The 55,231-nt window shown below is 53.7% G+C and carries 51 protein-coding genes and 2 other annotated features (1 of these 53 running past the window's edge); all 51 genes read left to right on the forward strand.

All coding sequences use genetic code 11. The features are described from left to right. Positions 1 to 339, forward strand: partial view of a trigger factor gene (tig, locus tag FHS19_RS31975; RefSeq protein WP_183587140.1) — the 3' end only. 990 nt of this gene lie to the left of the window's left edge; the window shows 339 of its 1,329 coding nt (coding positions 991–1,329); its start codon lies off the left edge, out of view; its stop codon occupies positions 337 to 339. Between the two features lie 332 nt (positions 340 to 671). After that, complete coding sequence (gene clpP, locus FHS19_RS31980) at positions 672 to 1,262, forward strand: ATP-dependent Clp endopeptidase proteolytic subunit ClpP (RefSeq protein ID WP_076174335.1); 591 nt, start codon at positions 672 to 674, stop codon at positions 1,260 to 1,262. A 12-nt stretch (positions 1,263 to 1,274) separates the two neighbouring features. After that, positions 1,275 to 2,531 carry an ATP-dependent protease ATP-binding subunit ClpX gene (gene clpX, locus FHS19_RS31985; RefSeq protein WP_076174338.1) on the forward strand — a complete coding sequence of 419 codons (1,257 nt, stop codon included), beginning with the start codon at positions 1,275 to 1,277 and terminating at the stop codon, positions 2,529 to 2,531. Positions 2,532 to 2,648: 117 nt separating this feature from the next. Further along, complete coding sequence (gene ispG, locus FHS19_RS31990; RefSeq protein WP_183587142.1) at positions 2,649 to 3,746, forward strand: flavodoxin-dependent (E)-4-hydroxy-3-methylbut-2-enyl-diphosphate synthase; 1,098 nt, start codon at positions 2,649 to 2,651, stop codon at positions 3,744 to 3,746. 233 nt (positions 3,747 to 3,979) lie between these two features. Further along, positions 3,980 to 5,734 carry an ATP-dependent protease LonB gene (gene lonB, locus FHS19_RS31995; protein WP_183587151.1) on the forward strand — a complete coding sequence of 585 codons (1,755 nt, stop codon included), beginning with the start codon at positions 3,980 to 3,982 and terminating at the stop codon, positions 5,732 to 5,734. An 89-nt stretch (positions 5,735 to 5,823) separates the two neighbouring features. Further along, positions 5,824 to 8,160 (forward strand): endopeptidase La, encoded by a 2,337-nt coding sequence (gene lon, locus FHS19_RS32000; protein ID WP_183587153.1) that lies wholly within the window; start codon positions 5,824 to 5,826, stop codon positions 8,158 to 8,160. A 17-nt stretch (positions 8,161 to 8,177) separates the two neighbouring features. After that, positions 8,178 to 8,822, forward strand: a complete 645-nt coding sequence (yihA, locus tag FHS19_RS32005; RefSeq protein ID WP_183587155.1) for a ribosome biogenesis GTP-binding protein YihA/YsxC — start codon at positions 8,178 to 8,180, stop codon at positions 8,820 to 8,822. A gap of 336 nt (positions 8,823 to 9,158) precedes the next feature. Next, positions 9,159 to 9,746, forward strand: a complete 588-nt coding sequence (locus FHS19_RS32010; RefSeq protein WP_183587157.1) for a non-ribosomal peptide synthetase module — start codon at positions 9,159 to 9,161, stop codon at positions 9,744 to 9,746. 309 nt (positions 9,747 to 10,055) lie between these two features. Next, positions 10,056 to 10,454 (forward strand): adenosylmethionine decarboxylase, encoded by a 399-nt coding sequence (gene speD, locus FHS19_RS32015; RefSeq protein WP_183587159.1) that lies wholly within the window; start codon positions 10,056 to 10,058, stop codon positions 10,452 to 10,454. A 119-nt stretch (positions 10,455 to 10,573) separates the two neighbouring features. Next, a complete protein-coding gene (locus FHS19_RS32020; protein ID WP_183587161.1) occupies positions 10,574 to 11,101 on the forward strand; it encodes a hypothetical protein in 528 nt (175 codons plus the stop codon). Positions 11,102 to 11,290: 189 nt separating this feature from the next. After that, on the forward strand, positions 11,291 to 12,679 hold the full coding sequence (gene hemA, locus FHS19_RS32025; RefSeq protein ID WP_183587163.1) for a glutamyl-tRNA reductase: 1,389 nt from the start codon (positions 11,291 to 11,293) through the stop codon (positions 12,677 to 12,679). Positions 12,680 to 12,798: 119 nt separating this feature from the next. Beyond that, positions 12,799 to 13,521 carry a cytochrome c biogenesis protein CcsA gene (gene ccsA, locus FHS19_RS32030; protein WP_183587172.1) on the forward strand — a complete coding sequence of 241 codons (723 nt, stop codon included), beginning with the start codon at positions 12,799 to 12,801 and terminating at the stop codon, positions 13,519 to 13,521. A gap of 5 nt (positions 13,522 to 13,526) precedes the next feature. After that, complete coding sequence (locus FHS19_RS32035; RefSeq protein WP_183587174.1) at positions 13,527 to 14,177, forward strand: precorrin-2 dehydrogenase/sirohydrochlorin ferrochelatase family protein; 651 nt, start codon at positions 13,527 to 13,529, stop codon at positions 14,175 to 14,177. Beyond that, complete coding sequence (hemC, locus tag FHS19_RS32040; protein WP_183587266.1) at positions 14,177 to 15,133, forward strand: hydroxymethylbilane synthase; 957 nt, start codon at positions 14,177 to 14,179, stop codon at positions 15,131 to 15,133. The genes FHS19_RS32035 and hemC overlap by 1 nt, the downstream gene beginning before the upstream one ends. 11 nt (positions 15,134 to 15,144) lie before the next feature. Next, the gene (gene cobA, locus FHS19_RS32045) at positions 15,145 to 16,698 is read left to right on the forward strand and encodes a uroporphyrinogen-III C-methyltransferase (RefSeq protein WP_183587176.1); all 1,554 of its coding nucleotides are present in this window, start codon (positions 15,145 to 15,147) and stop codon (positions 16,696 to 16,698) included. Between the two features lie 55 nt (positions 16,699 to 16,753). After that, positions 16,754 to 17,755 (forward strand): porphobilinogen synthase, encoded by a 1,002-nt coding sequence (gene hemB / locus FHS19_RS32050; RefSeq protein WP_183587179.1) that lies wholly within the window; start codon positions 16,754 to 16,756, stop codon positions 17,753 to 17,755. 108 nt (positions 17,756 to 17,863) lie between these two features. Then, a complete protein-coding gene (hemL, locus tag FHS19_RS32055; RefSeq protein ID WP_183587181.1) occupies positions 17,864 to 19,165 on the forward strand; it encodes a glutamate-1-semialdehyde 2,1-aminomutase in 1,302 nt (433 codons plus the stop codon). After that, complete coding sequence (locus FHS19_RS32060) at positions 19,162 to 20,058, forward strand: RluA family pseudouridine synthase (protein WP_183587183.1); 897 nt, start codon at positions 19,162 to 19,164, stop codon at positions 20,056 to 20,058. The genes hemL and FHS19_RS32060 overlap by 4 nt, the downstream gene beginning before the upstream one ends. 129 nt (positions 20,059 to 20,187) lie before the next feature. Further along, positions 20,188 to 21,642: a LysM peptidoglycan-binding domain-containing protein gene (locus FHS19_RS32065; protein ID WP_312887399.1), complete on the forward strand. Its 1,455-nt coding sequence runs from the start codon at positions 20,188 to 20,190 to the stop codon at positions 21,640 to 21,642. A 275-nt stretch (positions 21,643 to 21,917) separates the two neighbouring features. Continuing rightward, positions 21,918 to 22,176, forward strand: a binding site (T-box leader). 58 nt (positions 22,177 to 22,234) lie between these two features. After that, on the forward strand, positions 22,235 to 24,901 hold the full coding sequence (locus tag FHS19_RS32070; protein WP_183587200.1) for a valine--tRNA ligase: 2,667 nt from the start codon (positions 22,235 to 22,237) through the stop codon (positions 24,899 to 24,901). Between the two features lie 45 nt (positions 24,902 to 24,946). Then, positions 24,947 to 26,323, forward strand: a complete 1,377-nt coding sequence (locus FHS19_RS32075; protein ID WP_183587202.1) for a bifunctional folylpolyglutamate synthase/dihydrofolate synthase — start codon at positions 24,947 to 24,949, stop codon at positions 26,321 to 26,323. A 4-nt stretch (positions 26,324 to 26,327) separates the two neighbouring features. Next, positions 26,328 to 27,692: a UDP-N-acetylmuramate--L-alanine ligase gene (gene murC / locus FHS19_RS32080; RefSeq protein WP_183587269.1), complete on the forward strand. Its 1,365-nt coding sequence runs from the start codon at positions 26,328 to 26,330 to the stop codon at positions 27,690 to 27,692. 175 nt (positions 27,693 to 27,867) lie between these two features. Beyond that, positions 27,868 to 29,169, forward strand: coding sequence for an SPOR domain-containing protein (locus tag FHS19_RS35560; protein WP_183587204.1), 1,302 nt, complete (start codon positions 27,868 to 27,870; stop codon positions 29,167 to 29,169). Positions 29,170 to 29,287: 118 nt separating this feature from the next. Then, positions 29,288 to 29,530, forward strand: a complete 243-nt coding sequence (locus FHS19_RS32090) for a DUF4321 domain-containing protein (RefSeq protein WP_076174380.1) — start codon at positions 29,288 to 29,290, stop codon at positions 29,528 to 29,530. Positions 29,531 to 29,555: 25 nt separating this feature from the next. Then, positions 29,556 to 30,158 carry a Maf family protein gene (locus FHS19_RS32095; RefSeq protein ID WP_183587206.1) on the forward strand — a complete coding sequence of 201 codons (603 nt, stop codon included), beginning with the start codon at positions 29,556 to 29,558 and terminating at the stop codon, positions 30,156 to 30,158. Between the two features lie 43 nt (positions 30,159 to 30,201). Then, positions 30,202 to 30,891, forward strand: a complete 690-nt coding sequence (gene radC, locus FHS19_RS32100; RefSeq protein WP_183587208.1) for a RadC family protein — start codon at positions 30,202 to 30,204, stop codon at positions 30,889 to 30,891. Between the two features lie 39 nt (positions 30,892 to 30,930). Continuing rightward, entirely contained in the window at positions 30,931 to 31,965 is a 1,035-nt protein-coding gene (locus FHS19_RS32105; protein WP_105446167.1) for a rod shape-determining protein, read from the forward strand. Between the two features lie 55 nt (positions 31,966 to 32,020). Further along, on the forward strand, positions 32,021 to 32,893 hold the full coding sequence (gene mreC / locus FHS19_RS32110; RefSeq protein ID WP_183587210.1) for a rod shape-determining protein MreC: 873 nt from the start codon (positions 32,021 to 32,023) through the stop codon (positions 32,891 to 32,893). Continuing rightward, complete coding sequence (gene mreD / locus FHS19_RS32115) at positions 32,890 to 33,420, forward strand: rod shape-determining protein MreD (RefSeq protein WP_376772016.1); 531 nt, start codon at positions 32,890 to 32,892, stop codon at positions 33,418 to 33,420. Before mreC ends, mreD begins: the two co-directional genes overlap by 4 nt. A gap of 78 nt (positions 33,421 to 33,498) precedes the next feature. Next, positions 33,499 to 34,161: a septum site-determining protein MinC gene (gene minC / locus FHS19_RS32120; RefSeq protein ID WP_183587214.1), complete on the forward strand. Its 663-nt coding sequence runs from the start codon at positions 33,499 to 33,501 to the stop codon at positions 34,159 to 34,161. 3 nt (positions 34,162 to 34,164) lie between these two features. Further along, positions 34,165 to 34,959, forward strand: coding sequence for a septum site-determining protein MinD (gene minD / locus FHS19_RS32125; protein WP_183587216.1), 795 nt, complete (start codon positions 34,165 to 34,167; stop codon positions 34,957 to 34,959). 331 nt (positions 34,960 to 35,290) lie between these two features. Further along, a complete protein-coding gene (locus FHS19_RS32130) occupies positions 35,291 to 35,806 on the forward strand; it encodes a DUF2179 domain-containing protein (protein ID WP_094599411.1) in 516 nt (171 codons plus the stop codon). Between the two features lie 540 nt (positions 35,807 to 36,346). Further along, the gene (locus FHS19_RS32135; protein ID WP_183587218.1) at positions 36,347 to 37,516 is read left to right on the forward strand and encodes an ABC transporter ATP-binding protein; all 1,170 of its coding nucleotides are present in this window, start codon (positions 36,347 to 36,349) and stop codon (positions 37,514 to 37,516) included. Then, positions 37,513 to 38,172, forward strand: a complete 660-nt coding sequence (locus FHS19_RS32140; RefSeq protein WP_183587220.1) for an ABC transporter permease — start codon at positions 37,513 to 37,515, stop codon at positions 38,170 to 38,172. The genes FHS19_RS32135 and FHS19_RS32140 overlap by 4 nt, the downstream gene beginning before the upstream one ends. A 41-nt stretch (positions 38,173 to 38,213) precedes the next feature. After that, on the forward strand, positions 38,214 to 39,116 hold the full coding sequence (locus FHS19_RS32145) for a glycine betaine ABC transporter substrate-binding protein (RefSeq protein ID WP_183587222.1): 903 nt from the start codon (positions 38,214 to 38,216) through the stop codon (positions 39,114 to 39,116). A gap of 12 nt (positions 39,117 to 39,128) precedes the next feature. After that, positions 39,129 to 39,827, forward strand: a complete 699-nt coding sequence (locus tag FHS19_RS32150) for an ABC transporter permease (protein WP_183587224.1) — start codon at positions 39,129 to 39,131, stop codon at positions 39,825 to 39,827. Between the two features lie 214 nt (positions 39,828 to 40,041). Continuing rightward, the gene (locus FHS19_RS32155) at positions 40,042 to 40,908 is read left to right on the forward strand and encodes a M23 family metallopeptidase (RefSeq protein ID WP_246426945.1); all 867 of its coding nucleotides are present in this window, start codon (positions 40,042 to 40,044) and stop codon (positions 40,906 to 40,908) included. After that, entirely contained in the window at positions 40,901 to 41,764 is an 864-nt protein-coding gene (locus FHS19_RS32160; protein WP_183587228.1) for a M50 family metallopeptidase, read from the forward strand. The genes FHS19_RS32155 and FHS19_RS32160 overlap by 8 nt, the downstream gene beginning before the upstream one ends. Positions 41,765 to 41,891: 127 nt before the next feature. Continuing rightward, positions 41,892 to 43,136: an Rne/Rng family ribonuclease gene (locus tag FHS19_RS32165; protein ID WP_183587230.1), complete on the forward strand. Its 1,245-nt coding sequence runs from the start codon at positions 41,892 to 41,894 to the stop codon at positions 43,134 to 43,136. 58 nt (positions 43,137 to 43,194) lie between these two features. After that, positions 43,195 to 43,281 (forward strand) — a sequence feature (ribosomal protein L21 leader region). 13 nt (positions 43,282 to 43,294) lie between these two features. Beyond that, the gene (gene rplU, locus FHS19_RS32170) at positions 43,295 to 43,606 is read left to right on the forward strand and encodes a 50S ribosomal protein L21 (RefSeq protein ID WP_076174416.1); all 312 of its coding nucleotides are present in this window, start codon (positions 43,295 to 43,297) and stop codon (positions 43,604 to 43,606) included. Between the two features lie 13 nt (positions 43,607 to 43,619). Beyond that, positions 43,620 to 43,952, forward strand: coding sequence for a ribosomal-processing cysteine protease Prp (locus FHS19_RS32175; protein ID WP_183587232.1), 333 nt, complete (start codon positions 43,620 to 43,622; stop codon positions 43,950 to 43,952). Positions 43,953 to 43,969: 17 nt separating this feature from the next. Beyond that, positions 43,970 to 44,281 (forward strand): 50S ribosomal protein L27, encoded by a 312-nt coding sequence (gene rpmA / locus FHS19_RS32180; protein WP_076174421.1) that lies wholly within the window; start codon positions 43,970 to 43,972, stop codon positions 44,279 to 44,281. A 239-nt stretch (positions 44,282 to 44,520) separates the two neighbouring features. After that, a complete protein-coding gene (locus tag FHS19_RS32185) occupies positions 44,521 to 45,261 on the forward strand; it encodes a Spo0B domain-containing protein (RefSeq protein ID WP_183587234.1) in 741 nt (246 codons plus the stop codon). Positions 45,262 to 45,274: 13 nt separating this feature from the next. Next, positions 45,275 to 46,585: a GTPase ObgE gene (obgE, locus tag FHS19_RS32190; RefSeq protein WP_183587236.1), complete on the forward strand. Its 1,311-nt coding sequence runs from the start codon at positions 45,275 to 45,277 to the stop codon at positions 46,583 to 46,585. Between the two features lie 210 nt (positions 46,586 to 46,795). Further along, positions 46,796 to 47,233 carry an ACT domain-containing protein gene (locus FHS19_RS32195; RefSeq protein ID WP_076174428.1) on the forward strand — a complete coding sequence of 146 codons (438 nt, stop codon included), beginning with the start codon at positions 46,796 to 46,798 and terminating at the stop codon, positions 47,231 to 47,233. A gap of 62 nt (positions 47,234 to 47,295) precedes the next feature. Continuing rightward, positions 47,296 to 48,582 (forward strand): homoserine dehydrogenase, encoded by a 1,287-nt coding sequence (locus FHS19_RS32200; RefSeq protein WP_183587238.1) that lies wholly within the window; start codon positions 47,296 to 47,298, stop codon positions 48,580 to 48,582. Between the two features lie 48 nt (positions 48,583 to 48,630). Continuing rightward, on the forward strand, positions 48,631 to 49,701 hold the full coding sequence (gene thrC, locus FHS19_RS32205; protein ID WP_183587240.1) for a threonine synthase: 1,071 nt from the start codon (positions 48,631 to 48,633) through the stop codon (positions 49,699 to 49,701). After that, the gene (gene thrB, locus FHS19_RS32210) at positions 49,698 to 50,657 is read left to right on the forward strand and encodes a homoserine kinase (RefSeq protein ID WP_183587242.1); all 960 of its coding nucleotides are present in this window, start codon (positions 49,698 to 49,700) and stop codon (positions 50,655 to 50,657) included. The genes thrC and thrB overlap by 4 nt, the downstream gene beginning before the upstream one ends. 4 nt (positions 50,658 to 50,661) lie before the next feature. Continuing rightward, a complete protein-coding gene (gene pheA / locus FHS19_RS32215; protein ID WP_183587244.1) occupies positions 50,662 to 51,558 on the forward strand; it encodes a prephenate dehydratase in 897 nt (298 codons plus the stop codon). A gap of 3 nt (positions 51,559 to 51,561) precedes the next feature. After that, positions 51,562 to 52,446 carry a branched-chain-amino-acid transaminase gene (gene ilvE / locus FHS19_RS32220; RefSeq protein WP_076174439.1) on the forward strand — a complete coding sequence of 295 codons (885 nt, stop codon included), beginning with the start codon at positions 51,562 to 51,564 and terminating at the stop codon, positions 52,444 to 52,446. A 168-nt stretch (positions 52,447 to 52,614) separates the two neighbouring features. Beyond that, a complete protein-coding gene (locus FHS19_RS32225; RefSeq protein WP_183587246.1) occupies positions 52,615 to 54,711 on the forward strand; it encodes a LysM peptidoglycan-binding domain-containing protein in 2,097 nt (698 codons plus the stop codon). The last annotated feature ends 520 nt before the right edge of the window (positions 54,712 to 55,231 follow it).

Raw genomic sequence — 55,231 nt, forward strand, 5'->3', positions numbered from 1 at the left:
GAAATGTTCCTCAGCTTCTCTGGCCAAACGACGGCTGATCTGCAAGAGCAAATGAAGGAAGATGCCGATAAACGCGTTCGCAACAACCTTGTTCTGGAGCAAATCGCCAAAGAAGAGAACATTGAAGTAACTGAGGAAGACATCAACAAAGAGCTGGAAGTGATGGCTGAATCTTACAAGCGTACTGCTGACGAGATCCGCAACATCCTTACAGCAAACGGCTCGCTGGGAAGCCTGCGTGAAGAAATTTCTCTTCGCAAAACGGTTGATCTCCTGGTTGAGAACAGCAAAGAAGTGGAAGCAGCCGAAGAAGCTGCCGAAACGGCTGAAGAAAAATAAGAAGGAAACGGACGCGGCCTTCTGCATCTGACTCGGTGCGGAGGCTGACATAAGGGACCTATAGAGAGATAAGGCACGTATATCCACTGCGTGCCTTATTTTTAACTAAAAGTATCCATTAATATCTAAATCTTGCATGAAAATGGATGCTTTGTTTCCATACATATTCGATTCAAGAGTCCGTTTCGGGTTATAATTGTTAGAAGACTCATACACTGTATTAAATGGTGTGGAGTGAAAAAATGACATCGTGCTTTGAACATGTTAGAATAGTGCTGTAAACTTGATTGAAGCACGCATCACATCTTTTACATGGAAAAGAGGTTGGACACATGAGTCTGATACCTATGGTTGTAGAACAAACCAATAGAGGCGAGAGATCGTACGATATTTACTCCAGATTGCTCAAGGACCGCATTATCTTCCTGAGCAGTGCGATTGATGATGATGTTGCCAATCTCGTCATAGCTCAATTATTGTTCCTGGCTGCGGAGGATCCGGAGAAAGATATTCATTTGTATATCAATTCGCCGGGTGGTTCTGTCACAGCGGGGATGGGTATATATGATACGATGCAGTTTATCAAGCCTGATGTATCCACGATTTGCGTTGGTATGGCGGCGAGCATGGGATCCCTGTTATTGACGGCCGGAGCACCCGGTAAGCGTTTTGCGCTGACCAATAGCGAGGTTATGATTCACCAGCCGCTCGGCGGTGTTCAGGGCCAGGCGTCCGATATCCAAATCCATGCGAGCTGGATTATTAAAACCAGGGAAAAGCTCAATCAAATTTACGTGGAGCGCACGGGTCAGCCCCTTGAAAAAATTGAGCGCGATACGGATCGTGACTTTTTCATGAGCGCGGAGGAAGCGAAAGCATACGGCATAATTGACCAGGTTCTCACTTCACCGATTAAATCTTAAAGGGGTGTTTACATGTTTAAATTTAACGATGAAAAAGGGCAGCTGAAGTGCTCTTTTTGCGGGAAATCCCAGGAGCAAGTGCGCAAGCTTGTTGCTGGCCCCGGTGTTTATATATGCGACGAATGTATCGAGCTCTGCACGGAGATCGTGGAGGAAGAGCTCGGTCATGAGGAAGAGCTGGATCTGAAGGATATTCCGAAACCGAAGGAAATCTGCGATATTTTGGACCAGTATATCATCGGTCAAGAACAAGCGAAGAAATCGCTGTCTGTTGCTGTGTACAACCATTACAAACGGATCAATACCGGCAGCAAAATTGAAGACGTCGAGCTTCAAAAAAGTAACATTCTACTTTTGGGTCCAACCGGTTCGGGTAAGACGCTGCTTGCCCAGACGATGGCCAAAATTTTGAACGTTCCGTTCGCCATTGCCGACGCGACTTCCCTTACGGAAGCCGGATACGTGGGTGAGGACGTGGAGAACATCCTGCTGAAGCTGATTCAGGCAGCCGATTACGACGTGGAAAAAGCCGAGCGCGGCATCATCTATATCGACGAAATCGACAAGGTGGCGCGTAAATCCGAGAACCCTTCGATTACCCGCGACGTATCGGGTGAAGGGGTACAGCAGGCGCTGTTGAAAATCCTGGAAGGAACGGTTGCTTCGGTTCCGCCACAAGGCGGGCGCAAGCATCCGCATCAGGAGTTTATCCAAATCGATACGACGAACATCCTGTTTATTTGCGGCGGTGCCTTTGACGGCCTGGAGCAAATGATCAAACGCCGGATCGGTAAGAAAGTCATCGGCTTTAACGCAGGTACCGACAACCAGAAAGATCTGAAACCGGGCGAATACCTCGGTCTGGTTCTGCCGGAAGACCTGCTGAAATTCGGCCTGATCCCTGAATTCGTAGGACGTCTGCCGATCATTTCGACGCTGGAGCCGCTCGATGAGAAGACGCTGGTGCGTATTCTGTCCGAGCCGAAGAACGCGCTGACGAAGCAGTATCAGAAACTGCTCGAAATGGATAACGTAACGTTGAAATTCGAGCCGGAAGCCCTTGAAGCGATTGCCCGCGAAGCGATCAAACGCAATACGGGCGCCCGCGGACTTCGGGCCATCATCGAAGGCATCATGTTGGATGTCATGTATGAGGTTCCGTCCCGCGAGGATATCAAGGACTGCATCATTACGGAGCAGGTTGTCAAAGAGAAGATGATCCCGGAATTGATCAGCAAAAAAGATAAAAAACAAGAGGAAAGTGCGTAACTGTTGTTGTAAAACAGACGCCATTTTCCCAAATTTAGGTGCCGATTCTCCACTTCCGCCCTGCCGCTTGCTTCGCGGGGACGGGGTGGAGTCTTGGCGTTATGGGAGAGAACAATCATGTTTTTGAGACAAGACACACGGCCGGTCAAGGTCGGCAATTTGACGATTGGCGGTAATAACGAAGTCATTATTCAAAGCATGTGTACGACGAAGACCGCAAACGTGGAAGCCACGGTGGCGGAAATCCTTCGGCTCGAAGAAGCCGGCTGCCAGATTGTTCGGGTGACGGTCAACAATGTGGAAGCGGCAGAAGCCATCAAAGAGATCAAGAAACGCATTCATATTCCGCTGGTTGCGGATATTCATTTTAACTACCAGCTGGCGCTGAAGGCCATCGAGAACGGCATCGATAAAGTCCGGATTAACCCCGGCAATATCGGCAGCCGCGAGAAAGTGGAAGCGGTCGTCCGGGCTTGTAAAGAGCGCGGAATTCCGATCCGGATCGGCGTCAACGCCGGTTCGCTGGAATCCCATCTGTTGGACAAATACGGCTATCCGACGCCTGAAGCTATGGTGGAAAGTGCCCTATATCACATAGGCATTTTGGAGGAGCTCGACTTCCACGATATTATCGTGTCTCTGAAAGCCTCCGACGTGCCGATGGCCATCGAGGCTTACCGTAAGGCGGCCGAAGTCATTCCTTATCCTCTGCACCTCGGTATTACCGAATCGGGAACGCTGTTCTCCGGTACGATCAAAAGCTCGGCGGGCATCGGCGCCCTGTTGTCGATGGGCATTGGCAGCACCGTTCGCATTTCCCTGAGCGCCGATCCGGTGGAAGAAGTCAAAGTGGCACGCGAGCTGCTCAAGACCTTCGGTCTGATTTCGAACGCCGCAACGCTCGTGTCCTGTCCGACCTGCGGGCGGCTGGACATCGACTTGTTCTCCATCGCCAACGAAGTGGAAGCCTACATCTCCCAGCTGAAAGTACCGATTAAAGTATCCGTGCTGGGCTGTGCGGTCAATGGTCCGGGCGAAGCGCGTGAAGCGGACATCGGCATCGCCGGCGGTCGCGGCGAGGGACTGCTTTTCCGTTACGGAGAGATGATTCGTAAAGTGCCCGAAGCCGAGATGGTGGACGAATTGAAGAAAGAAATCGATAACATCGTCAAAGTATACGAAGAAACCGGAGCAATTCCGGGGCGCAAACACTAATTTCCCGGAAGAAGCCGCAGTCCTGCTTATGCAGTGCCGCGGCTTCTTTATTTGCACGTCGGCGCACATTTTCCAAAAAAGATGCAAAAAACCCGGCCCATCCCGTTTACTCATGGATGAAAAGGCTATACTACCATGTATCAGGCTAACGAACCTATTTCCGGCTAGATGATCTCAATCTGAAAATATGCCGGAAGAGAAGCCATTGAACTGAGAATCGGGAGGGATTTAATATGGATTTAACCATGATTATGATGCTGGTACAATTTTTCTTTGCGATCATCATCGGCGTCTATTTTTGGAATTTGCTCCGCGGGCAGAAGACGAACCGCACGGCGGTGGATCGGGAATCACGCAAAGAGATGGATAAGCTGCGCAAGCTGCGTTCGGTTTCGCTGACCAAGCCGCTGGCTGAAAAAACGAGACCGCAGACGCTTCAAGATATTGTCGGACAGAAGGACGGGCTTCGTGCGCTGAAGGCCGCGCTGTGCAGCGGGAATCCGCAGCATGTCATTATCTACGGCCCGCCGGGAGTCGGGAAAACCGCGGCCGCCCGGGTCGTGATGGAGGAGGCCAAAAAAAATCCGGCCTCGCCATTCAAAGCCGACGCCAAATTTACCGAAATCGATGCGACCACCGCCCGTTTTGACGAACGGGGGATTGCCGATCCGTTGATCGGATCGGTCCATGACCCGATCTACCAGGGTGCGGGCTCCATGGGCGTCGCCGGCATTCCTCAACCTAAACCGGGTGCGGTTACGAAAGCGCACGGGGGAATTTTGTTTGTCGACGAGATTGGGGAATTGCATCCGATTCAGATGAATAAATTGTTAAAAGTGCTGGAGGACCGTAAGGTCCTGCTCGAAAGTGCATACTATAATTCGGAGGACAGCAACACCCCGGCCTATGTGCACGATATTTTCCAGAACGGCCTTCCGGCCGATTTCCGCCTCGTCGGGGCAACGACGCGCTCACCGCAGGAAATTCCGCCGGCGCTGCGTTCGCGCTGTATGGAAATCTTTTTCCGCCCGCTGCTTCCTGAAGAGATCAGCCGCATTGCGGAGGATGCGATTCAAAAAATCGGTCTGAAGCCATGCCCGGAGGCGGTCGAGGTCGTGAAGCAGTATGCGACCAACGGGCGCGAAGCGGTCAATATTATTCAGCTGGCAGCAGGTTTGGCCTTGACGGAAAAAAGGGATTCCCTGTCGGCTTCCGACGTGGAATGGGTAGCAAGCAGCAGCCAGCTTCAGCCCCGTCCGGACCGGAAGGTTCCGGAGCGTCCGCAGATTGGCCTGGTCAACGGCCTTGCCGTGTACGGTCCGAACATGGGGGCGCTGCTTGAAATTGAGGTAACTGCCGTTCCTGTCGCCAAAGGACAAGGTATCTACAATATTACCGGGGTCGTCGAAGAAGAAGAGATCGGCGGGGGCAGCTCCAGAACACTGCGCCGTAAGAGCATGGCGAAGGGTTCCATCGAAAACGTGCTGACCGTTCTGCGTTCCATGAGTCTTTCGCCGGGTGATTATGATCTGCACATCAATTTCCCTGGGGGAACGCCGATTGACGGTCCCTCCGCCGGCGTTGCCATGGCCACCGCCATCGTTTCGGCGATGAAAGGGATACCTGTGGATAATCGTCTAGCCATGACGGGCGAAATCAGCATTCACGGCAAAGTGAAGCCGATCGGTGGCGTTATCGCCAAAGTCGAGGCAGCCTTCCAGGCGGGAGCGACGACAGTGATCATTCCGAAGGAAAATTGGCAGACCCTGTTCGAGGATTTGAACGGACTGCGCGTCATTCCGGTGGAATCGATCCAGGAAGCGTTTGGGCATATTTTCGGAAGCGAGCTGGATCGTCAGCTCGACAGCAGCGCTGAGGAAACCATCGAACCCGGCACCGCACCGGAGACATTCCCTGCAGCTTCAGCTTCCTTCCTGCATGCCAAGCCTGCACGTAACAGCCAAATAACGGATGCCGGCTCCTGCTGATCAGGCCACAAAGATTGGTGTTTTATGTGAACATTTGCTAAAATAAAATCGAATGTCATAACCTGAGAACGGCTGGAGGTGCAAAAGCGATGGGGCCCAGTAAATCAAAAGGCCGCCGGTTTCCTTTACTGCCTTTGCGAGGCCTTCTAGTCTACCCGAGCATGGTTCTGCATCTCGATGTAGGCCGGGAGAAATCGGTCAAAGCGCTGGAAAAAGCAATGGTGGAAGATAATTTGATTCTCCTTTGTTCTCAGTCCGAGGTGAACATAGAAGAGCCAACGCAGGAAGATATTTTCCGGGTTGGCACAGTCGCCAACGTCAGACAGATGCTGAAGCTTCCGAACGGCACCATCCGGGTGCTGGTGGAAGGGATGGAGCGCGCCGAGATCATTCAGTACACGGACAATGAAGAATATTACGAAGTCATGGCCCGTGAGCTGAAGGAGGAAGACAGCGACGATCCTGAAGTGGATGCACTGATGCGTACGGTACTCAGTCAATTCGAGCACTATATTAATTTATCGAAAAAGGTAACGCCCGAGACGCTGGCCGCGGTGTCCGATATCGATGAGCCCGGCAGGCTGGCCGACGTCATTACGAGCCATCTGTCGTTAAAAATCAAGGATAAGCAGGATATATTGGAGACTGTGGACGTTGGCAAACGGCTCGAGAAGCTCCTCGATATTCTGAATAATGAGCGCGAAGTGCTGGAGCTGGAGCGCAAAATTAACCAGCGCGTCAAGAAGCAGATGGAGAAGACGCAGAAGGAATATTATTTGCGCGAACAGATGAAGGCGATTCAGAAGGAGCTGGGCGAGAAAGAAGGCCGAGCCGGGGAAGTCGAAGAGCTGCGCGAGCAGATGAACAAGCAGGAGCTTCCCGAAAGGGTTAAAGAGAAGGTGGAGAAAGAAATCGACCGTCTCGAAAAAATGCCTGCAAGCTCGGCGGAAGGCGGCGTGATCCGCAATTATCTCGATTGGCTGCTTGGCCTTCCCTGGTCGACTAAGACCGAGGATGACCTGGATATCCATAAAGCGGAGCAGGTGCTCAACGAGGATCATTACAGCCTCGACAAACCGAAAGAACGCGTACTCGAATACCTGGCGGTTCAGAAGCTGGTGAAGAAGATGAAAGGGCCGATTCTGTGCCTGGTCGGACCTCCAGGCGTAGGGAAGACCTCGCTCGCCCGTTCGATCGCCAAATCGCTGAACCGCAAGTTTGTCCGGATATCGCTCGGCGGCGTGCGGGATGAAGCGGAAATCCGCGGTCACCGGCGTACCTATGTGGGAGCGATGCCGGGGCGGATCATCCAGGGCATGAAGAACGCGGGTGCACTGAACCCGGTTTTCCTGCTGGATGAGATCGACAAGATGGCTTCGGATTTCCGGGGAGACCCGTCTTCTGCGCTGCTGGAAGTGCTGGATCCGGAGCAGAACAATACGTTCAGCGACCATTTTATCGAGATTCCGTTCGACCTGTCCCAGGTGATGTTTATTACGACGGCGAATGCCATTCATAACATTCCGCGTCCGCTGCTGGACCGGATGGAAGTGCTCAACATTCCGGGTTACACGGAGCTGGAGAAGCTTCAAATCGCCATGCGCTACCTGCTGCCGAAGCAGAAACGGGAGCATGGCCTGGACGAAGACCAGCTGGAGATCGGGGAAGCGGCGCTCATGAAAGTAGTCCGGGAGTATACCCGGGAATCCGGCGTACGGAACCTGGAGCAGCAGGTCGCGGCACTGTGCCGGAAGGCGGCCAAGATCATCGTTTCGGAAGAGAGCGACAGGATCGTCATCGAACCGGACCAGGTGAAGGATTACCTCGGCAGTCCGAAATTCAGACACGGCGTGGCCGATCTGGAAGACCAGATCGGTGCGGTAACCGGCCTGGCTTGGACCGAGGTCGGCGGCGAGACGCTGATGATCGAAGTTACGGTCGTGCCGGGATCCGGCAAGCTGACCCTGACCGGCCAATTGGGGGACGTGATGAAGGAATCGGCGCAGGCCGCTTTCAGCTACACGCGTGCCAAAGCCGATGAGCTTGGCATTGACCCTGATTTCCATGAGAAGAACGATATCCATATTCATATCCCTGAAGGGGCTATCCCGAAAGATGGACCTTCAGCAGGCATTACGATTGCCACGGCCCTCGTGTCGGCCCTGACCAAGAAACATGTCTCCAAAGACATCGCCATGACCGGTGAAATCACCCTGCGCGGCCGGGTGCTGCCGATCGGCGGATTGAAGGAGAAATCGCTGGCTGCGCACCGCGCCGGCTACAAAAAAATACTGCTCCCCAAAGACAATGAGCGGGATCTGCGCGAGATTCCGGACAGCGTCAAAGAAGAAGTGGAGTTTGTTCCGGTGTCCCATATGGACCAGGTGCTGAAGCATGCACTGGTGGAGCAGGCGGGAGTGCACTAGAGAGGGTTTTATTTAACATGAAAGTTACGAATGCAGAATTTATTATCAGCGCCGTCGGCCCTGACCAATATCCTGAGGACGCCTTGCCGGAGATTGCTCTGGCAGGGCGTTCCAATGTCGGCAAGTCCTCCCTTATTAACCGGATGATCAATCGGAAGAACCTGGCAAGAACAAGCTCGACCCCGGGCAAAACTCAGCATATGAACTACTATCGTATTAATGAGGGGTTGTATTTTGTGGACTTCCCCGGGTACGGTTACGCCAAAGTGTCCAAGACGCAGCGGGCGGCCTGGGGCAAGATGATTGAGAAATACATGCTGGAGCGTCAGACGCTGAAGCTGGTCCTGATGGTGGTGGATCTTCGCCACCCTCCGACCAAGGACGATGTCATGATGTATGATTGGCTTAAGCATTACGACATCCCGATCTGCGTCGTAGCCACGAAAGCGGATAAAATACCGAAGAGCCGCTGGCCGAAACACGTCAAGCAAATGAAGGATAGCCTCCTTCTCCGCAGCAATGATTTGTTCGTCATGTTTTCTTCGGAGCTGGGTGTGGGTAAAGAAGAACTGTGGTCCGTCATCCAGTCGTTTATAGAAAACGGCGATTCTCCGCTGTCCGGGGCGGTTCCGCAGGAAGGGCAGCAGCAGGAGAGCCCGTAACGCCGCTAACTCAACGGAATTGCGATAAATTCGCCGTATGTTATAGGGATTCAGACTTTTCACGGGAGGAAAGTGAGCATCCCATAAGATTTTTTGGCTACAATCCGGTTTAATCCGTTTTTTTATGAAATATGAAGGAAATTCATGGTTCGCCCGGCAAGCCAATGTTCGAAGATGTGCTGTATAATAATACTAAAGGTTGTTTAAAGAGGCCTCGAGCGTCCTTAACAATCGTCACCCGCCGTGTCCGGCGGAAATTTTTCTTGCGATTATAGAATTGAACCGTGCCGGAGCACATTCGTTCTGTAATCATAAAAAAGAATTGAGGAGATTTTTATGGCTCAGCGGTTAGCCACAGAGTATGTTAAAACTACTTTACAAATGACGGAGCAGCAATTGAACCAATTTTTGCATTCGGCGGAAAGCTGTCATGTACATCCTTATGTGAAAGTACTGGACGGTGGAGGACAAGAAATTGTGCTTGAAGACGAAAGCGGCGAGGCGGTTCATCTCCCTCTGGAGCGTAAAGGTCCGTTATACATCTGTGAATTGTCTTGCCGCTTGGTGAACCCTCATCTGACAAACGCGGTCCGCAAACTGTTCGTCGCCTGCAAAGGAGACGGAATCGTCAATCGCATTTATCAAGGATTCACGATGATGTATTATTATGAAAAAGGCTCGGTTCGCAAAATTGCGGAAGTCACGACTTCCCAGAGTAAGCTGGTGTATGAATATAAGCATACGGCCGGTGAACTTCAGCGGATGTTCCAGCTCACCGCGGTCGAACAGGAAATATCCCGTTTGTACCAGGATATTAACTTTTGGCTGGATGAACGGAACAAAGCGGTGACCCCTGAACAGATTGCTGTTATTGACCAGAAACTGCGACTCACCACACATAAATGGTTTGCACTCGAGGCTTGAGATGGCCTGGAGGAAAAAGAACCCTTCGATCACCGAAGGGTTCTTTTTATGCCCTGAAATGCCCTCTAAAACGGGGCGGCTGACGCGGGGATGAAAGGCTAAAAATAAATATTTACAAAGGATAAAAAAGGGTTGCAATTCGGGCGGATAGATGTTATTTTTAATCTCGTTGAAAAGAATTATATAGGAACCAGGATTCACTCAGGACATTGAATGTTGCGAGAGATTATTCCCTCGGGAAGTGAATGACGTAGGTCCTAGCGGATGAAATTTTCAAACATTTTATTCCTAGGAAGGGGGAACCGAAGGATGGAATATTCAACTTTCGGAAGACACGTTGCTGTTGACACTTGGGGTGTAGATTTTGACATGCTGAATGACGCGGAATTTCTGCAGGCTCAGATGGTTGAGGCAGCCGAAGCATGCGGTGCTACAGTCATGTCGGTACAATCCAAGCAGTTTGAACCACAGGGCGCTACAGTACTCGTATTGTTGTCAGAAAGTCACCTCTCGATCCACACGTATCCTGAGAGAGGATTCGCAGCGATCGACTGCTACACTTGCGGTGAGACGGTAGATCCACAGTTGGCCATTGATTACCTGGTATCCGTATTGAAACCTGAGAAAACTTACGCCAAGAAACTGGTGCGCGGTTTGGGTGAATTGACGGTAGAAACCCCTGAACTGAAACAGACCGAGCCGGTGTAACTTCGCGGCACGAATAACGATAAGTAAATCATAACCATGGACATCTCCATGGTTATTTGTTTTTTTGGACTCCCATACAATGAGTAGTAAGCTCGTTGAACAGGGAGGTTCGCTTAAGCGTGAGAAGGAGAAAACAGAGGGATTTGCTGTTTGTCGGTCTGCTGCTGGTACTGCTTGTCAGCCTTGTTTACCAAGGCTACCGGATGATGTGGCCACATACCGAAGGAGAGAATGCCGAAAGGATGCTGTTCGAGGTGGCGCAGTTTCAAATGCAGGTGCTGGGAACGTCCCTGGCGGATGCGACAGGCAGTTCGCGGACGGATGAGCTGAACGCCCTTAAGCTGGCGGCTTATTCGGCGTCGTATACTCACGACCGGCTGGCAAAAACATTTGGGGACGGTGCCGTGGACCCGCTTAAACCGGTCGGTGATCTGGTTAATGTAATCACAGAGTGGCAAATCGGCGGGAACCGCCTCCTCAGCGACGCGGAGAAGGACATGCTGCTCCGGTACAGCGAGTTGTATGCAGGTATCGCGCCTGTATACGAAAAGCTGATTAGCGAGGACGGGCACGTGATCGCCTCGCAGGCGGGAGAGTTGAAGAAAATCGGCAAAGAACTCGCCAAAACACTGGAAGAAACGCAATAAATGAGGGTATAAAGCCCAGTGCTTTGTGACACAATAAATCACATGTAATTTCATAAACATTTCAAAAATAGTTCAGAGAGAGCAGGACAATTGTGATATAATGAACACGTTGTTAATGAACGTAACGTCAGAAAAAACGTCCTGAACTGGATTTTTTTTTGAAATGAAACATAGGCAGGTGAACACGTAATGCACATCGTCGTTGTCGGATTAAACTATCGTACAGCGCCTGTAGAAGTGAGGGAACGTTTTACATTTGATCAAAGCGAACTTCCAAAGGCACTCAGCCAGCTGATGCTGACGAAAAGTGTAATGGAAGGCGTGATTGTGGCTACGTGCAACCGCACTGAAATATACGTGGTGGTGGACCGTCTTCATATGTGCGGATATTTCATCCGCAGCTTTGTGGAGCAATGGTTTGACATCCCAAGAGAAGAGTTTACGAAGCATTTATATATATATGAAGACGAGCAGGCCATTTCCCATTTGTTCCGGGTGACCTGCGGTCTGGACTCTATGGTGATCGGGGAGACGCAAATTTTGGGTCAGGTCCGCAGCGCCTTCCTGCAAAGCCAGGAGGAGAAAGCGACGGGTACCTGGTTCAACATGCTGTTCAAGCAGGCCGTGACCCTTGGTAAGAGAGCCCATTCGGAGACCTCCATCGGGGAAAGCGCAGTGTCTGTGAGCTACGCAGCCGTTGAACTGGGCAAACGGATTTTTGGCATGTTCAACGACAAGAAGGTGCTCATTCTCGGTGCCGGCAAAATGAGCGAGCTGACCGTCAAGCACCTGTACGCGAACGGAGCCGAAGAGGTAATCGTCGCCAACCGGACCCTGGCACGTGCGGAAGAGCTGGCCAGCAAGTTTCAAGGTACGCCGTGCACGATGGAACAGGCGATTGCCCGGCTTCACGAAGTGGACATCCTGATCAGCTCGACAGGTGCCAAGGATTACGTCCTTACGCCGGCGCAGGTCAGCGAGAGTATGAAGAAGCGGCAATCCCGGCCGCTGTTTATGATTGATATTGCGGTGCCGCGGGACATTGATCCGGCTATCGCTGAGATCAGCAACGTATTCCTGTATGACATTGACGATCTGGAAGGAATCGTTGAGAGCAACCTCGAAATGCGCCGGACGGAAGCCGCGAAGATCGAAGTGATGATCGAAGAGGAGAAGACGGCGTTCTATCAATGGCTCAAGACGCTCGGTATCCGGCCGGCGATCCGTGCGCTTCAGGAGAAGTCCACGGCGATTCATGAAGAGACGCTGGAAAGCCTGTTTAACAAGCTGCCTGAACTGAACGACCATCAGCGCAAGGTCATCCGCCGGTTGACCAAGAGCATCGTCAATCAGATGATGCACGATCCGATCAACCGTTTGAAGGAAATGGCGGGCGGCAAGGAAGGCACCGAGGCACTTGAGTTTTTCACACACATATTTGCTTTGGAAGAGGACATGAATGCGTCCGGTCATGGCAGCAGCGTCATGGAGAAATCCGGCAAGGTCCCGCAAGGGATCAGCAAGAACCCATCGGACATGAAGCTGTCCAAGGTTTCTTTGACTCCTGCAAGCCTGTAAGCCGGTAGGGGGAGTTGACATTGCTCACTGGTTTTTACGATGCCGGCATTTATATCTACGCCCTGAGCCTTCTGTTTTTTATCTCGGATTGCATACGACGCAATCAGGGGGCAAAGCGGATGGGTACAGGGCTTCTTGTTGTAGTTGGCGTTTTGCAGGGAGGCGCGCTTCTGATCAGAGCGTGGCAGGAGAGCATGCTGCCGATCTTTACCCCGTTCGATTTTTTGCTCTTATTTTCATTTAGTATCGTCATCGCCGCACTGATCCTGAACTGGGTGCAGCGGTCGGAATTTGCCGTCCTGCTGCTCAGCATCATCGGATTCAGCGCCATGGTGCTCAACCGTTTATGGTTTGCGGCCGGGAATAACCCGCTGCGTCATTGGGAGACGGTACACGGCCTGCTCATTCTGCATATCACGCTTGCCAACCTAAGCTTCGCCGTATACACCATTGCCGCCGTATTTGCCGGCATGTATTTGTTTCTTCACAGAAGGTTGAAAGGGAAAAAATGGAGCGACACCGTCCGCCGGCTGCCGAGTCTTGAGCTGATGGACAAGTATACGTACTTGCTCGCATCGATCGGAACCCCGCTCTTATCCGTTTCGTTTATCGTCGCGGTGCTGTCGCTCATTTCCGAAGGCAAGCTCAGCCTGTTGCTGGACTTGAAAGTAGTGGCCACGCTTGCCGGACTGGCCATTTATTATTTTTTTCTGATCCGTAAACATTCCAAACAGCATTCCGGTCAAGTGATGGCCCAGTGGATTCTGATCGGATATGCGTTTATTATATTAATTTTCGTACTGAATTCGTGGTCCGATTTTCACCGTTGGACAGGAGAGTGAGGCCTTTGGCGGTATATTTGCCCGTAATGCTGGATTGCGAGGGACGCTGCTGCACCGTGGTGGGCGGCGGGACTGTGGCCGAAAGAAAGGTAAACTCCCTGCTTACGGCCTCGGCCGATGTCACGGTGATCAGTCCGGAAGTGACGCAAGGGCTGCGGCTGCTTGCCATGGAAGGCCGGATCCGCTGGATTTCCCGCGAGTACGCGGCGGGAGATTTGGCGGGGGCCTTTTTGGTCTATGCGGCAACCTCCTCGCCTGCCGTGAATGGTGCCGTGATCGACGAAGCAGAACAGACGGGCGTGCTGGCAAATGCGGCCGGCGGCAGCCGGACGGGTTCATTTATCAGCCCAAGTGTGCTTCGCCGGGGCAGACTGCTGATCGCTGTGTCCACATCGGGCGCGGGACCGGCGCTGGCCGCAGACATTTGCGACAGGCTGGAGGAAGAATATGGCCCCGAATACGAGGAATATCTCGAATGGATGTACCGGATGCGCAGCGGCATCAAGAGGCAGGTTACGCGCCCGGAAACCCGGCAAAGATTATTAATGAAAGCGGCAGAGCTTGAGGTGCTGGATGAAATCCGCAAGGGCACGTTTGAGCCGTGGGATACGGAACAAATCAAGCAATGGATAGCGAACAACCAGGAGGAATCATGATGCGGACAATCGTAGTAGGCAGCAGACAAAGCGCACTGGCATTAACGCAGACAGGGCAGGTCATCGACCAGCTGAAGCAGCTGTGCGCGGAACACGGGTTTGATTTTCAATTCGAAGTGAAAAAGATCGTCACGAAAGGTGACCGCATTTTGGATGTGACGTTGTCCAAGGTTGGCGGGAAAGGTTTGTTCGTTAAAGAAATCGAGCAGGCCATGCTGGACGGCGAGATCGACATGGCCGTGCACAGCATGAAGGACATGCCTTCGGTTCTGCCCGAGGGTCTGATGAACGGTGCGGTGCCCCGCCGCGTCGATCCGAGGGACTGCCTTATTTCCCTCCAAGGGAAAAGCATTGACGAGCTTCCGCGGGGAGCGAAAGTGGGAACGAGCAGCCTGCGCCGCTCCAGCCAGCTGAAGGCCCACCGGCCGGACCTGGAATTGGAGCCGGTTCGCGGTAATATTGACTCGCGCCTGCGCAAGCTGGAGACGGAAGGCTTCCAGGCGATCATTCTCGCCGCTGCGGGGCTGTACCGCATGGGCTGGGAGGATAAAATCAGCTCGTACATTCCGGTGGAGACCTGCCTGCCGGCTGTTGGCCAAGGAGCACTCGGCATCGAATGCCGGGAAGATGATGCGGATCTGCGCAGACTTCTTGATTTATATAACGACAAGGAATCGGAGTTGACCGTGGCTGCCGAGCGCAAGTTTCTCGCCGTATTAAACGGCGGCTGTCAGGTGCCGATCGGGGCCCACGCCGTACTAGTTCCATCCGAAACGGAGCATTCCCAAGAGACTCCGCCCGTTATACAATTAACGGGAATGGTAGGATCTCCTGAAGGGGACGTCATATTAAAAGAAACGCTGACCGGAACGGATCCGTTGAGGCTTGGGGAAGACGTTGCCAACAAGCTGATTGCCCAGGGAGCCGAGAGAATTCTGGAACAGACCAGGGAGTAGGGGATGAGAACATGGCGGGAAGAGTATTTTTGGTGGGAGCCGGGCCCGGGCATGCCAAATTAATTACGGTAAAAGGGCTGGAGTGCCTGCAAAAGGCGGATGTCGTCGTCTATGACCGCCTGGCAGGGCCGCAGCTGCTGCATTCACTCAAGCCGGGAACGGAAAAAATTTACGTCGGCAAGCTCCCGGACCGCCATACGATGAAGCAGGAAGAGATCAACCAGCTGCTGGTGGACCTCGCCCTGCAGGGCAAAACGGTCGTGCGGCTGAAGGGCGGCGATCCGACGATATTCGGGCGCGTGGGTGAGGAAGCCGAACTGCTGAAGCGTAACGGCATTCCTTATGAAATCGTGCCGGGCATTACGGCGGCAATCGGCGTCCCGGCGTACGCGGGCATTCCGGTGACCCATCGTGATTTGGCTTCTTCCTTGTCCATCATCACCGGGCATGAAAGCCCGGACAAGCTGGACCGGATGATCGAATGGGACAAGGTCACGAACGCGACCGGAACGCTGGTCTTTATGATGGGTGTGGCCAAGATCGGTTATATCGCCGAGCAGCTGATCCGCCATGGACGCAAACCCGACACGCCGGTGGCCTTGATCCGGTGGGGAACACGGGCGGAGCAAGCGGTGCTCGCCGGGACGCTCACCGACATCGCGGAGAAAGTGAAGCAGGCGGACTTTCAGCCGCCGGCCGTTATCGTTGTCGGCGATGTCGTGCGGCAGCGCGAGCAGCTCAAATGGGCGGAGTCGCTGCCGCTGTTCGGCAGACGGATCCTGGTCACCCGCTCCCGAGCCCAGGCAAGCGATCTGGTCAACCGGATCGAGGAGCTCGGCGGGGAGCCTTACGAATTTCCGGTGATCGAGACGGTGTATCCGGAAGAACCCGAGCTAAAGCAGGGCCTCCGGGACGCCTTCGACCGGCTCGGTGAGTACGACTGGGTGTTCTTCACCAGCACCAACGGCGTCGACTACTTTTTCCGCCATTTGCAGGAGCAGGGAAAGGACATTAGGGAGCTGCACCGGGCGCGGATCGCGGCAGTCGGCCCGGCCACGGCCGAGGCGCTCGGCCAGCGGGGCATCATCCCCGTGGAGCTGCCGGACCGCTTCCAGCAGGAGGGACTGATCGAGTCGCTGGGCAGCCAGCTGCTTGCCGGCCAGAAGGTCTTCCTTCCGCGCGGGGATCTGGCACGAAACTGGCTTCCTGATAAGCTCGCCGAGTTGGGGCTTGAGGTCACCAGCGCGGTGATGTACCAGACGATCGCCGGGCGGGAGGACGATCCCGAATTGATCCGGCTGCTGGAAGAGGGCGGGATTCATGCCGTAACGTTCACCAGCTCGTCGACGGTGAACAATCTGCTTTCGATTTTGAAACGGATGGGAGTTCAGGACCCGGCGGCGCTGCTGAAGGACGTGGAAGTTGCATGTATCGGAGAAATTACGGCGAAGACAGCCCGTGACGCAGGACTTGAAGTAGGCATAATTGCCGAAGAAGCGACGCTGGACAGCCTTGTACGCTCGCTGTGCCTGTGGAACGCGGAAGCTGCGGCCGCTTCAGAATAGAAGAGTCTAGGTTGGCCATGACTCGTCAATATCTACTAACAGGAGGTTTACAGCTATGAGTTTTCCAATGGTAAGACACCGGCGCCTCCGCCAGTCCGCCGGGATGCGGAACATGGTGCGCGAAACGGTGCTGAACGTGAATGACCTGATCATGCCGATTTTTGTAACCTATGGAGACAATATAAAGAACGAGATTTCATCCATGCCGGGAGTCTATCATTTTTCGCTGGACCGGCTGAAAGAGGAATTGGACGAAATCGCGTCCCTCGGCATTCCGGCCGTACTGCTGTTCGGCATTCCGGAAACGAAGGACAGCATCGGCTCCTCGGCTTTTGCGGAAGACGGCATCGTCCAGGAAGCCACACGCCTGATCAAGTCCTGGTATCCGGACCTGCTCGTCGTGGCGGACACCTGCCTCTGCGAGTTTACGGATCACGGACACTGCGGGATGGTGCATACTTTCGAACGGGACGGCCATGTGTGCGGCGACGTCATGAACGACGAATCGCTGGAGCTGCTGGTCAAGACGGCGGTATCCCAGGCGAAAGCCGGCGCCGATATTATCGCACCGTCCAACATGATGGACGGATTCGTGCAGGCCATCCGCGCAGGGCTCGACGAGAACGGATTCGAGCATATACCGATCATGTCCTATTCGGTAAAATATGCTTCCGCCTTCTACGGCCCATTCCGCGAAGCGGCCGATTCGGCGCCGCAGTTCGGCGACCGCAAAACGTACCAGATGGATCCGGCCAACGCGCGCGAAGCGCTGCGTGAAGCGGAATCCGATGTACTGGAAGGGGCCGATATGCTGATGGTCAAGCCTTCCTTGTCCTATATGGACATTATGCGCACGCTGAAGGATCAGTTCGACCTGCCGCTCGTCGCCTACAACGTGAGCGGGGAGTATTCCATGGTCAAAGCGGCGGCTCTCCAGGGCTGGATCGACGAGAAAGCCGTGGTGCAGGAAATGCTGACGAGCATGAAACGTGCCGGTGCGGATATCATAATTACTTATTTTGCCAAAGACGTGGCCCGGTGGATCAAGCAGGGGTAACAATCCCTAGTTAGATGTTTCGGGATCAACGCGAAGTACCTAAAGAAGCATCGGAGCCAAATCCCTGCTTAGCGGGGTGATTTAAACCGACAGATTGGAGTGAATGACATGAGCAATATGTCAGGAAAGCGCAAGGAGGAGGCTTCCCGGTCGGCCTTTGAAGAAGCCAAGCAATATATTCCCGGCGGGGTGAACAGCCCGGTCCGCGCCTTTAAATCGGTCGGCCTTACGCCGATTTATGTGGACCATGCCCAAGGATCGCGCGTGTACGATATTGACGGCAACAGCTTTATCGACTACGTCGGCTCCTGGGGACCGCTGATTATGGGACATGCCCATCCGGAAGTGATTGCCGCGGTGCAGGAAACGGCGGCCAAAGGGACGAGCTTCGGCGCGCCTACGCTGATTGAAACGGAAATGGCCAAGCTCGTGTGCGAGCGGGTCCCTTCGATCGACATCGTCCGGATGGTCAATTCCGGTACGGAAGCGACGATGAGCGCGATTCGCCTGGCCCGCGGATATACGGGACGCAGCAAAATTTTGAAATTCGAAGGCTCCTATCATGGACACGCGGACAGCCTGCTCATCAAAGCCGGCTCCGGGGTAGCGACGCTGGGTCTGCCTGACAGCCCCGGTGTACCGGAAAGTGTGGCCAGCAACACGATCACGGTCGCATACAACGACCTTGAGTCCGTAACGCTTGCCTTTGAACGCTTTGGCGAGGAGATCGCCTGCGTGATCGTGGAACCGGTAGCCGGCAACATGGGCGTCGTGCCTCCGCTTCCGGGCTTTCTGGAGGGCTTGCGCGAAATTACGACGAAGTACGGCAGCCTGCTCATTTTTGATGAGGTCATGACCGGTTTCCGTGTTCATTTGAACTGTGCCCAAGGGCGGTTCGGCATTACGCCTGACTTGACCTGCCTTGGCAAGGTGATCGGCGGCGGACTGCCAGTCGGCGCATACGGCGGCAAGCGCGAAATTATGGAGAGAGTGGCGCCGTCCGGTCCGATTTATCAAGCGGGCACGCTGAGCGGAAATCCGCTGGCCATGGCGGCTGGATTTACGACGCTGAAGCTCCTGACGCCTGCCGTATATGACCAGCTGGAAGAGCGCGCGGCCCGTCTGGAAGCCGGTTTTGTGAACAATGCCAAGGAGCTCGGCGTTCCGGTGACGATTAACCGGGTCGGTTCCATGGTTTGTCCTTTCTTCACGGAAGGGCCTGTCGAGAATTACGATTCGGCGAAGACGAGCGACATTCCGCGATTCACCAAATATTTCGGCAATCTGATTGAGGAAGGCGTGAGCGTGGCTCCTTCCCAGTTTGAGGGGATGTTTGTATCGGCTGCCCACAGCATCGAAGACATCGATGCGACGATTGAAGCCAATTACAACGCCCTCAAGCAACTGTGAGCCTGAACCACTGGCTCCGGCGCGGGGAATGGCTGGAGCTGGCTCCGGGCAAAAAAATCGCATCGGCCGAAGACCGCGAAGCGGCGGCCGCGGCATGGCTGCTGAACGAGGTGGGCATGCCGGAGAAGCTGCTTGGTCAGCTTAAGTCATCGAACGGCATCGAGTGGAAAGGGGACCGGCTTCGGCTGGCCCTTTTTGCTGCCCGCAAGGCAGGGATCGAACCGGTCTGGGCGGACCTGACCGTGCTGTACGAGGACGACTTCTGCCTGGTCGTTCACAAGCCTGCCGGGATGAAGGTTCATCCGGACGGGCATTCCCCAGAAACGACATTGGATCATGCGGTGGCCGCCCATTATCAGATGCAGGGTGAAGAGATTGCGGTCCGGCATATTCATCGGCTCGACCAGCATACCACCGGGCCCGTGCTGTACGCCAAAAATGACTGGGCGCAGCTTGTGCTGGACAAGGAGATGAGCGGCAAGCGGATTTCGCGGATATACGCCGCCTTTGTCGAAGGGCGGATCTCTGCGGATTTGAAGGTCATCGACCTGCCCATTGGCAAGGACCGCCACCACAAACAGCGCAGACGGGTGTCTCCGGGAGGACAATCTGCGGTGACCCGGATTCTTCATGCAGAAGCCGGGCATAAAGCCAGCCTCGTCTACTTAGAGCTGGAAACCGGCCGGACGCATCAGATCCGCGTTCATCTCAGTCATGTCGGCCACCCGCTGCTGGGCGATACCTTGTACGGCGGAAACACGTCCGCGATCGGCAGGCAGGCGCTTCACGGGGAGCGCCTCTCTTTCGCCCATCCGCTCACGCGCGAGCCGATTGAGGTGAGCGATCCGTGGCCCGAGGATATGGAGCGTCTCAAAGCCCTTGTGAGAGCGTAAACCCAAGTATCATATGAAAACTGGCATGCTCCTCTTTTTAAAGCATATAAATAGAACGAGTAACGATTTAGGCTCGTGCTGTGGGGATGGCCCACGGTTAGAAATATGCCGAAAAGGAGGACGTTATTTGTGTTTGACCAGTCCTACGGTTTGCGCTTTGACATTTATGAACGCATTCATTTAAACGAAGACGTGGTGGGAATCGAAGAACTCGAGGAAATCGAGCTGCTTCCGCATATTCAAGTGATCAGCCAGGACGAACAAGCCAGTCTGCGCGGTCATCTGCTCCTGACGGGGCTGTACAGAGGCGAAGGTGAGGAAGAAGGGACGCAGCGGCTGGAGCATTTAATCCCGGTGGAGATTACGGTTCCCTTAAACCGGGTAACCTCGCTGGACGACATCGCGGTGGAAATTGAAAATTTCGACGTCGACCTGCTGTCCAAGCGGAGCCTGAACATTACGGGCGTACTCTCCCTGCGCGGCATCGAGATCCAGTCGGCGGAATCACCCGCCTGGAAAGCAGACGAATTCACGGTGGTTCATGCACCGGATGAGGACATTCCGGAGGAAGCGGCCATCTTTGCAGAGGAACGGGAGGAAGAACCACCGGCTTTCGAAGAAGAACCGGTGCAGCGTGAATTTACGCCGCAGGACGACCCTGCGCCTGTCTGGACTGCACCGACCCCGTCCTTCGCGCCGCCTCAGTCCCAAATTCAAGCGGAGCAGCCGGAACAGGTCCAGATCGAAGCCGCGGAAGCCGGTGACTCCGAAGAAGCACGGGAAGCGGCAGCCTGGGAAGCCGCATGGCAAGCGGCCGCTCTCCCTCCGTCCGAGCCGGATGAAGCGGCAGCGCCTGAGGCGTCCGAATCGTACGAAACCGCCCCGTCAACCGCCTGGGAATCTGCCCGCGAACCTGAACGGGAAGCGGCAGCGCCTCCGCCGCAGGTAGCCGGATTATCCGCTTTACATACGGACAAGGAACCAGCGGACCGGACGGCGGAGCCCCAGTACCCGAACAAGTGGCATTTTGAGCATGAAGAGGAGTCGGAGCTGCTGCATCCGGAAACGACGGCGATTCAGGCGGATGAGGAGCCGGAAGAAGATATCTATTTGAACGCCGCGAGCAAAGACCCGTTCAGCGAGCCCAGTTTCCCGTTTGGAGCTTTCCAGGATAAAGTTCAGCAGGAAGAACCGCCTGAAGACCGGGAAATGCGGATCGCACTCGGAAGCAAGAAGGAACCCGAGTCCGGCGAGAAGGAAGCGATCGGTTTCTCCTCGATCTTGTCTTCGAGCCGGTCCATCAAGGAGCTTGAGTACCAGCAGGCGCAGGAGGAACAGCAGGCTGCAGATGCCATTGCCAGCGCTGCCGCTTCCGAGGCCGAAGATATCAAATGGAAGAACCTGTTCCTCGGCAGTATCTCCGAGCAGACCCCGTTCCGTAAAGTTCGGCTGTGCATCGTTCAGCGGGAAGAGACGCTCGAAACGATCGCCGACCGTTATCAGCTGACGCCGCGGGAGCTTGTGCTGTACAACCGGCTGGCGGACCAGACCGTGCAGGAAGGTCAAGTTCTGTATATCCCGTAACGTTTTTGATGCAATCCGAAGAGCCTGGCGCTTTGTTGCGCCGGGCTCTTTTTTTATGCCCGGGGTGCGGCCTGCTTGAACACGGGAAAATGGTCCTGCACTTTGGGCCAAGGGAAGTTGACTATCGACATGAAGCGCGTTATTATGGAGTATATGTTTTGCAGAAAAACATCAATGAACGTCAATTACAGAAGACATCCCGTATTTGACGGAAGTTTTTCTTGCGATATGAATCGCTTCAGCTTCGCTGAAAATGAATCCATTTAACCATCTTCAAAAAAACGATGAACGGGAAGAGTAGGCGGTATTGCCCTTCAGAGAGCGGAATTGCAGCGCTGGAAGATTCCGCAGGATGCAGCTGTCCGAAGTCGCCCGGAAGTTGTCGGTTTGAGCACCTGCGTTAGAAGGCGCGGGAGGTAGAGCCGGCCGGCTGCAGCCGTTATCTGTATGAAGTGTTGCGGGGGGCATGCGTGTTTGTGCTGCTTGTCGCAAAACAAAGGTGGTACCGCGAAAGAACAGCCTTTCGTCCTTTGAGGACGAAAGGCTTTTTGTATTTTTGGCAAAGCTGATCTTGTGATGGAGGATGAACAATATGACTGACCAGGAAAACCAAGCAACAACCGGGATGCCGACGACGTATGACCCGAAATCGGCCGAGAAGAAATGGTACAAATACTGGATCGACGGCCAGTATTTCAAAGCCGGGCAGAAGCCCGATGCGGAGCCGTACACGATCGTGATTCCGCCGCCAAACGTAACGGGGATGCTCCATATCGGGCACGCCCTTGACTTTACCCTGCAGGATATTCTGATCCGCACGAAGCGGATGCAGGGATACGACGCCTTGTGGCTTCCGGGCTCGGACCATGCGGGCATCGCGACGCAGACCAAGGTGGAGCAGAAGCTGCGCGAACAGAACATTAGCCGACACGACCTCGGGCGAGAGAAGTTCCTGGAGAAAGTATGGGAATGGAAGGACCAATATGCGGAAACGATTCATGAACAGTGGGCCAAAATGGGCTTTTCGCTGGATTACTCCAGAGAACGCTTTACGCTTGACGAAGGTCTGTCGAAGGCGGTTCGCGAAGTTTTCGTGAAACTCTTTGAAAAAAAGCTGATCTACCGCGGCAAAAAGATCATCAACTGGGATCCGGCCGCCAGAACCGCCTTGTCCGATATTGAGGTTGAATATAAAGAAGTCAACGGCCATCTGTATCATTTGCAGTACCCGCTGAAGGACGGCAGCGGCCATATTACGGTAGCGACCACGCGTCCCGAGACGATGCTGGGCGATACGGCGGTGGCCGTTCATCCGAAAGATGAGCGCTACAAGGACATGATCGGCAAGATGCTCGTGCTTCCGATTGTCGGACGCGAGATTCCGATTATCGCCGATGAGTACGTAGAACGCGAATTCGGCAGCGGCGCCGTGAAAATTACCCCGGCACACGATCCGAACGACTTTGAGGTGGGATTGCGCCACGATCTGCCGCAAATCATCGTGATGGACGAGACCGGCACGATGAATGACCAGGCCGCGAAATACGAAGGAATGGACCGGGCCGATTGCCGCAAGCAGATCGTTCAGGATTTGAAGGATCTCGGCGTGCTGATCAAAATCGAAGACCATGTGCACCAGGTGGGGCACAGCGAGCGCACAGGCGCCGTAGTCGAGCCTTATTTGTCGACGCAGTGGTTTGTTAAAATGCAGCCGCTCGCGGAAAGAGCCATTGAGGCGCAAAAAGCGGGCAAAGGGGTTCGCTTCGTTCCGGAGCGTTTCGAGAAAACGTACCTGAACTGGATCGAAAACGTCAGGGATTGGTGTATTTCCCGTCAGCTGTGGTGGGGACACCGGATTCCGGCTTGGTACTGCGAATCCTGCGGCGAAATCCACGTCGCGCATGAGGATGTAACCCAATGCTCCAAATGCGGAAGCACCGAGCTTACGCAGGACAACGACGTACTGGACACCTGGTTCAGTTCGGCGCTGTGGCCGTTCTCTACCCTCGGCTGGCCGGAGGAGACGGCGGATTTGGAGCGTTATTATCCGACGAACGTACTCGTTACGGGCTATGACATCATCTATTTCTGGGTAGCCCGGATGATCTTTACCGCGCTGGATTTTACGGGCGAAATCCCGTTCAAAGACGTGCTGATGCACGGTCTGGTCCGGGATTCCGAAGGACGGAAAATGTCCAAGTCGCTCGGCAACGGCGTTGATCCGCTCGACGTCATCGAACGGTACGGAGCAGATGCGATGCGCTACATGATCTCCACGAGCAGCACGCCGGGGCAGGATCTGCGCTTCCGCTGGGAACGCGTAGAGCAGGCGCGCAACTTTGCCAACAAAATCTGGAACGCCTCCCGGTTCGCTCTGATGAATCTGGAAGGATTCACATATGACGACATTGACATAAGCGGAGAGCTCAGCACGGCGGACCGCTGGATTCTCCACCGTCTGAACGAAACTTCCCGTGACATTACGCGTCTAATAGATGCCTACGAATTTGGTGAAACGGGCCGGCTCCTGTATAACTTCATTTGGGATGACCTCTGCGACTGGTACATTGAGTTTGCCAAACTCTCTTTGTACGGAGACAATGCCGCCGCCAAGAAAACGACGCAGTCGGTGCTTAGCTATGTGCTGGACCGCACGCTGCGGATGATTCATCCGTTTATGCCGTTCATCTCCGAGGAAATTTGGCAGCATCTGCCTCACGAAGGGGAAACGATCACCCTTGCCGCATGGCCGGAGTATGATCCTGCCTTCGAGGATGCCGAAGCTGCAGGCGAGATGTCGCTGCTGATGGATGCCATCCGTGCCGTCCGCAACATCCGCGCGGAAGTGAACGTTCCGATGAGCAAGAAGATCGAGCTGATGCTGAAGGCGGGCGACGAGCAAGTGCTGCAGATCGTGAACCGGAACGAAGTATATGTTCAGCGCTTCTGCAACACATCGAGCTTTACGGCAGGTCTGGACCTGACGACCCCGGACAAGGCGATGACCGCCGTGATTACCGGAGCCGAGCTGTACCTGCCGCTTGCCGGTCTCATCGACATCGACCAGGAGATCGCGCGGCTGGAGAAAGAGCTGCAGCATTTGAACAGCGAAGTGCAGCGGGTGGAGAAAAAGCTGGCCAATGAAGGCTTCGTGGCTAAAGCGCCGGCGAAAGTTATTGAAGAGGAGAAGGCCAAGATGGCTGACTATTCCGATAAACGCAGCAAAGTCATCGCACGGATCGAAGAGCTGAGAGGCTGATCACGACGGAGCAGAAACTTAACTAAAATTCAGAAGGTGAATGGTATGGGGGATCAAATGGAAGCCGGACGGGAGGCTTCTCTGCGCACATATGAAGAGGCGGCGAATTGGATTAACGGTCTGATTCCGTTTGGGATCAGACCGGGGATGCAGCGGATCGAGGCGTTAATGGAGAAGTTCGGAAATCCGCACCGGAGGCTGAAATTCATTCATGTCGCCGGTACGAACGGAAAAGGGTCGACATGCGCCTATTTGACCCGTGTGCTTCTGCAAAGCGGTTATTCGGTAGGTACGTTTACTTCGCCGTATATCACCAAATTCACGAACCGCTTTCAGTACAACGGGGAAGACATTCCAGAGGAGGTGCTGCTCTCCCTGGCGAACCGCCTGTACCCTGCGGTGCAGGAAATTGCGGCCACGGAGCTTGGCTCGCCGACGATGTTCGAAGTGTCCACGGCTCTGGCGATCTTGTATTATGCCGAGGAATGCTACCCTGACGTAGTTGTATGGGAGACCGGGCTCGGGGGAAGGCTGGATGTAACGAACATCGTTCACCCTATCGTCTCCATCATCACCAATGTCGGGATGGACCATACCGATATTCTTGGCGATACGCTTGTGGAAATCGCCTCGGAGAAGGCAGGCATTATCAAACCTGGCGTTCCGGTGGTCAGCTGCGTGGACCAGCCGGAAGTCATTGAGGTGCTGAAGAAAAAAGCCGAAGAATGCCGTGCGACACTGTATTTGGCGGGAGAGCAGTTCACCTACGAATATACCGGTCTGGACGGTTCCTTGCAGACGTTCCATTTCAAAGGTCCTTTCCGCGAGCTGGACCTGAGCATCGGGATGAAGGGCGAGCACCAGATTGCCAATGCCGCCGGCGCGATGATGGCGCTGGAAGTGCTGCGGCAGTATATGGCTTTTGTCATGGACGATGAGGATCTGCTGAAGGGGTTACGGGATACCAAGTGGGCCGGCCGGCTTGAAGAAGTGGGCGATTCTCCGCGCATCGTTCTTGACGGGGCGCATAATCCAGAGGGACTGGAGAGCCTCAGCAAGAGCCTGCAAAGGCATTATCACTTTAAACAGTTAAATTTGATGATGGGAATGCTGTCAAATAAGCATCATGAGTCCTCTTTGAAGCATATACTTCCAATAGTGGATACGCTTATCCTGACCGAGCCGGATTTCCGGAAAAAAATGGACGCTGATGCTTTGCTGGACATTGTGGAGCGGCTGAAGCATTCTCACGGCAAACCAGGTTTGCAGATCATCGTAGAACCGGATTGGAAACACGCGCTAGACATACTTAAGTCACGGACAGAACCGGGGGATTTGGCAGTGGTGTCCGGCACGCTGTATTTGATTTCCGATGTGCGGGCAGCCCTGCTGGGTCAGACCGATTCTGAAAAAGGTTGGTGAAAATCTGTTGAATTCTGAACATGTTCATTTTATCGGTATTGGTGGCTACGGGATGAGCGCCATTGCACGGGTTATGCTGGAAATGGGATACACGGTCACGGGTTCGGATGTGGCTGCCCAGGAATTAACGGAAAAGCTGGCTGCCAAAGGAGCCAAAATTTATATAGGCCATACGGCGGAGCAGGTTCACGGAGCGGATTTGGTCGTCTATTCGACGGCTCTTCCCAAGGACAACGTGGAACGAAGAGAGGCGGAGCATCTGAACATTCCGATCCTTCACCGCTCACAGATGCTCGCCAGATTGCTGAATGAACGCAAAGGCATCGCCGTTGCGGGAGCACACGGCAAGACGACGACGTCGTCCATGATTGCACTCGCCATGGAGGAATGCGGCGCGGATCCGACGTTTATTATCGGCGGGGAAATTATGAACGTGGGCACGAACGCCAAGGCCGGCAAAGGGGACTACGTGGTGGCTGAGGCGGATGAGAGCGACGGCTCCTTTTTGCAGTACCATCCGTGGCTCGGCATCGTGACGAACATTGAAGCGGATCATCTTGAAAACTACGACGGCGATTTCGAGAAGCTGAAGAGCGCCTATGTCCAGTTTTTGAGCCAGATCAAGGAAGACGGCACGGCTGTCGTCTGCGCTGACGACGCGAATATCCGCTCGATCCTTCCGTCGATCCGCTGCAATGTGGCCACTTACGGGATTGATTCCGATGCGGAATATACCGCCGAAGATCTGGTCCTGGGCGACCGCCATGTATCCTTCACGATGAAGCATAATGGGCAGACGCTGGGACCCGTCGAGCTTTCCGTTCCGGGCCGCCACAACGTCTACAACGCTATGGCCACGGTAATCGCCTGCCTGAAGGCCGGGATTCCGTTCGAATCCATCGCTGCGGGCGTTTCGAAGTTCCACGGCGCCAAGCGCCGTTTCCAGGTGCTCGGCGAGAAAAATGATATTCTGATCATCGACGATTACGCGCATCACCCGACGGAGATCGAAGCTACCATCAGCGCCGCAAAGGCGACGGGCAAGAAGATTATCGCCGTGTTCCAGCCGCAGCGCTATACACGGACCTTCTTTCTGCTCGATGCGTTCAGCCGGGCGTTCGGCGGAGCCGATGAAGTGATTATTACCGACATTTATTCGCCAGCCGGAGAGAAGCAGATCGAGGGCGTGAGCTCTTCGAAGCTGGTTGATTTGATCGTCAAAAACAGCAATGCGGGTGCCCGTTATTTGCCGACGAAGGAAGATGTCCTGAACGATCTGAAGCCGCGGCTCCAGCCTGGGGTACTGGTCCTGACCATGGGAGCAGGCGACATTTGGAAGGTCGGGGCGGAAATCGCCAAGACGATGTAAGGGATGCCTTTGGCGCTGGCTGCATATGATCATAACCGAAGAAACCGTAATTCCTTGTTTTTGAAGGGGGATTGCGGTTTTTTGCTCTTGTCATTTTCGTGGGACAATCAAACATAACTTCTGGAAATCTATCATATATACATAGTAGATAAGGACAAGGGTGAGGTGTTTGGGTGTGAACAAGGCGAGAATGACGTTCCGGTTTGATGAAGAACAAGGGCGCCAGCTTGAAGATAAGAAGGACAGCGGGCAGCTGACGATTGCGGGATCGGCTGCGAAGAGCCCTGCATGGGCGGAAGATCGTAATTCCGGAAGCAGCCGCGTTGATGTCGAAACAAAGCGTACTCCGATATCGGCTGTGCCTGATTCGATGCAGGGATGGAGTGATCCGTTCAACAGGGAGGACAGCTGGGAGCGTCTGGAAGAGAGGATGGGTTACGGAATTCAGGAGCGGGCAGAGGAAACTCGTGAGCATGAATCCGGAGCGGACGGACCAGATCATCGTTATCCGGACAGCCTGGAACACCGGGACCTAGATCGTGCCAATAATAGGTACACGGTCGGGGAGGGCTACGATGCCTACGATGGCTTGGACAACAGACCCGATGAAGAAGGACCCGGCCCAATCATCGAGGAGTATTCCTATCGGCCGCATCGGCCGGGATCGTTATGGAAGGTCATCGGAACGGTGACCGGAGCGATCGTCACCGGAGCGTTGTTCGGTCTGGTGGTCCTCTCCTTTTTCAAGGACGGATCGGCGGGGATGGATTCAGGCGGCGACATAGGGAACCCGAGTGCTGTAAGCACCTCCGCGCAGTCCGGTGAAGATCAGGCTTCCGTTCCGGCGGTCGCCGTCGAGGTGGGACCTCAAACCTACTATATGCTGCAGTACGGCGTCTTCAGCACCGCAGACCGGGTTCAGCAGGCGAAGGATGAGCTGGAGCAGTACGGCATCGCCGCAGGGAACGATCCGGATGAGGAGAACCGGGTGTATGCCGGCCTGTCCACAGACCGCGAACAGGCCAAGCTGCTCAGCAATCAGCTGAAGGCAGAAGGAGTTGAGCTGTATGTGCGGGAGGTGGATCTCCCGGCCGCAACCTCCCTGCATTTTAACGGAGACGCAGAGGCCGTTAACCAATACTTTCAAGTTAGCGCCGACCTGGTTGCGCTGTTGAGCCAAACCTCGGCGAGCCTCCTGGGCAAGGACCTTCCGGGGAAAATCGGTACCGAGGATATGAACCGTCTGACCGACCTTCACCGGCAGTGGACGGAGGCGGCCAAGCCGTTCCAGGCCGGTCTGGGAACGGATCAGCAGGAGATGGGCAAGCAGCTGGAGCAGGCGATGAACAGCTCGCTTTCGTCCGTCGAGGAATACAACAAAAATACGGCCAAGGGGCATTTATGGGAAATCCAGTCCAAGATGATGGAATTCATCATGCTGCAGAAGCAGCTTGTCGCTTCCCTGGAAAAAGCATAAAACACGAAGATCCGGCGTGGAAATGGAAATACTTCCCCATGCCGGATTTGTGTTTGTATTGACGTCCAAATAACCGTATAATAATGTGGGTGTCAAATTATGGCGAGGGAAGAGAAGAATGAAGAAGAATGTTGGAATATTACTGCTGTTTCTGCTGCTTGGCTGGCTGGCGGGAGCATGGATAGCCAAAGCGCTGGAGCCTGTACAAGCTCTTTCTTTTCTGACCGCATCCACGATGATCAAATGGTCACCGCAAGCTAATTTGGACATTATCAGTTACGACATTACCATTCAAATGAAACTAAGCCTGCTGAGTTTGATCGGCATCATTGTCTCCGTGTGGCTGTATCGCAGGCTTTAACTACCGGACAAAGGAGATCCTTTCATTGAAATCAAACCATTCACGCCGCATTATTCTGGCATCAACTTCACCAAGAAGGCAGGAGCTGATCGCTTCTCTACATATTCCGTTTGAGATCCGTCCCAGTCACGCTGAAGAACATACACCCGAAGATTGGACACCGCAGCAGGTCGTGGAAGGACTGGCCCTACGCAAAGCGGAAGCCGTTCATGCCTCGCTTCACGGTCAGAAGGAAGATGCTGTGATCGTCGGCAGTGACACGGTTGTTGTGCTGGACAATCAGGTGCTGGGCAAGCCGGTCGACAAGCAGGATGCGGTTCGCATGCTGACATCGCTGCAAGGCCGGACCCACAAGGTATATACAGGAGTCGCCGTCATTGATGTCATGAACGGCAAAACGATGGTGCGCCATCGGGTAACGTCGGTGACGATGAAGCCGCTAAGCGGGCGCCAGGTAGAGGCTTACGCCATGAGCGGAGAGCCTGATGACAAAGCGGGCGCATATGCCATCCAGGGACTCGGGTCAACGATCGTCGAACGGATCGAAGGATGCTATTTTAACGTGGTGGGACTGCCGCTGTCCTTGCTTTCGGACATGCTGGGCGAGTTCGGAATCGACGTTTTGTGAAATTTGCGGATGTTATTTGAATGAAGGGAAAGAAGGGGAACCCATGGAGTCGCAAACTTATCTGCTGCGCGACATCCCCCATGAAGAACGGCCTAGAGAACGCATGCTTGAATATGGGGCGAGTGCTTTAAGCCATGCCGAACTGCTCGCTATTCTGCTTCGGACGGGAACACACCAGGAGTCAGCCGTACATTTGGCCCAGCGGATATTGAAGCAGGTCGGCAGTTTACGAAATCTGGTCGACCTGAGCGTAGAGGAGCTGATGTCCATTCGGGGCATCGGCAGCGCGAAGGCACTGCAGCTCAAGGCTGGAATCGAGCTTGGACAGCGCTTATCCAGAGCGCGCAAAGATGAACCCGTAACGATACGGAGCCCGAAGGATGCCGCGAATGTGCTGTCGGAGCAGCTACGGTATTTGCAGAAGGAACATTTTGTCTGTTTGTTTTTGAATACGAAAAATCACATTATTGCTCAAGAGACGCTTTCGATCGGCAGTCTGAACGCCTCCATCGTGCACCCCCGCGAGGTGTTTCGCGCAGCCATGAAGTGCAGCAGCGCATCCGTCGTCTGTGCGCATAATCATCCCAGTGGAGATCCCACCCCCAGTCCAGAAGATATTTCCCTGACCGCCCGGTTGAAGGAGGCAGGAGACATTGTGGGCATAGAGGTGTTGGATCATTTGATCATCGGCGATGGAGGATACGTCAGTTTGAAGGAGCAAGGCTTGATGTAATATAATAGTTGAGATTGACGAAGAAAGGGAGATTACAGCATGTTTGGGAGCTTCACGAAAGATTTGGGTATTGATTTGGGGACGGCGAATACGCTCGTTTATGTCCGTGGAAAAGGAATTGTCGTTAGGGAGCCCTCGGTAGTCGCTTTGCGCACCGACACGAAGAGTATTGAAGCTGTTGGTGAATCCGCCAAGAAAATGATCGGCCGCACGCCGGGGAATATCCGTGCCATCCGTCCGATGAAGGACGGGGTCATCGCAGATTTCGACACGACGGCCACGATGATTAAATATTTTATCCGTCAGGCGCAAAAGCAGCGCTCCATGTTCCAGCGCCATCCAAACGTGATGGTTTGCGTACCTTCGGGCATCACTGCGGTAGAGCAGCGGGCGGTTGAAGATGCCACCAAGCAGGCGGGTGCCCGTGAGGCGTACACGATCGAGGAGCCGTTCGCGGCAGCCATCGGCGCGGACCTTCCGGTATGGGAGCCGACAGGCAGCATGGTCGTTGACATCGGCGGGGGGACGACCGAAGTTGCGGTGATTTCCCTGGGCGGCATTGTTACGAGCCGTTCGGTCAGAGTGGCCGGCGACGAAATGGACGAATCTATCATTCAATATATTAAACGGCAATACAATTTAATGATCGGGGAACGGACTTCTGAGCAGCTCAAGATGGAAGTAGGCTCTGCGCTGCCGCTGGAACAGGTGGAAACGAGCGAAATCCGCGGACGCGACCTCGTAACCGGCCTGCCGAAGACGATCACCATCACATCCGACGAGATTAGTGAGGCTCTGTCTGACACGGTCAATGCGATCGTTGAAGCAGTGAAGGTTACGCTGGAGAAATGTCCGCCGGAGCTTGCCGCCGACATTATGGACCGCGGCATCGTCCTGACCGGAGGCGGAGCCCTGCTGCGTAACTTGGACAAGCTGCTGGCACAAGAAACCGGTATGCCGGTGATCGTGGCGGACAATCCGTTGGACTGCGTCGCCATCGGCACAGGCAAAGCTCTTGAGAACATTCATCTATTTAAATCCCGCAGCAGTTCGGCCGTGCGTTCCAAACGCTAGGCGGTTATAAGGCGGGTCACCCCTGATCATGGGAGAGAAATCAGTAAGTTAGAGGGTGTTAGAACTGTTTAAACTGCTCGGCAATAAGCGATTGTTTGTCATATTGATTGGCCTGGTTATGTTTATTGCGCTCATGGGATTTACGTTGGGGCCCCGGGCCTCATTATCCTGGCCCGAGAAGTTTTTGAGGGATACAGTCGGATTTGCCCAAAATATTTTTTATAAGCCCGCTGGTTACATAGCGGGCTTGTTTAAAGATATTGCCAATATGCGGGACATCTACAAAGAAAACGAGGAGCTTAAGATTGCTCTTGCCCATTATACGCGTGATAAGGTCAAATATAATCTTATGGAAGAGGAAAATAAGAACCTGGAAGAGAAGCTGCATTTTACGAATGCCCAGAAAGAGCGGAACAATTATACTTATCATATTACCCAGGTTGTTAGCGTCAACTCGGACACGGTAAACCGCTCCCTGGTCATTGATCTGGGCGAGCGGGACGGCATAAAGGTCGGCCAGTCTGTCATTTCAAGCGAAGGCCTTGTCGGAGTGATCAGCCATGTCAGCAACTTCACGTCGACCGTCAAGCTGATTACGACGATGGATGCGAAGGACCCGAATTCCAACGGCATTTCGGCAACGGCTTTAGACAATCATAAGGTGTTTGGAATTATCGAAAGTTATGACGAGGTCAGCAAGACCCTGCAGATGACCCAGATCAAAGAGGACGATCCGATCAAGGTAGGCGATACCATCGTTTCTGCAGGAGATCCGAGCAAGTATCCGCAGGGTCTGATCATCGGCGAAGTCACCAAGGTACAGGTTAGCCCATTCGGGAAGACGAAGACGGCAACGATCAAGCCTGCGGCGGAGTTCCAGGATTGGAAGCTGCTTTTCGTCGTATCGCAACCGGAGGTACCGCAATAATGGTCCGCAAGCAAGTGCTGATCCTGCTGCTGTTCGTCCTTTTTCTTCTCGAAGGGACGATCGTTCCGTGGTTGCTGCCGGGCTCCTGGCAGAACGTCATATCGCCGAATTTGGTCCTTATCGTCCTTTTATTTGTTTCGGTCTATCATCATCGCCATACCGCGCTCGTTCTCGGGATTATTTTCGGCATTCTGCATGACGTCGTCTTTTACGGAGATATGATTGGCACGTACTCCTTTGTTATGGGGGTTACAGCTTATATTATGGGCTTTATTTTTCGGATGCCGCGCGCCCAAATGCCGGTCATGATGACGGTCATCATTTTGGGAAGCCTGCTGTTTGACAGCCTGCTGTACGGGATTTACCGGGTGTTCTCGCTCACGGCCGTTCCGTATAACTGGAACCTGCTGCACCATATTCTGCCCGATCTGGTCGTTCATTTTGTTTTCGGGTTAATCATTTATGTTCCGCTGCGCAAGCAGCTTGAGAAGCTTGGTAAACGCGCAAAAATGGAAAAGGCGGCGTAAACCGCCCTTACAATTTGCAAAATCAGGCAGGAACTTATGTCTCCGGGAACGAAATGTATAGAGATGGGAGGGACAGGCATGGCAGTCAAATCGAATCATGTGACGATTAAGGGCATCAAAGATGGCCTGGTTTTCCTGCTCGATGACGAATGTGAATTTGAGGAGCTGCTGGGTGAGCTGAGGTACAAGCTGGAGCATACTCATCAAAATATTTTGACCGGACCGATTATTCATGTGGACGTAAAGCTTGGATCAAGACGTATATCGGAAGACCAGAAACAATCCATGCTGGACATCTTGAAGCAGAAGGGGAATTTGCTGATCCGTTCCGTGGAGATGCCTGAGGGGGAAGACGAGCCCGGGAAAGAGCCGGCCTATGCGGTCATGAGCGGAATGGTCCGATCGGGCCAGGTGCTGCATCATCACGGGGACCTGCTGTTCCTGGGCGACGTGAACCCGGGAGGAAGCATTCTGTGCACGGGTGATATTTATATACTGGGGGCTCTGCGTGGAATGGCCCATGCAGGCGTTGAGGGAAATGAGGAAGCGATTATTGCGGCATCCCATTTTGCCCCTACCCAGCTCCGGATTGCCGAGAGAATCAGCCGGCCTCCGGATGAATGGAACATTCGGGAGACGAGCATGGAATTTGCGTTTTTGCGCGACGGGGCCATGCAAATCGATAAAATTAGCAATATTGTCCGGATACGGCGGGATTTTAACGTGTTTAAAGGGGTGTAACACATGGGAGAAGCTATCGTCGTTACTTCCGGTAAAGGCGGTGTGGGCAAAACGACCACATCCGCGAACATCGGAACCGCGCTTGCGCTGCTTGGCAAAAAAGTGTGCCTGGTCGACACCGACATCGGCCTGCGCAATTTGGACGTCGTGATGGGTCTGGAGAACCGGATCATCTACGATTTATGCGATGTGGCGGAAGGGCGCTGCCGATTGAACCAGGCGCTGGTGAAAGATAAGCGCTTTGACGAGCTGTATATGCTTCCGGCCGCTCAGACCAAGGACAAAAATGCGGTGTCGCCGGAACAGGTCAAGGATATTATTCTTGAACTGAAGAAAGAGTACGAATATGTCATTATCGACTGTCCTGCCGGCATCGAGCAGGGATTTAAGAACGCGATTGCCGGAGCGGACAAGGCGATCGTCGTTACCACACCGGAGAACGCCGCGGTTCGCGACGCCGACCGCATTATCGGGCTGCTGGAGAGCTCTTCCGTGGAGTCACCTAAGCTGGTCGTGAACCGGATTCGGCCCAATATGGTCAAATCCGGAGACATGCTCGACATTGAGGATGTGCTCCAGGTGCTCAACATCGATCTGATCGGCATCGTGCCTGATGACGAGTATGTCATCAAAGCGGCCAACAGCGGGGAACCCACGGTGATGAACCCGGAATCGCGGGCCGCGATCGCATACCGCAACATTGCCCGGCGCATCCTGGGCGATACGGTGCCGCTGATGCAGCTGGACCAGAAGAAGAGCATGTTCACCCGTTTCAAAAAGCTGTTCGGGATGGGTTGACCGGATTTTTTTATACGATAATACCTCTAATAGACAAGGGATGGAGCCAATCGGCTTCATCCCTTTTTTAATAGATCAGAAAGTATAGGTTTCGGAGCCTCCGCTTCATAATCTCGCAAGAAAAACTTCCTCTAAACGCGGTCTGTCTTCTGTGAATGTATGTCGATAGACGCTTATGTTACTGCGTTTGTACTCCGCATGATCCCCTCCGGATCCCCTTGATCTGTAGGTCATATCCTTTCACTCAGCCATCCCGGGCGTGAATAGAGGCTTGGCGAATTGGGTTAAGTTACTACAAAGACAACTTGAGAATAGACAAGGGGGGCTTACCATGCTCGGAATACTGATTTTTATTTTCGTCATCCAAATTGTGTACGTCTCTTTCTTTACGCTGCGTATGATTCTGACGTTGAAAGGCCAAAAATATTTGGCCGCGGTGCTCAGCATGTTTGAAATTACGATTTATGTGCTCGGACTCAGCATCGTGCTGAAGTATGTCAATCAGCCGCTTTCTCTGATCGTGTATGCCGTGGGCTACGGCCTTGGCGTTCTGGTGGGCTCCTGGATCGAAAACCGGATTGCGCTCGGCTACATTACGATGAAGGTCATCGTCAATGATCCCGAGAGCGATATGGCCAACACGCTGCGCAATATCGGGTATGGCGTCACCTCCTGGATCGGCAGCGGCCGCGACGGCCATCGTCTGGTCTTCGAAGTGCTGGCCAAACGGAAAAACCAGAAGAAGCTCTACAACTCCATTCTGGAGCTTGACCCGAAGGCATTCATTGTCGTCACCGAGCCTGTCATGCTGCATGGGGGATTTTGGACCCGGGGAACGAAAAAATAGTGCTGGAAGACGTTTTATCCGGGATCGGGAGGCGGTACTGCAGTGGCTTCATTTTCTTTTTGTAAAAAAAGCTCCCCCTGCCTGTTTCATTTTGCAGCAAAATGGGTAATAAACTGGAACCTGCTGTGAGCCAGCCAGGCAGGAGGTCCCAAATTTTCACTTGGAACCGGATCCACAGTCGCATTTCGTCCATCGTCCGTCCAGGTCCAAAAGAGTTAGGCTTGTCTATTTGCGTTTTGGCATGTTTGTTGATCGCGTGAATCTAAGAATGCACGGATGCTTTGCTTCTTCCATTTGTTGCAAATGGCAACGTTGCATGCCGTATTTGGATGATTCCTTTAACTCCCCGTAAGGAAAACCGCTTTTCCACTACATAACAGGCCATGAGCCTAATCTATGAAACAAGCTCGGATACTTGAAGTTTGAAGCGATGTCTGATGGACCTGATTCCATTCGCGCACCTTGTGTTTATACCGGATGACGGATGATATGCGAAATGCTCCACATACTATGAATACAGCTGGCAAAAGGAGCGATTGAATGATTGTACTGGATCATGTAAACAAAGTGTATGATGACGGGTTTCATGCCCTCAAGGACATCAACCTTGAGTTTAAAAAGGGTGAAATTACAGTCTTGATCGGCCCGAGCGGATGCGGCAAATCGACGACCATGAAGCTGATCAATGCCCTGAACACCCCTTCCTCCGGAAAAGTACTGATCGACGGAAAAGACATCTCCGGGCTTAACCCGGTGGAACTGCGCCGGAATATCGGATATGTCATTCAGAGCGTAGGCTTGTTCCCTCATATGAATATCGCCAAAAACGTGGCGGTCGTCCCTCATTTGAAAAAGTGGGATAAAGAGAAAACCGACCGGAAAGTGAACGAACTGCTCGACCTGGTCGGTCTCGACCATACCATATACCGGAACCGTTATCCTTCCGAGCTCAGCGGCGGGCAGCAGCAGCGGGTCGGGGTCATCCGGGCACTGGCGGCCGACCAGGATATCATCCTGATGGACGAGCCGTTCTCGGCGCTGGACCCGATCAGCCGGGAGCAGCTGCAGGATGAGCTCATCCGGCTGCAGCAGGAGCTGAACAAGACGATCATTTTCGTGACGCATGATATGGATGAAGCGATCAAAATCGCGGACACGATCGTGCTGATGAAGGACGGGCAAATCGTTCAGACCGGGAAGCCCGAGGCGATTTTGCGTCATCCGGCGAACGGTTTCGTCCGCAACTTTATCGGCCAGAAACGGCTGCAGAGCGAAAACGAGCTTTCCTATGAAATTCCGCTCGTCGACGACGTCATGATTACGAATCCCGTGACGGCATTCCCGAATCGTGGCTTGGCGGAAGCGATCAAAATGATGGAGTCCAAGCGCGTAGATTCCCTGTTTATCGTGGACCGGAACAAGCAACTGCAGGGAGCGGTCTCGATTTATCGGGTGCTCGACATGTATGGGGAAGAGGGCAAAACGGTTGCCGACGTCATGATCCCTGTCCGCTTCTCGGTAGCTTCGGGCAGCACGCTGCCCCAGGCCATTGAGCTCATGGACAGCCACCAGCTGAGCAATGTCCCCGTGGTCGACGGAAATAACCGGTTCCTGGGATTGGTGACCCGGGGCAGTGTCGTCAAGCATCTGGCCGAGGTGTATCCGAACCTGGCCCCTCCGCAGCCTGCCGGAGAGGGGGAGCCGGTGTGAATGAATTTTGGAGCTTTATTACCGAAAGGTACCCGGATATCCTGGTGGCCCTCCGGCAGCATCTGACCATCTCCTTTTCCGCGGTCATCCTAGGGACGATCGTGGCAGTCCCTATCGGCATTTTGCTGGTATACAACCGGGTCGGCTGGATCAACAGCGTGGTATTTTTTATCGCGAACCTGTTCCAGACCGTCCCGAGCCTGGCGCTGCTGGCCATTCTGATTCCGCTGCTCGGCATCGGCGTGAAGCCGGCGATTTTGGCGCTGCTGCTGTACTCCCTCATGCCGATTCTGCGGAACACTTACGACGGATTTCAGTCGGTGGATAAAGGCGTGCTGAATTCCGCCAAAGGCATGGGATACAGTGCAGCCCAGACGATTCTGAAAATCCAGCTTCCCTTATCGCTTCCTTATATTATGTCTGGCGTACGGATTACGACGGTATATATCATCAGCTGGGCAACGCTCGCTTCCCTGATCGGGGCTGGCGGACTCGGGCAGCTGATCGTTTCGGGGCTCGGCGTCAACAAGCCGGAAATGATCTTTATCGGCGGCATCGGTGCGGTTGTGCTGGCTCTGGTGGCCGACGGCCTGCTGGGGCTGCTGGAAGGCTGGCTGACCCGGCGCTACCGTCAAACCCGGAGTGCTGCCGTATGACAAGGCTGACGAAGCCCTTTAGACTGATCCGAGGAGGCGTGATGAAACTGAAAACGTTCAAATTGTCGTTATTTTTATGCTGTGCCATCCTACTGACAGGCATCACTTCGGCCTGCGGGATCCAGCAGGATGTGATCATCGGAACCCAAACCTACACCGAAACGAAAATTCTGGCCGAAATGTACAAGGCCTTGATTGAAGATAAAACCAACGTCAGCGTCGACATTATTCCGGACCTGGCTTCAAGCTCGATCGTCATCAATTCGATGAAAAGAAACGACATTCAAATGTCCACGCTCTATACGGGCGAAATTTTCAACAACCATTTTCCGATCAGCGAGACCAAGGACCGGGCGAAAGTGCTCGAAGAAGCCAAGGCTGGCTTTGACAAGTATTTTCATTTTACCTGGTTGGACCCGTTAGGCTTTGAAAATACGTATGCCTTTACAGTTCGTAAAGATCTCGCCGAATCGAAGGGCTACCAAAAGATTTCGGATGTCAAAAACGATATGGCGTCCATGAAGCTTGGCGTGGATACGACGTGGCTGGAACGGGAAGCGGACGGTTACCCGGCCTTTTCCAAGGCTTACGGCATCCATTTCGGGCAGGTGTTCCCGATGGAGATCAGCCTCGTGTACAGCGCGGTGGCGAACAAACAGGTCGATATCGTGCTGGCTTATTCCACGGATTCCCGCTTGAAAGCCTATCAGCTGCAGACGCTGAAGGACGACAAGCAGTTCTTCCCTCCGTACGACGCGAGTCCGGTGATCCGGACGGACATCCTCCAAAAGCATCCTGAAATCAAAGATGCCATTACTCCGTTGATCGGGCATATCGATGCCGACACGATGATTTCGCTGAACTACCAGGTGGATATCGAGAAGAAAAGCGAGCGGGAAGTCGCGATTGCCTATTTGAAGGAGAAAGGTTTGATCAAGAGCTAGAGGAGGGTTAGCATGGACGAGAAAAAGCTAACATTTATGGATTTCGTATCTTATGTCTCGCGGAACAGCGGGCTATTATGGGAGTATTTCATCCAGCATATTTTGATGGTGGTGATCGGGCTGGGGCTTGCGATCGTCATCGGTGTACCGCTTGGTATTTTGTGCTCCAGAAGCCGCTGGGTAGCGAAGGTCATTTTGTTCATCACCAACATTCTGCAGGTCATCCCCAGCCTGGCGATGCTTGTCATCCTGATGCTGTGGCTCGGCCTGGGCATGAAGACGGTGATGGTCGGTTTGTTCCTGTATTCGCTCAACCCGATCGTCCGTAATACGTACGTCGGTCTCAAGCAGGTGGACCCAAGCTATATGGAATCCGGCAGAGGCATCGGCATGAGTCCGTTTCAGCTGCTCTATAAAGTCCGGTTCCCTTTGGCGCTGACCTATCTGATGTCAGGGATCCGCATCGCCGCCGTTATTGCGATCGGTGTCGTGACGATTGCGCCATTGGTCGGCGGCAGCGGTCTGGGAAGAGAAATTTACGCGGGCCTGAACAGCAACAACTCGCTGCGGATTTTCGCCGGGGCCATCCCTGCGGCGCTGCTGGCGATTGTGGCGGATATCGTGCTGGGCGCCCTGCAGAAGAAGCTGGACCTGAGCAAAAGGAAGTCGTCGGGCGCCGCCCCGGTACCGCCTAAAATTCAGAAGGTGTGAGGAATGGAATCAACAGCAGCCTCGGGAGTCTCCCGGGGCTGCTTTTTTTGTGTTCCGTAACTGTGTGAATAGGTATTGGAGCAGCGAAGACCTCTCAACGCCAATAGCCAATGCTATGGAATCAAATGGTGGAATAGGCTTGTTCTAAAAACGGGACTTTCCCACATAAACTGGTATAAAACAAGCCTCGAAAAGGGGATGAGCACAAGTGGACATGAAATCTTCCATCAAACAGCGGAGAGAAGAACGGATCCGCGATCTGCTGACCAGAGACGACGATTTGTCAAAAACGATGCCGATCCAGCCTCCTTCGCAACCTTCGCCGTTGCCTGTGCGGGACGAGCCAAAGCTGTGGAGCCGGGGCAAACTGCCCGCGAGCTACGTGCCCGAGCCTGATCCGGAAAAGCAGTGGAAAAAGGAACGTTATCAGGCCGGCGGCCCCTTTCATAGAAAGCACCATTTTGTTTCCGGCTTCATGTGGCGCCTGTTTTTCAGCGCCATCGTCTTTGCGGGAGTGTGGGGGGTGTTCCACTTTCCGATCAACCAGCCGTGGAGCGGCAAAGTACAAAGCTTTGTCGTTCAATCGCTGAACCGGGAAATGGATTTTCAGGCCGCCGAAGCATGGTATGAAACATACTTCGGCAAAGCGCCCTCTTTTATCCCCATTTTCAAACAGGATCCGGTGTCTCCGCTGAAAGTCGATGCCTCCAAATCGATGGTGCCACCGATCGAAGGTAAAATCGTACAGGCTTTCGCCGTCAATTTAAAAGGAGTGGAAATTGCTCCGGACCAGGTTTCAAATACGGCGCTTCAGGTGAAAAGTGTAGAAACGGGACGCGTCATGGAAGTGTCGGATTCGCCGGAAACCGGAGTCTCGGTGACCATCCAGCACTCCGGCGGCCTGGTTGCGACATACAGCCATTTGCAGGAGACGCAGCTGCAGAAGAACGATTGGGTCGAGGCCGGAGACACGGTCGGGTCGCTTGGACAGGGGAATGACGGTGAAACGCCGACCCTGTTCTTAGCGGTCAAAGAAGGGGGCCATTATGTGGATCCGGCCGATGTGATCCCGATTGATTAACGTTCGAGGAATGACCCTGTCGCTGCACCCGTTTTTTGTGATCCTGATGCTGTTTTCGGTCGTTACCGGGCATTTCCTTGAGCTGATTACGCTGTTCGTGATCGTCTTCATTCATGAGCTGGGACATGCCGGGGCCGCGCTGATGTACGGCGTGCGCATCCGATCCATTCAGTTCCTCCCGTTCGGCGGGGTGGTGGAAATCGAAGATCAGGGCCGGCTGACCGCGTGGAAGGAAATCGTCATTGCGGCAGCGGGGCCTTTGCAAAACGGAATGATGATCCTGTTCGCGCTGCTCCTCCGTCTGGCCGGCTGGGGAGATGGCGCCTTTCTGTCTTATGTAATTTATGGCAACGCGATGATAGCATTGTTTAATCTGCTGCCGATTTTACCCCTTGACGGAGGGAAAATATTACAGTCGGCCGCCAGCTTATTTTTCCCTTATCACCGTACGCTTCTCTGGTCCTCGAGGATCAGTATTGGGGCGAGTGCGATCGTCATTATATGCGCGCTGGCACCGCTTTTTCAAGGCAAGGGCAGCGTTCAGCTCAACCTGCTGCTGATCGGTATTTTTCTGCTGTACTCGAACTGGGTCGACTACCGGAACCTGCCTTACCGATTTACAAGATTTCTCATGCACCGCGAATCGATGTACACCCGCTCCAGAGCGGACGGTGGACTCGCGCAGCCCATCGTTGCCGATCCGGCGAAACATTTGGACAGTATCCTGCGTCTATTAAAAAGAGAGAAATACCATCTTATTTATGTGATGAACGAGCGCGGAAATATCATTGCCGTGCTTCCCGAGCAGCGCATTATTTCTGCTTATTTTGCGACAGATCGTACTTCGTGGATATAAATACGCAAGGAACAACGAACGTGAAAAAGGTGTGAATGCGGGCTGCTCCTAACTTAGGGATGGAGCTAATTTAAAGGAGATTTCATGGTACAATGAAAAGGATATGTCTTCTGGCAGGGGTGAAGCCATGAAACAAATGATCGTTCACGTCGAACCGAAGCTGACTCAGATGGCGCTCTTGGAGGAAGGCAAGCTGGTGGAATTCGCTGCCGAGCGGAGCCAGGGGCACAGTCTGGTCGGGAGCTTTTACAAAGGGCGTGTCGTCAACGTACTGCCCGGCATGCAGGCCGCGTTTGTAGATATCGGCCAGAAAAAGAACGCCTTTTTATACGTGGACGACGTGCTGCATCCGCATTTGGAGAAGCAGCCGAAGGACAAGCCGAATATCGAATCGCTGCTGCGCGTCGGGCAGGAGATCGTCGTTCAGGTGATGAAGGAGCCGCTTGGCGGTAAAGGGCCGAGGGTGACGACGCACTATTCGCTTCCGGGCAGATGGATCGTGTATATGCCGCATGCGGATTACGTGGCCGTCTCTAAGAAGGTCTACCGGGAGCACGACCGGAACCGGCTTAAAGTGCTGGGCGATTCCCTCCGGAGGAACGGTGAGGGCGTCATTATGCGGACTGTCTCCGAGGATGAGCATCCGGATGCCATCGAAGGGGATTTGAATTCGCTGCGGGATCAGTGGCTAAGCATCCAGGAGAAGGCCGATGCCTGCGCAGCACCGTGCCTGCTGCACCGGGATCTCAGCATCGTGCAGCGGTTTATCCGCGACGTGTTCGATCCGGGGCAGGACGAGCTCTGGATTGACAGCAGGCCGGAAGCGAGGGAAGCCGAGCTGTTTCTGGAGGAGATTGCCCACGGCGGGCACCGGCCCGTTCGAATGCACCAGGGCCACGAGCACATCTTTAAGGCCCATGGCGTTCAAGAGCAGCTGGAGCGGGATTTTGCGCGCAGGGTGACGCTGGAGAGCGGAGGCACGATCGTGCTGGACCAGACCGAGGCGCTGACGGTCGTCGATGTCAATACGGCGAAATATACCGGCGGCGGCAATCTGGAAGAGACGGTCACGAAGACCAATCTGCAGGCGGCTGAGGAAATCGCCCGGCTGATCCGTCTCCGCGACATCGGCGGCATCATTATCGTCGATTTTATCGATATGGAAGAGGAGAAGAATCGGCAGGAGGTCGTCAACCGGCTGGAGGCGGGCATGAGCCGGGACCGGACCAAAAGCCATGTCGTCGGCTGGAGCAAGCTCGGACTGCTGGAGCTTACCCGGAAGAAAGTCAGGGAGGACACGGCAGTTATGTTTTCCAAACCATGCGAAGCATGCGGCGGTACGGGGAAAATAAACCTTCTGAGCGCGCATTGACTTATGATAGACGAATATGTTAATATCTATGAGTATGTGTCCAGTATTTATTGCTTGTCACATGCTGTAACCGCTCCGGTCGGGTTTACAAGTGCCGCTGTTTAAGACGGCAGGCCACCTGGATTAGGCGAGTCTGAGACATGAGGAGGTGCAAGCAAATGTACGCAATTATCGAGACAGGCGGTAAACAATACAAAGTTCAAGAGGGCGACGTATTGTTCATCGAGAAGCTGAACGCAGCCGATGGCGAGAGTGTGACTTTCGACCGTGTATTGGCCGTATCCGGTGACAACGGTCTGGTGGCAGGAACTCCAGTCGTAGCCGGCGCATCCGTAACCGCTAAAGTTGAGAAGCATGGTAAGGGCCAGAAGGTTGTTGTATACAAATACAAGCCTAAGAAGAACTACCACAAGAAGCAAGGTCATCGTCAGCCATACACAAAAGTTACGATCGAGAAGATCCAAGCGTAAGAAGGTGCGCTAATTGATTAACGTACGGATATTACGCCGGGAAGACGGCAAGATTCGTGGCTTTGAAGTGAAGGGGCATGCGAACTACGCGAAGGCTGGAGAAGACATCGTATGCGCCGGAGTATCGGCGGTCACGGTGGGAACGGTCAATTCGGTAGAAGCATTAACCGGAACGGTCATGGACAGCAGAATGAACAACGGTTTTCTGAGCGCGGACGTTCCTTCGATGGAGGAATCAGGCGTGCACGAACAGGTTCAGTTGCTGCTGGAATCGATGGTGGTTATGCTGAAATCCATAGCAGAATCATACGGGAAGTATATTCAAATACAAGAAATACATTACTAACAGAAGGAGGAGACAACATGTTAAAGCTGAATCTTCAATTGTTCGCTTCGAAAAAAGGTGTTGGTTCCACAAAGAACGGACGCGACAGCCAAGCGAAACGTCTCGGCGTTAAGCGTGCTGACGGCCAAACCGTTACTGGCGGAAGCATCTTGGTTCGCCAGCGCGGAACGAAAATTCATCCTGGTACGAACGTGGGCATCGGCAAAGACGACACTCTGTTTGCTAAAGTGGACGGCGTTGTGAAATTCGAACGTTGGGGCCGCGACCGCAAGAAAGTGAGCGTTTATCCTGTGGATGTCGCTCCTGTAGCGGCTGCAGTAGAAGCTTAATTGTCTGCGAACGCAGAATGAACAAGAAGCCTCCGGCAATGCTTGCCGGGGGCTCTTTTTGAATTAAAGCATATTCTCGGGCGCCCCCCTGCAAGAACCTGAATATACGTTGGAGCAAAAGCCCCACTTGGTGGGGTTATTTTGTAGGCCGTGTATTATTGATGAACATCACTGGGCAATTATGGTATACTGGGCAATGATGTTAACAATTTCATGTGTGGGACGGGATGGGGAGTGCTATGAAATTTGAGAAGAGCATAATGGCCGCAGCGGTCATTTCAATCGTGATTCCGTTAGTATTTATATACCGGGGCGGCTCATGGATTTGGTACATGATCTTTCCGCTGTGGGTATTAGCGGTGCTTTTTCTCGGATATGCGCAGATTCGCCGAAGTACTTCGCGTCATCATGATGCCGTAGTCCGCAGTCTGGAGCAGACGGCCATCCGGACGCTCAACCATCACCGCCATGACTGGATGAACGATTTGCAAATTTTGTATGGTTATATCAAGCTCGGGAAAAGTGATAAAGCGGTTCAGTGTGTGGAAAGAATAAAGGAGCAGATGGCTGTCGAAAGCAAAATTGCCAAGCTGGGCATTCCTTCGCTTATTTTCTATCTCCAGTCTTTTCGCAGTACCAGCAGCAATATGGAGCTGGACGTTCACGTGGATGACCAGATGACGCTGATCAACAACCTTAGCCAGGAAGAAGGGGCAAACCTGGCCGTGGCTGTCATCCAAACGATCCGGGCATATCAATACAGCGGCAAGTCCTCGCGGGGCGAGTCCCGTAAACTGCTCCTGAGCCTTCATGAGGAAGGCACCGAGCTGATCGTGAGATTTGAGGAAGAAGGTTCCCATGGGGACCCGGAACTGCTTCGGCAGCAAATATATAATGTGGTACAAGGCAAGAAAATGAAAGCAGAGCAGATCGATCCGACTCAGGCTTCATTTGAATTGCGCGTGCCGTGTGGAGCATGAGGAAGGTGAAGTCATGTTTGTAGATAAAGCAAAAGTCTATGTCAAAGGCGGCGACGGTGGTGACGGCCTGGTGGCTTTCCGCCGGGAGAAATACGTTCCGGAAGGCGGACCTGCCGGCGGTGACGGCGGCAAGGGCGGAGATGTCATTTTCCGTGTGGACGAAGGTCTGCGCACGCTGATGGATTTCAGATACCAGCGCCATTTCAAAGCCAAGCGCGGCGAGAAGGGCCGCAATAAGAGCCAGCATGGCGCAGGGGCGGAGGACATGATCGTCCGCATTCCGCCGGGTACCGTGCTGATTGACGATGACACGGGCGAAGTCATTGCCGACTTGACGCGTCATGGACAGCAGGTGGTCGTTGCCAGAGGCGGCCGCGGCGGACGGGGCAACATCCGTTTTGCCACCCCGAACAACCCGGCTCCCGAGCTCGCCGAGCACGGGGAGGAAGGCCAGGAACGGTATGTGGTGATGGAGCTGAAAGTGATGGCCGACGTCGGTCTGGTCGGCTTCCCGAGCGTAGGGAAGTCCACGCTTTTGTCGGTCGTTTCCGGTGCGAGACCGAAGATCGGGGCGTACCACTTTACGACGATTACGCCGAACCTCGGCGTCGTGGAGGTCGCTGAAGGCCGGAGCTTCGTCATGGCGGACCTGCCGGGATTGATCGAGGGCGCTCATGAAGGGGTCGGCCTCGGGCACGAGTTCCTCCGTCACGTGGAGCGGACCCGCGTCATCATCCATGTGGTGGATATGGCGGGATCCGAAGGAAGGGATCCGTACGAGGACTGGGTCAAAATCAACGACGAGCTGAAGCTGTACAACGCCAACCTGGCCGAGCGGCCGCAGATCGTAGCGGCGAACAAAATGGATATGCCGGAATCGGGAGACAACCTGGCCGAATTCCGTGAAAAGGTAGGCAAGGACAGACCCGACCTGGAGATCATGCCGATCTCCTCGCTGACCCGGCAGGGCGTTCAGGAGCTGCTGTACCGGGCGGCGGATCTGCTGGACCAGATTCCTGTGGAAGCCGCGCTGGAAGAGGTACCGGAAATTGCTGAAAGAAAAGTGTACAAGCTGGATAAGACCGAGGACAACTCGTTCACGATTACGAGAGACAACGAGGCTTATGTGGTCCACAGCGTCAAGATTGAGCGCCTGCTCAAACGCATGCAGATGAATTCGCATGAAGCGATTTTGAAGCTTGCGCGGACGATGCGCCATATGGGGATCGACGATGAGCTTCGCAAACGTGGTGCCGTCGAGGGCACGATTGTGAGGATCGCCGATTTTGAATTCGAGTTTGTAGAAGGCAGCAGCTACTATTAAACATCCATGGAGCCGGACACCGTATATTTCGTATACGGCGTCCGGTTTTTTTTGTTGCGCGGTTCCTGTGTTTCTGACATTTTACGTTACATAGCGGGCATTTTTTTGTATGATGGAGATTAAAAAGGCGTCGGACTATTGACCGTCAGGCAAGGGTTCCTTTATAATGTCCACTATATGAATACATCAGTCTTTGAGGAGAGGACGTTCGTGAAAGAACGCTATTATTTGGTCCGGGAAGACATTTTGCCGGAAGCCGTTGTCAAGACGATGCAGGTGAAACAGCTGCTAGCGGCCGGGGATGCGAAGACGGTTCATGAAGCCGTGGAACAAGTCGGCCTGAGTCGCAGCGCTTTTTATAAATACAAAGACGGAATCCACCTGATCAACCAGCTGGAGCGCGAGCGGATCGTGACGATTTCCATCGATATGGAGCACCGGGCGGGCATGCTGTCGAAAGTGCTGAGCACGGTGGCCGGTTATGGCGGAAACGTGCTGACGATCCACCAGAGCATTCCTTTGCAGGGGATGGCGAACGTAGTGATATCCGTCGAAGTGACGCGACTTGGCGACGAGCTTGGGGACATGCTGGAAGGCATGCGCGACGTAGCGGGAGTCAAGCGGGCGAATTTGATCGGACAGGGGTAAGTCCGTGCCTGACGTCACTAAAGACAAAGAATGTTATTTGGAGATTCACGGGAGGTATGAGAATGAAGCCGGTTAAAGTTGGATTGTTGGGTCTGGGCACGGTCGGTACGGGGGTCGTCAGGATCGTGGAAGGCCATCAGGAGGATTTGAGCAGCCAGGTAGGCTCTCCGGTCATCATCGAAAGGATTGCGGTGAAGAACTCCGGGAAAACGCGCAGCGTGGCCGTTGATCAAGGCAAATTGACGGAAGATCCGTGGGATGTCATCCGTGACCCGGAAATTGACGTCATTGTCGAAGTGATGGGCGGTATTGATGAGACGAAGTCCTACATTTTGGAGGCGCTGGAGCGCGGAAAGCATATCGTCACGGCCAACAAGGACCTGATGGCACTGCACGGAGCGGAGATTTTGGCCAAGGCTCAGGAGAAGCAGTGCGACGTTTTCTACGAGGCGAGTGTGGCGGGAGGCATTCCGATTATACGGACGCTGATCGAAGGATTTTCTTCGGACCGCATTTTGAAGATCATGGGGATCGTGAATGGCACGACCAACTATATTTTGAGCAAAATGAGCCAGGAAGGCGCGTCCTATGAGGATGTGCTGGAGGAAGCGCAAAAACTGGGTTATGCCGAATCCGACCCGACCTCCGATGTCGAAGGATTGGACGCCGCCCGCAAGATGGCAATTCTGGGTACGCTCGGCTTCCGCTCCAACATCGAGCTGAAGGACGTCAGCGTGCGCGGTATCTCGCAGGTGACCAAGGAAGACATTACGTATGCCAAACGCCTTGGCTACGAAATGAAGCTGCTTGGCATTGCGGACCGGCAGGACGATCATTTCAGCATCAGCGTTCAACCGACGATGGTGCGCAAAGGGCATCCGATCGCCTCCGTGAACGGCGTCTTCAATGCCGTATACGTGTACGGGGAAGCGGTTGGCGAGACGATGTTTTACGGCGCGGGCGCCGGCGAAATGCCGACGGCTACCTCCGTTGTGGCCGACCTGATGGCCGTCATCAAGAACCTTAGACTGGGCGTCAACGGCCTGAAAGCGATCGTTCCTTACAAGCCGAAGAAGCTGAAGACCGATGAACAGATCAGTTACAAAAACTTTATCCTGCTTCACGTTGACGACAAAGCCGGTGTTCTCGCCAAAATTACGCAGGTGTTCGCCGAATTCGGAGTCAGCCTCGAATCCGTCGTACAGCAGCCGAACGAGCACAATCCCGAGGCGGAGATTATCATCGTCACCCATCATGCCAGCAAAGCGAGCATGGACAAGGTGCTGCAGCATTTTGAAGGGCTGGACGTCATCCGCAGAATCAAGAGCGTATACCGGGTTGAGGGGTAACCCCGCCCATTCAAATCACTACCTCGAACACAGAAAAGGAGTCTTACGATGCCATACCAAGGTTTACTGCAAACGTACAAGGAATATTTACCCGTGAACGACAACACGCCTCTCCTGACGCTGAAGGAAGGCAACACCCCTCTGATCCGTGCCGAAAATTTGTCGGAGGAGCTTGGACTCGACCTTTATTTTAAATATGAAGGGCTGAACCCGACCGGTTCGTTCAAAGACCGCGGCATGGTCATGGCCGTTGCCAAGGCGATGGAGGAAGGCAGCCGTACGATCATGTGCGCCTCCACGGGCAACACCTCGGCTGCAGCGGCGGCCTACGCGGCGCGCGGCGGCTTGAACTGCATCGTTCTCATCCCGAACAACAACATTGCGCTCGGCAAGCTGGCGCAAGCGATGATTTACGGTGCCAAGGTCATTGCCATTGAGGGCAACTTTGACCGGGCCCTGGAGATCGTCCGCGACATTACGGCCAAGCATCCGATTACGCTCGTAAACTCCGTCAACCCGTTCCGTATTGAGGGACAAAAGACAGCCGCATTCGAAGTGGTGGACCAGCTGGGCAAAGCGCCGGACGTGCTGGCCATTCCTGTAGGCAATGCAGGCAATATCTCCGCGTACTGGAAAGGCTTCAAGGAATATCACGCAGCCGGCAAAGCCTCCTCGCTGCCGCGCATGGTCGGTTTCGAAGCCGAGGGCGCAATGGCCATCGTGAAGGGTGAGCCGATACTTGAACCGGAAACGGTCGCAACCGCCATCCGGATCGGCAACCCGGCCAGCTGGAAGACCGCAGTCGCTGCAGCAGAGGAATCAAACGGTCAGATCAATTACGTCACTGACGATGAGATTCTGAGCGCATACCGCACCATTGCCGCACGTGAGGGCGTCTTTGCCGAGCCGGCTTCCGCCGCATCGGTAGCAGGGGTGTACAAGCTGAAGCGGGAAGGATTTTTCAAAGGTGGAGAGACGGTTGTCTGCGTCCTGACCGGGAACGGACTGAAGGACCCGAACGTGGCGCTGAAAACGGTCAACGCTGAGCCCGTCGTCGTTCCGGATACGGAGGAAGCCGTTATGGAGGCGATCGCGAAGCTGGAAGAGGAACGGGTATGATTCAGCCTGACGGGGTACGGGTGAAAATTCCTGCCAGTACCGCGAATCTCGGACCGGGCTTTGACACGCTGGGTATGGCGCTGTCCTTGTATGCCTGGATCGAGATGAAGGAAGCGGAGCAGACCGTATTTCATTTGTACGGAGACGAAATGCAGGGAATTCCCCGGGATAAAAGCAATCTTTTGTATCAAGTTGCGCAGCAGGTATTCGAGCGGGCGGGAGTGCATGTGCCCGAGCTCGAAATATCGATGTATTCCGACATCCCTTTGACCCGTGGGCTGGGAAGCAGCGCCACGGCAATTGTCGGGGCATTGGCTGCGGCCAACGCGCTCATCGGGTCACCGCTGAGCAAAGCGGACTTGTTCGATATGGCCACAGGGATTGAGGACCATCCCGATAATGTCGGGGCATCTCTGTATGGCGGCATCATCACGGCGATTTGGGACGGCGTTCATGCCGAATGCATCCGCTTCGATCCGCCTGAAGATCTGGAAGTGCTGGTGGTTGTTCCGGATTTTGAGCTGCAGACTTCGGAAGCAAGGAAAGTTTTGCCGGATCATATCAGCCGTAAGGATGCAGTGTATAATGTAAGTCGGGCCTCCTTTTTGGTCGGAGCGCTGGCCGGCGGCCGGATGGACCTCATCGGCAAAGCGATGTTGGACCGTCTGCATCAGCCGTACCGGGCTCCCCTCATTCCGGGCATGACTCGGATTTTGGAGGAAGCGGGCAATCACGGCGCGCTTGGCGTGGCGCTGAGCGGTGCGGGTCCTACGCTGCTCGCTTTGGTGGACCGCCAACAATCCAGAAAGAACGAACTGGAAGCCTTCCTCCTGAATACGATGAGGGCTGAGGGCATCAACGCATCCGCCAAATGGCTGCTTCCCGACGTGGAGGGAGTCGTTGAGATTTCCGGGATGCCGTCCCGTTCATTTATGGATATGGTAAAGGGGAAGTAAGCGCATGAAACGAATTGCATTATTGCCGGAAGGGTCGGTGTCGCACGAAGCGGTGGCGTATTTGCTCGGGGAAGAGCCGGTGGAGCTGGTATATCATAAGCTGATTTCCGACGTATTTTTATCGACGGCTCAGGGCAAAACCGATTATAGCGTCATTCCGATCGAGAACACGATTGAAGGCTCGGTAAGCCTGCATATGGACTGGTTGGTGAATGAAGTCGATATTCCGATGCGGGTGGAGTGGGTCTATCCGTCAATTCAAAATTTGATCGGTGACCGCCAGGAGTTTGTGTCCGAGGCGGGGGAGATCGATTACAGCCGGATTGAGAAAATTTTGTCTCACCCTGTGGCCACGGCGCAGTGCCAGCAGTTTATCCGCCAGCATGCCCCGCAGGCGGAGCTGATCAACGCAGGCAGCACAACCGAAGCCGTAGGCATCGTCAAAGCCAATCCGGGCAAAGGCTGGGCCGCCATTGGCACAACACTCGGAGCGGCAACTCACGGCCTCGACGTGTTGGCCAAACGCATTACCGATCACGATAACAATTTTACCCGGTTCGTTCTGATCGGCCATGAGGAACTTCCGCCGCTCGACCGGCCGGTTGAACAGCAAAAAACGAGCGTGCTGGTGACGCTGCCCGAAGATTTTGCGGGAGCGCTGCATCAGGTGCTTGCAGCCTTTGCTTGGAGGCGTTTGAATTTGTCGCGGATTGAATCCAGACCAACCAAGAAAAAGCTGGGAAGCTATTACTTTTATATCGATGTGCTCGAATCCGTGGATTCGGTGCTGCTGACGGCGGCCTTCGGCGAGATCGAAGCGCTGGGCTGCCAGGTACGCGTGCTGGGCTCCTACCCGAGCTTTACTTATCAGGATCAGGAACAAAATTCGGAGGTGCGGTAACAGATGTCAGAACAGTGGATTTACTTAGATGGAGAATTTGTAACGAAAGAAAACGCGAAAGTTTCGGTGTTTGATCACGGCTTCCTGTATGGGGACGGCATTTTTGAAGGAATCCGGATCTATGAAGGCAACATTTTCAAATGCAAAGAGCACTTGGACCGCCTGTATGATTCCGCTAAATCGATCGATTTGGTCATCCCGCTTTCCTTCGAGGAAATGCGCGACGCCATGGCGGAAACGATTCGCCGGAATGATATGCGCAACGGATATATCCGCTTGATCGTATCGCGCGGTGTGGGGAACCTGGGTCTGGATCCGAGACGCTGCCCGAAGCCAACCGTTCTGATTATTGTGGAGCAGCTGGCGATTTATTCGGAGGAAGCTTATTTGAACGGACTGAGAGCGGTATCGGTATCGCAGCGCCGCAACCTGCCTGACGCGCTGAATCCGAAGATTAAATCCCTAAACTATCTGAATAACATTTTGGTCAAAATCCAGTCGAATTTCGCGGAAGCGGACGAGGCGATCATGCTGAATGCGCAGGGATATGTGACCGAAGGCTCGGGCGACAACATTTTCCTCGTTAAAAACGGTGTCGTCTACACTCCTCCTTGTTACCTTGGAGCACTGGAAGGCATTACGCGCATGGCGATTATCGAGCTCTGCGAGAAGCTGGGCTACAAGCTGAAGGAAGAGCCGTTCAGCATGCACGATGTGTACATTGCCGACGAAGTATTCTTTACCGGAACCGCTGCCGAAGTGATCGCCGCTCGCGAAATCGACGGACGCGTCATCGGACAGGGACAGGCTGGACCGGTCACTTTGAAGCTTCTTGAAGAATTCCGTAAAATCGTTACGCAGGACGGTTACAAAGTTTGGGAATCCTGATTCCGACAGCCTTTTTATGACCTGTTTTTCTCTAAAATCCTTTCACGATCTTCTTCGTGGAAGGATTTTTTTGTCTAAAGGGATGTCATCCGCCTATCCCCTGCATAAGATGTAGTAACGAATGGAGGCGAACCCACGCCTACAAGAAGTTTAGGAGGTATTTGCCGCGTGAAAATACACATGGTCAAAAGTGGCGACACATTATATGAGCTTTCGAAAAAATACGGCGTTCCTTTGCAAAAAATTATCGACGCCAACCCGCAAATCTCCGATCCAAATCAGCTTACGGTCGGACAGAAAGTCAAAATTCCTGCGGAACCCATACAGGTTCCAAACAACGATCAAATCATCCATAAGCATGTCGTCAAGCAGGGAGACAGCCTTTGGAAATTGTCCAAAGCCTGGGGCGTTACGCTCAAGGATATGATCGACGCCAACCCGCAGCTCAAAAATCCGAACGCGCTCCTTGTAGGGGAAGTGGTCAACATCCCTAAAGTCGGTGGCGTAACAGCCGAGAGTGTAGACGGGAATGCAAATGCCAAAACGATCCCCGGCAACAAAACATATACCGGTCCCAAAGAAGAAATGACGGCACCGAATGAGGAGAACGTAGAGCCGGAAGAGGCAGAAAAGCCGAACAAAGAAGAGCTTACCGCGCCTATGGAAGAAAATAAGGAAGAGAACAATGCCCAGGTGCTGCCGCAGCAGCTTCCCGAGCTGCCGAACATACCGTCCCCGCCCCCGCTCCCCAACCTGTCGATGAACCAGGAAATGCCGGAAATGACCTCGCCGAATTACACCTTTCCAAACGTGATGCCCGTAGCGGAAAACCAGCCTAACGTTATGCCTATTGCCGAAAACCAGCCTAACGTCATGCCTGTTGCCGAAAACCAGCCCAACGTGATGCCGAGTATGGAGAATAAACCGAACATCATGCCTGCGGTGGAAAACCAACCCAACGTGATGCCGGCAGCCGAGAAGAAACCGGCCTACAGCAAAGAGACCATTTACAGCGAAGTTACGCACAACCTCTTTATTCAGTATCCAGGCCCCGTGCACGAAGTCGCTTCCTATTACGACATGCCGAATGCCGAGAATGAGAACCTTCAGCACGCCATGAAAGAAAATAAGCAGAAAACACCTTATTATCCGGGAATCGTTCAGGGTACCGAGTATGAACCGGCCCCCAACGCTTATCCGACGGGTGTATCCCCAGCCTATGCGCCGCATTGGGAAAATCACGAGCATCCGGTCGCTTATGAGCCCATCCATGTGGGGCCGGCCCATTACCAGCCGAATGAGGCGTTCCCGCATAGTGTAGAGCCAGCGTTTTATCATCCGGTACACACCGGAATTGCGCCTTATAGTCCATGTGGGTGCCAAGGAGTGGTATCACCATATTCGGGAATGGATCCATTCTACGCTCAGCCCTATAGTGAGCCGATAGCAGCATATCCAAACGCGAATGCCATGTTTCCTAATACTCAAGTAAGTCCGGCAGCAGCTTATCCGAACCAAATGCCAATGGTATCTCCAGCGGAGGCTTATCCGAACCAAATGCCGATGGTATCTCCAGCCGAGGTTTATCCGAACCAAATGCCGATGGTATCTCCAGCGGAGGTTTATCCGAACCAAATGCCAATGGTATCTCCAGCGGAGGCTTATCCGAACCAAATGCCGATGGTATCTCCAGCCGAGGTTTATCCGAACCAAATGCCGATGGTATCTCCAGCGGAGGTTTATCCGAACCAAATGCCGATGGTATCTCCAGCGGAGGTTTATCCGAACCAAATGCCGATGGTATCTCCAGCGGAGGTTTATCCGAATTACGCACCGATGCCTCATTATCCAGAAGTGGATCCGGCATATGCTTATCCGCATTTTGCTTATCCCACTCCATATGATTGGTGCTATCCGTCGCCCTATGGAATGGGGGTTCCATCGACGTTGGGAGCCTATGAGCATGGAGGGCCCAACGCCCCTTTTGTAGGGGCCGCCGAGAACGCGGCGTACTGGGATCGTAATCCGGCGCCCGCCTATCCAGCTCCGATTGGGGAGGAGGAAGCCCAAGCAACAGCGGCCATCAACGAGGCAGCGGTCCATGAGACATCCGAGGTGGAGGGAGTTGAGCCTGCGGCTGACGAGACAGCATCCACCCCTAAGGATAAAGCGAAGGCTAATAAATCGAAAGCTCCCGCCGCCAAAAAGGATAGAAAAAGCACAGCTGCAGACAGATCGCGTAAAAATCCATGGATTAATGGATGATAGCAGGTCAATTTGAGCAGAAGCAGGCATTTCGAGGTGATCGCCGGAATGCCTGCTTTTAATTGAGTTCAAGCTTTGTATCATTGTATCCATACTTCTGCAAGAGCAAATCCGATTAATGGCGATTTGTACTCTATGAAAACTGTAACATTATATGAGAACTAGTAAGAATATATGAAAAAGATGCTTGAATTATGTTAGAGTTTATTTTGTTCTGGGTAAAAATATACTATGGATTGATGGAATATTTTGTGTGTTGCGGCAGCGGTGACAACTGTGATAAATTATAAGTCCGGCCGAGTTAACCAGTTAGCAGGCCAGGGGAAATGAGATTTGATAGAAAAAACCTCTTCAAAGAAAGTCTTGCAAAGCTATCGAGTCTATGATATATTATAAGAGTTGCTGCTGAAACAACAGGCGGTAACAAAACGAAGTTTGATCTTTGAAAACTGAACAACGAGTGAGTATAAACGCGACGGTCTTATGACCGGAGCGAATGGAGATTAAATCAATCTCGTCA

This window comes from Paenibacillus rhizosphaerae, from assembly GCF_014192015.1.
Classification (GTDB): domain Bacteria; phylum Bacillota; class Bacilli; order Paenibacillales; family Paenibacillaceae; genus Paenibacillus_AQ; species Paenibacillus_AQ rhizosphaerae.

Excerpts from the sequence above, each read along its gene's own strand:
- clpP (WP_076174335.1), top strand. The coding sequence starts at position 672 with ATGAGTCTGATACCTATGGTTGTAGAACAAACCAATAGAGGCGAGAGA.
- clpX (WP_076174338.1), top strand. The coding sequence starts at position 1,275 with ATGTTTAAATTTAACGATGAAAAAGGGCAGCTGAAGTGCTCTTTTTGC.
- ispG (WP_183587142.1), top strand. The coding sequence starts at position 2,649 with ATGTTTTTGAGACAAGACACACGGCCGGTCAAGGTCGGCAATTTGACG.
- lonB (WP_183587151.1), top strand. The coding sequence starts at position 3,980 with ATGGATTTAACCATGATTATGATGCTGGTACAATTTTTCTTTGCGATC.
- lon (WP_183587153.1), top strand. The coding sequence starts at position 5,824 with ATGGGGCCCAGTAAATCAAAAGGCCGCCGGTTTCCTTTACTGCCTTTG.
- yihA (WP_183587155.1), top strand. The coding sequence starts at position 8,178 with ATGAAAGTTACGAATGCAGAATTTATTATCAGCGCCGTCGGCCCTGAC.
- FHS19_RS32010 (WP_183587157.1), top strand. The coding sequence starts at position 9,159 with ATGGCTCAGCGGTTAGCCACAGAGTATGTTAAAACTACTTTACAAATG.
- speD (WP_183587159.1), top strand. The coding sequence starts at position 10,056 with ATGGAATATTCAACTTTCGGAAGACACGTTGCTGTTGACACTTGGGGT.
- hemA (WP_183587163.1), top strand. The coding sequence starts at position 11,291 with ATGCACATCGTCGTTGTCGGATTAAACTATCGTACAGCGCCTGTAGAA.
- ccsA (WP_183587172.1), top strand. The coding sequence starts at position 12,799 with ATGGGTACAGGGCTTCTTGTTGTAGTTGGCGTTTTGCAGGGAGGCGCG.
- hemC (WP_183587266.1), top strand. The coding sequence starts at position 14,177 with ATGCGGACAATCGTAGTAGGCAGCAGACAAAGCGCACTGGCATTAACG.
- cobA (WP_183587176.1), top strand. The coding sequence starts at position 15,145 with ATGGCGGGAAGAGTATTTTTGGTGGGAGCCGGGCCCGGGCATGCCAAA.
- hemB (WP_183587179.1), top strand. The coding sequence starts at position 16,754 with ATGAGTTTTCCAATGGTAAGACACCGGCGCCTCCGCCAGTCCGCCGGG.
- hemL (WP_183587181.1), top strand. The coding sequence starts at position 17,864 with ATGAGCAATATGTCAGGAAAGCGCAAGGAGGAGGCTTCCCGGTCGGCC.
- FHS19_RS32070 (WP_183587200.1), top strand. The coding sequence starts at position 22,235 with ATGACTGACCAGGAAAACCAAGCAACAACCGGGATGCCGACGACGTAT.
- FHS19_RS32075 (WP_183587202.1), top strand. The coding sequence starts at position 24,947 with ATGGGGGATCAAATGGAAGCCGGACGGGAGGCTTCTCTGCGCACATAT.
- FHS19_RS32090 (WP_076174380.1), top strand. The coding sequence starts at position 29,288 with ATGAAGAAGAATGTTGGAATATTACTGCTGTTTCTGCTGCTTGGCTGG.
- radC (WP_183587208.1), top strand. The coding sequence starts at position 30,202 with ATGGAGTCGCAAACTTATCTGCTGCGCGACATCCCCCATGAAGAACGG.
- FHS19_RS32105 (WP_105446167.1), top strand. The coding sequence starts at position 30,931 with ATGTTTGGGAGCTTCACGAAAGATTTGGGTATTGATTTGGGGACGGCG.
- minC (WP_183587214.1), top strand. The coding sequence starts at position 33,499 with ATGGCAGTCAAATCGAATCATGTGACGATTAAGGGCATCAAAGATGGC.
- minD (WP_183587216.1), top strand. The coding sequence starts at position 34,165 with ATGGGAGAAGCTATCGTCGTTACTTCCGGTAAAGGCGGTGTGGGCAAA.
- FHS19_RS32130 (WP_094599411.1), top strand. The coding sequence starts at position 35,291 with ATGCTCGGAATACTGATTTTTATTTTCGTCATCCAAATTGTGTACGTC.
- FHS19_RS32135 (WP_183587218.1), top strand. The coding sequence starts at position 36,347 with ATGATTGTACTGGATCATGTAAACAAAGTGTATGATGACGGGTTTCAT.
- FHS19_RS32145 (WP_183587222.1), top strand. The coding sequence starts at position 38,214 with ATGAAACTGAAAACGTTCAAATTGTCGTTATTTTTATGCTGTGCCATC.
- FHS19_RS32150 (WP_183587224.1), top strand. The coding sequence starts at position 39,129 with ATGGACGAGAAAAAGCTAACATTTATGGATTTCGTATCTTATGTCTCG.
- FHS19_RS32155 (WP_246426945.1), top strand. The coding sequence starts at position 40,042 with ATGAAATCTTCCATCAAACAGCGGAGAGAAGAACGGATCCGCGATCTG.
- FHS19_RS32165 (WP_183587230.1), top strand. The coding sequence starts at position 41,892 with ATGAAACAAATGATCGTTCACGTCGAACCGAAGCTGACTCAGATGGCG.
- rplU (WP_076174416.1), top strand. The coding sequence starts at position 43,295 with ATGTACGCAATTATCGAGACAGGCGGTAAACAATACAAAGTTCAAGAG.
- rpmA (WP_076174421.1), top strand. The coding sequence starts at position 43,970 with ATGTTAAAGCTGAATCTTCAATTGTTCGCTTCGAAAAAAGGTGTTGGT.
- FHS19_RS32185 (WP_183587234.1), top strand. The coding sequence starts at position 44,521 with ATGAAATTTGAGAAGAGCATAATGGCCGCAGCGGTCATTTCAATCGTG.
- obgE (WP_183587236.1), top strand. The coding sequence starts at position 45,275 with ATGTTTGTAGATAAAGCAAAAGTCTATGTCAAAGGCGGCGACGGTGGT.
- FHS19_RS32200 (WP_183587238.1), top strand. The coding sequence starts at position 47,296 with ATGAAGCCGGTTAAAGTTGGATTGTTGGGTCTGGGCACGGTCGGTACG.
- thrC (WP_183587240.1), top strand. The coding sequence starts at position 48,631 with ATGCCATACCAAGGTTTACTGCAAACGTACAAGGAATATTTACCCGTG.
- thrB (WP_183587242.1), top strand. The coding sequence starts at position 49,698 with ATGATTCAGCCTGACGGGGTACGGGTGAAAATTCCTGCCAGTACCGCG.
- pheA (WP_183587244.1), top strand. The coding sequence starts at position 50,662 with ATGAAACGAATTGCATTATTGCCGGAAGGGTCGGTGTCGCACGAAGCG.
- ilvE (WP_076174439.1), top strand. The coding sequence starts at position 51,562 with ATGTCAGAACAGTGGATTTACTTAGATGGAGAATTTGTAACGAAAGAA.